Genomic DNA, 53,387 nt, shown 5'->3' on the forward strand with positions numbered 1-53,387 from the left:
GCACACTGATCACCGAGACAGCCCTTGGTTATTGATCATCTTCCCTAGACAAGAAGAATGATCAATCAAGGGCTGTCCCCATGATCAGCCGGGGTCACCGCCCAGCCACCGCTGGTTAAAGATCAAGTTAGCGCAGTGACCGGAAGGCGGTGCGGACCTCTTCTGACAGGAGTTGCGGCTGTTCCCAGGCTGCGAAGTGCCCGCCCCTGTCGAGCTTGTTGTAGTGGATGAGATTGGGATACGCCTGCTCCGCCCAGCTCCTCGGGGTCTCGTAGAGCTCGTCAGGGAAGACGCTCACGGCAGCCGGGACGGAGACGCCCTTGGCGGCGAAGAAGGAGAGCTTGTTCTCCCAGTAGATGCGAGCCGCGGAAACCCCCGTGTTTGTCAGCCAGAAGAGCGTGATGTTGTCGAGGACGTCGTCCCGCGTGAGGCCGACGGGTTGTCCGGCGAAGGCCTGGCAGATCAACTCCAGGCTGGCCGCGTCATGGTCGATCATGTAGCTCGCCAGAGCGATCGGCGAATCCGCGAATCCGGTCAGCGTCTCTGGCCGCGTCCCCATCATGAGGGCGTAGGCGGAGTGCTTCCAGAAGAAGTTCAGCTGCTCGCAGGCCCGCCTCTCCTCGTCGGAGAGGTTGGACGGCAGCGAGGCGAGCGCGTTGCCCGCTCCGGTGATGTCGGACTGGAGCAACCCGTCGATGTCGGGCGGAACTACACCAGGCATATTGGTGTGAATGCCGAGCAGTTCCGGAGGCGCCTGCAGACCCATGACGTCGGTGATGAGCGCTCCCCAGTCGCCGCCCTGCGCCACGAACCGCGTGTAGCCGAGGCGCTTCATCAGCTCAAGCCAGGCACGCGCTATGCGCTCGGGGCCCCAGCCGGGCGTGGTCGGCTTGCCCGAGAAGCCGTAGCCGGGCATCGACGGGATCACCAAGTGGAAGGCGTCCGAGGCGTCCGCCCCGTGCGCCGTCGGATCGGTGAGCGGACCGACGATCTTCAGCTGCTCGATGACCGAGCCGGGCCAGCCGTGCGTGACGATGAGCGGCAAGGCGTCGTCGTGCTTAGAGCGGACGTGGATGAAGTGGATGTCGAGCCCGTCGATCTCGGTGATGAACTGCGGTAGGGCGTTCAGCCGCGCCTCGACCTTGCGCCAGTCGTACTCCTTCTCCCAGTAGCGCGCGAGGGCCTGACTCGTGGCGAGCGGAACGCCCTGCGACTGATCGTCGACCGTCTCCTTCTCGGGCCAGCGGGTGGACGCGATACGTGCGCGCAGCGCCTCGAGGTCCGCGTCGGGAATCTCGATCCTGAACGGCCGGATGTCCGTTGCGGTGCGGGTCCGCGTCTCGGTCCTGACGGCCACGTGGGCCTCCTTTCCTCGGAGTTGGTTCCGCTGGTCACTAGGTGCGGTTCTCCCCTCGGCGGGGGAGCTTCCAGTCCGGCCGCACGAAGTGGCAGGTGTAACCGCCGGGATTTCGCTCCAGGTAGTCCTGGTGTTCCGGCTCGGCCTCCCAGAACGGGCCAGCGGGGCTGACCTCGGTGACCACCTTGCCCGGCCACAGACCGGAGGCGTCGACGTCGGCGATCGTGTCCTCCGCGACCTGCCGCTGCTGGTCGTCGCAGTAGAAGATGGCCGACCGGTAGCTCGTTCCCACGTCGTTGCCTTGACGATTCTTCGTGGTCGGGTCGTGGACCTGGAAGAAAAACTCGAGGAGGTCCCGGTAGGACAGTGTGTCCGGGTCGTAGACGATCTCGATCGCCTCGGCGTGCGAACCGTGGTTGTGGTACGTCGCGTTCGGCACGTCCCCGCCGGTGTATCCGACCCTGGTGCTGATCACGCCGGGCCGTTTCCGGATGAGATCCTGCATCCCCCAGAAGCAGCCGCCAGCCAGGATCGCCTTCTCCGTCGTATCGGTCACATCGCTCCCCTCCCCCGTTTGAGTGCTCGACCGTCAGGACATGCCCTACGGGCCGAACGTGAAGACGTACGCGCGGAAACCGGGTTGGTCGGTGACGAGGCTGAGCAGATAGTCGTTCCGGGACGCGTTGGCGACGAGCCGGATCATGGCCGCCCGGTCGATCCGCGCCACCGCGTCCGGGCCGACGTCGGCGCCGCGCTCGTCGCCGATCGGCTGCCCGTCGAGCAGCACCTGGATCGCGGCCTGCCCAGCTGTACCCGGATCGACGACGAGGTTCACCTCGCCGGCGTTGAAGGGCAGGGCGAGCTCGCCGGTGCCGCTGGCGAGTTCGACGTACTCGCCGCTGCTTCGCCAGTCGCCGGTCACCGTGAAGGTGCCCGGCGCGCCCCGGTCGGCGCCGAGGTACGTCTCGGGTGTGATGCCGAGGTAGGAGGGCTCACCGGTGGTGGCGAAGGCCATCGCCTCGGGGCTGACCGGCGGCAGCTTGGTGCGGGGCGCCCTGATCTCGATGAGCCGCCGGATCTCCGACTCCACCCGCTCGTAGGCGCCCTCGCCGACCCACCGGTCGACGAGTCTTCCGTTCGCGTCGAAGAGGTACTTCGCCGGCCAGGCGTCGTTGCCGAGGGCCCGCCAGATTGTGAAGTCGTTGTCGATCGCGATGGGGTAGGTGAGTCCATGGTCGCGGATCGCCCGGTCGATGTTCTCGGCGTGCCTGCCGAACTCGAACTCGGGCGCGTGCACGCCGACGACGGTCAGGCCGAGATCCGCGTAGTCGCGGTGCCACGCCTTGACGTAGGGCGCCGTGCGGATCCAGTTGACGCAGGTGTACTCCCAGATGTCGATCAGGACCACCCGGCCGCGCAGGTCCTCGGGGGGCAGCGGCGGCGAGTTCACCCACCGCTCGGCAGTGAGGGAAGGGAGCTGCAGGGTCACGTCCGTCGTCCCGCCGCCAGGTCGACGGCCGCGGCGCCGACAATGGCCTTGTCACCGTCGTTCTGGACGTAGCCGACGACCGAGGCGTGTCCAGGATCGAGATCCGGCGGCACCTCGAGTTCGACCCGCCCGCGACCCAGGTCCACCTTCGCGGACGTGAAGGCGCGCACCACGCTGTCCTGCCGCAGCCTTCGCCCCGCGTTCTCGCCCCGGGGAACCTCGTTCTCCAAGCCACGTTCCACGACCGCCACGTTCATCACCGCCCTCGCCGGCAGCCGCTCGGCCTCATAGTCGACCACCACCCACCGCCCACCGCCCGTGCCCCCGGCGGCATCCTCGACCGACAGTGTGAGCGGCGTGATGGCTGCGGAGGCTAGGGCGGACGCGATCGCCTTCGACGCCTGCCGATGGTCGGAGCCGACGAACTCGGCGCTGCCGTTGACGACCATCTGTGGCGTGTACAACCCCCCGGAGCCGAAGGCGCGCGCGTAGTCCTCCTGCCGGCGGGTGTACGCCCCGTCGGCGAACGGATCGGCCCAGCCCAGGTGGTCCCAGTAGTCGACGTGGAAACCGAGGGCGTAGACGGGCTGCCCCCGCTCCCGGGCCTCGCGATCAATCTCGGACAGCACGTCCTCAGCCGGAGGGCAGCTGTTGCAGCCCTGGGAGGTGAACATCTCCACGACGGCGAAGCCGCCACCGGCCGGCGCGGGGGCGGTGTTCGACCCGGTGCGCGAGGTGTCCGTCATGGCGCATCCTCCTCGGTCGGTCCTGCGGGCGGCCCTGACCTTCCCGTTCCGCCCGCGGCCATTCCCGAGACCTGGCCGCCGTCGCCCCCTCCCCGGTACGGGCCAGGAACCCCCTCAGCGCCGCCAGCGTCTCGTCCGGGGCCTGTGTGGCGACCAGTGCCGCGCCGGGGATGACCACTCGCTGCACGTCGTCCGGGCCGGGCTTCAGCCCCTCCGCGGCCTAGTAGTGCTTTGTTAGGTTCGGTGGCGTTTGTTGCGGTGTAGCGGTTTGACGGGTTGGTGGCAGGTGATGCAGGCGCCGGTCCAGGTCGCGAGGAGTCGTTGCAGCTCGCGGATGACGGTGTAGAGGGTCAGGCCGGCGCAGCCGCTTTTGGGTCCAGGCGTAGTTCGGTGATGAACAGGTGCGCGGCGGTGACCAGGGTGACGTGGCGGTGCCAGCCGATCCAGGAGCGGCCTTCGAAGTGGTCCAGACCGAGGCCGGTCTTCAACTCGCGGTAGTCGTGTTCGATCCGCCAGCGGATCTTGCCGTAGCGGACCAGGTCGGTGTGGCTGGTCGCCTCGGGGAGGCTGGACAGCCAGTACTTGACTGGCTCGGCCTGATCGTCGGGCCACTGGGCGATCAGCCACCGCTCAGGCAGGAGGCCGTCGACGTCCCGGGCGACGCGATGCCCGGCGGGACGCACCCGCAGGAAGACGAACTGGGAGCTCATCGCGCCTTTCGAGCCCTCCCGCCAGGTGATCGTCTCGGCAGCGGAACGTCCGGCGGCGCGGACGTGTTCGACCAGACTGATCGCCGTTTTCGGGTAGCGCGGCTCGGTGCGCGTCGGTGGGCGGCCCCGCCCGGACCACACCCGCTCGACTGGCCGCGCGTCCGGCTTGTGGGCGAGGGCGTCGCCTTTGACCTGCATGATGTAGCCGATCCCACGCTGGTCCAAGGCGCTGCGAAACTGGCTGTTGTCCCCGTATCCGGCGTCGGCTGCCAGCAGCGGCGGCCACAGCCCGTGGTCGGCCAGTTCGTCGAGCATCTCCACCACCAGTGCCCACTTCGGCCGATGACGCTCCTGATCGGGGATGCCGCAGCGGGCTCGGCGAGCGGCCACCCCGGGACGGGCGGCCTCGTCAACGGCTTGGTCGTCCCACGACGTCGGGAGAAACAGCCGCCAGTCCAGAGGACACGACGCGGTATCAGTCACGGCGTGGACACTCACCCCGATCTGGCAGTTCGCCACCTTGCCCAACGTGCCGGAGTACTGCCGGGCCACGCCCGGCGAACTCTTGCCGCCCTTCGGAAAGCCGGTATCGTCAACCACCCACGCCACCGGCTCGACCACCTCGTCCGTCCGGCGGGCCAGCCGCATCCGCACCCCCGTGGTGTCCCACGTCGAGGTCGTCACGAACTGCTGCAACCCCTGATGATCAACCCCGAGCCGATCCGCCAGCGGCTGCATCGACTTGCGCCGCCCGTCCAACAGCAGACCCCGCAGATACGTGCCACCCTTCGCCCGCTGATCCGACCGCGCCAGCGGGGTGAACACGTCCGCAGCGAATGCCTCAAGCCGTTGCCGCACAAGGGAAAGCTCGTCAGGGGTCACCTCAACATCGAACTACCCGAACCACCCCGGCGACTCAACGACACGCCGACCTAACAAAGCACTACTAACCGCCGCCCCCAGCGATCGGAACCAATCGCCCTGAAGCGGCACCCAGCGCCGGGTGCACCCTCACAGGCGCACGAGTCACGCGTACGCACATGCCGCGAACAAGTCGGACCACGTTCGTAAGATTTCGTCCATGTCACGAGTGCGCCCGGGCCGACAGTCCGCACCACAGCCCGACATGCCGGTCCTTCGGAGTCTCGGACCCACGTACGAGGAGAACCTGCACGGGCGGCACGCAGCGGTCCTCCTCAAGGTCCTGGCCGACAGGTCCGCGAACGGCGCGACGAACATCGCGCTCGCGGGACACTACGGCAGCGGAAAGAGCAGTGTCATCCGCGGCGTCCAGGCGGGTCTGGACAAGCGGAAGATCAACTGGGTCAATCTGTCGCTGTCGAGCCTGGGCATCGATGACACGAAGCGGGCGCGTATCCAGGAGGACGGGACGCTCGCGCCACTGACGAACCTCATTCAGAAGGAGATCGTTAAGCAGCTCCTCTATCGGAAGGCGCCTGCGGACATGCCGGGGTCGAGGTACTTCCGCATCGACTCGTTCCGGCCCTGGCCGGCGGTGATTTGGGGTGCCGCGGTCGCGGTTGGGTTCTTCGTGGTCGCGGTCCTGCTCGGGCTGGTGAATCGCGTGGAGAAGATGGGGCCCCAGGCCCTGGTCACCAGTCATGGCTGGGTGCCGTGGGCCATCGTCGCTGGGTTCGGCGTGTTCCTGGGCGTGATCTGGTTCCTGGGTTTGCGTGCTCTGCAGAGCCGGGTGCGGGTGGAAAGCGTCTCTGCGGGCGGAGCGGCCGTCACGCTAAGCGCCAAGGAGAACTCGTACTTCGATGAGTACCTCGACGAGATCGTCTACTTCTTCCAGAAGACGAAGACCCAGGTCGCGATCTTTGAGGACCTGGACCGGTTCAGGGACCCTCACATCTTCGAGACGCTACGTGAACTGAACACCGTCTTGAACAACTCCGAGCAGATCAAGTCACGGCCGGTTCGGTTCGTGTACGCGGTCCGCGACAGCATCTTCGAGCAACTCAACGTCGACGCCGCCCCGGGCGGCGACGCGGACGCCGGTACCGATGCTGCAGCGCTTCGTGCGTCAGCTCTGGAATCCGCCCCGTCGGCGAACAGGACGAAGTTCTTCGACCTGGTCGTCCCGATGGTTCCGTTCATCACGCATCGTTCGGCGCGGGACCTGTTGGCGGCGGAGTTCGCCGAATCGGATGAGCGACCTTCGACTGCGCTAGTGAATCTGGTCGGCGCGCATCTGACCGACATGCGCCTGATTCGCAACATTCGGAATGAGTTCGAGATCTACCGCGCCTCGGTCCTTGGAGAGAAGGGCCTCAAGGGCCTCACCGCGGACCGACTGTTCGCGATGATGGTTTACAAGAACCTCCACCTGGAGGACTTCGAGGCCATCCGACTTGGAACGAGCAAGATCGACGAGGTCCACCAGGCTTTCCGCGACATGGTCAAGTATCAGACCGGCCACCAGGCAGCGGTCAGCAAGGATGCACTAGACCGGGTCGCGTCGAACGCCGTGTGGGACAGGCACGCGAAGGTCGCTGGCGAACGGCTCCAGGAGGTGCTGCCGATTGTTTACCGAGCGTCGCGGCGCGGTGGCGTGCCGGTCCTTCAATACCAGTCGAAGCACTACGAGCTCTCGGACCTTACGTCCGGCGACTTTTGGAGGTCGCTGCACGAGACCCGCAAAGGAGTGCAATTTGCCCAACCCGGATACCATGGCGTGGACCTGTCGTTCGATGACGTGATCGCGCTGGTCGGGGATGCAGCGGCTGCGCTGGATGATGCCGTCGAAGCCGATGCCACGAGTCTCCAGCGCGACTCCCGGGCAGCGCTGGAGACCAAGGACTTCGTCGCGAAAGCCACGATGGCGCAGCTCATGGCGAGGACGGACCTGGTCATGCCCACCGACAGCGGCGTCGAACGCAACCTGGATGCCATCGTCGCCGACCTCGTGTCGCCCTTGGCCCACGACCTCCTCGCCATGGGCTACATCGACGAGAACTTCACCCTGTACTGCTCGGACTACCACGGCATCGCCATCAGCGTCAGCGCGATGAACTTTATCCTCCACTGCGTCCAGGCCGACCGCGCAGACCACCGCTTCCGGTTCGACGAGGCTGCCTCCGTCGACGCGGTTGAGAAGGAGATGGGCGCCCGCTTCCTCGACGGCGAGAGCGTCTTCAACCTCGAGGTCTTCGACCACTACCTGCCCACGCGCCCCGAGCGGCTCGACAAGGCACTCGACAAGCTCGTCATGCGCGCCGGGACCGACTCCTCCTTCATCGATGCCTACCTTACGGACGGTGCGTCCCGGGAACTCTTCGTAAGCCAACTGGCTCCTCGCTGGAAGGGTGCGTTCGTCCATCTGGTCGAGAAAGCCCCGATCGACGTCGCGACGGCCATCGTGCTTATCGATGCCGCTGTCCGGAGCGCTGATCGAGACGTCGACTACGACTCCTCGGACCGGGTCGCAGAGCTTTTCTCGGAGCATTACGCCCAGATGCAGGCGTTTGTCGGGACCGTGGAGCCATCAAAGGCCGCTGACGTGGCGGTCCTGGTTCGTCGTCTCGGCGCCCAGGTCAGCGACCTCGCGGTGCTGGGGGACACACAGCGCAAGGAGGTGGTCACGGCTAGCCTTTACCCGGTCACACGGGCGAACCTGTCCACGGCACTCGGTGAAGGTACCCCGCTGGCCCTTGACGTGGTGAAGGCAACCAACGCGACCGTCTACGAGCACATCCTCGACAACGTGGACAGCTACCTCCATGCCCGCGAGGAGGACGAAGTGACCGTCGATGCCCCGGAGGAGTTCGTCGCGGTGCTGAATGACGTCGCCGGTGCCGCCGAATCGGCGGTGCTGCCGGTTGCGAAGGGTGCGTCGGAGGCGTGCGAGGTGGCCGACCTGGAGGACCTCGACGGTACGGCATGGACCGCGGTGGTGTCGGCGAGCCGGTTCGCGCCGACCGTCTGGAACGTGAGCCAGTTCGTAGCAAAGTTCGGCGTCAGCGAGGAACTGGTGAAGACCCTGAACAGCCTCGACCTCACCGAGGTCGAGGAGGTGGAGGAGGAGTCCAGGTACGACCTCGGGTACGCGCTGGCTAATGCCGAGGACCTGGACCCGGCAGCGAGAGTCCGGCTGGTGGAGCAGCTCAAGCTCCCCGGCGGTTTGAATCCCGAACGCCTGATCCACGCCGGGCTCAAGCTGCTCCCGGCACTGCTGGCCGCCGAACTGGTACCGGATGCTGCCGAGACATATGCACGTGTGGGCGGTTGCCCGTTCGCGTTCCGCGAGGAGTACTTCGCGGCGTCGAAAGGCCTGGCGTCCTACGTGTGCGAGCTACCGCTATCGAGCGACGACCTGCCCAAGGTGATGCGGAGTCGACGTGTGGCACCGGCCGTTAAGCGGGCGATCGCCGAGGACGCGGAGTTCGTACACGGCCGGTTGTCCAGGCAGGGCGCGATCGCGATCTGTGAGTGGGCGGCCAAGGGCAATACTGTCTCGGTGGAGCTGCTGGTCAAGCTCAGCGAAGCCGGAGCGCCGGCCGAGCACATCCTGAGTCTGCTGGAACCCCACCTCCCTGACATCAAGCTGCCGGTGTTGGACCAGATTCTTCTGGCGCTCGGCGACGAGTACGAACCGCTCACCAGGGTCGGAGGCCACCGTCCGAAGTTGAAGGAACGGGACGGGACCGAGAAGCTGCTCAATGAGCTAAAGCGCCGCGACCGGGTCAGTTCGTTCAGCCAAGCGTTGCTCGGTGGCATCCGGGTCAACATGCGTCATTGACACCCCGCCAGCGGTTCGAAACCCGCCCACACGCGGAGTGATCATTGGGGCATGGCATCTCGGGCTTCGACCCGACGATCATGTGTATGGCGACGGGCTGTGACCAGAAAGCGTCCGTGGCGCTGGAGAGGAGGAACTCGAGCGGCTCCATCGCATGCCTCGCAGCAGCGCGCGTAGTTAGGGATGCTCGCCATCTCGGGTCGCATTCGGTTGAGATGCTCGCCGTCTGTCGAGTGGGCGCAAGGGAGCCTTGAGGCGCACCACAACCGAGGTCGCCGGCGGCACTCGCGTCGATTGAGCGGGGTAGCTGCAGGTGCTGTACCGACGCGCTACTGGTCTGGGCGGAGCTCGGCGTACTCTCGTGCCGCAGACCGAGAGCGGTTGAGGTGCACGGCTGGATTGCCAGGCGTGGCCGGCTCGTACGGCGTCTGGCCGCCCCCGTGTATGGCGCTTGCGATTGTCAGACGCCCGTGGTCGTGGACGACGCTCGCCGCAACCGGCACGTGCACGAGGAGTCCGACATGCGGACGGGTCGGCCGCAGCGGCCGCCAGCAACTCCTCGCCCTTCTTCACGACATGAATCCAACCATGTCGCCGCGGATCGTGCCGACGGCGGCGCTCGGGGCGAAGATCCCACCCGTGGCGGAACGACGTGATCGGGTGCGCTCATCTAGCCGATGTGCGTGCACGTAGCGTCGTTGATCAGCGAGGGCTGTGATCCTCTCCGCCTCTAGCGCATCCGCGCAGAACCACCATTGTGGTAGGCGGCCGGCTCTGTCTGCTGCGCGCCACCCCTTCCGATTTGACAGCGGCATGGCTAGCGGTTATCTATTGGTGATCTACGGAGGGTGTGCTGGGTGCAGGACGTGGTGCTGGCCATGCTGGCGAAGGAGCCGGCGTACGGCTACGAGTTGCGTAGCCGGATGCGTGGCGCGCTCGGCCCGCTCGGCGAGGCGATGAACGCCGGGCAGATCTACGTGACGCTGGCCCGGCTGGCCAAGGCGGGGCTGGTGACCTCGGAGCGGGCCGAGGGCCTGCCGGACCGGCCGGACCGGCGGGTGTACGCGTTGACTTCGGCGGGGCAGCAGCGGGTCGCCGCGTGGCTGGCCGAGGTGAGTTGGCCGAAGCCGGACCTCAGCGAGTTCCATCTCAAGCTGGTGGCCGCCGCTGCTGCCCGGCTGGCCGATCCGGTGGCCCTGGTCGATGCGCAGCGGCGCGAGCTGCTGCGCCGGCTGCGGGATACCCAGCGGGCTGCGTTAGAGCAGTCGGTGGATCCGGTCGTCGGGTTGTTGTTGGAAGGGGTCGTGCTGCGGCTACGGGCCGACCTGGAGTGGCTGGAAGCGTGCGAACGGATGTGGACCGAACGCGACCGGACTGAACAGAAGGGGAACCGATGACCGAGCGGAGCGAGGGCCGCGAGGGCATGCCCGGTAGTGCCGCATGACCGGGTCGGCGCTGCTACGGGCGCGCGGGGTGACCAGGTGGTACGGCCGGGGAAGCGCACTGGTCCGCGCGGTCGACGAGGTCGACCTGGAGGTGCCCGCCGGGCAGACGCTGGCGATCATGGGTCCCAGCGGCTGCGGCAAGTCGACCCTGTTGCACCTGCTAGGTGGGCTGCAACGCCCGGCCGACGGCGAGATCTGGCTGGCCGAGCACCGGATCGACACCATGAGCGAGCGCGGCCTGGCCCGGCTGCGGCGGCATCACATCGGCTTCGTCTTCCAGTCGTTTCACCTCATGGACGAGTTGACCGCGGTGGAGAACGTCGAGCTGGCCGCGTTGCTGGCCGGACAGTCGCCGCGCCGGGCTCGGCAGCGCGCCATGACTCTGCTGGACCGGGTGGGGCTCGCCGACCGCGCCAAGCACCTGCCGTCGGCATTGTCCGGCGGCCAGCGCCAGCGGGTCGCGATCGCGCGCGCGTTGAGCAACGAGCCGCTGGTCGTGCTGGCCGACGAGCCCACCGGAAACCTGGACAGCGCGGCCACCCTGGAGGTGCTGCGGTTGTTCGAGGAGCTGCGTACGACGGGGCAGACGCTGGTGGTGGTCACCCACGACGCGCGCATCGCTGCGGTCGCCGACCGGGTGATTTCCATGCGTGACGGGTCGTTCGCCGACGACAGCCAGCTCGCCGGCACCGCCGACGCGGGCACGGTCTACGGCGGGTGGCGCTGAGGTGGCCGGGCGCTTGCTGCTCGTGTGCCGGCTGATGGTGCGGGACCTGCGCCGGCGGCGCACCGAGACCGTACTGCTGCTGCTGCTCGCGATCAGCGCCGCGACCGCGACGCTGACTCTCGGCCTCGCCTTGAACAATGCTCTCGCCCAGCCGTACGAGCGGACCCGGGCCGCGACCGCGGGCCCCGACGTGGTGGCGACGCCGGGAGCGACGGGCGCGGAGGCTCTGGCCGCCCTCGCGCCGCTGGCCGCCGCGCCCGGCGTCACCGCACACAGCGGGCCGTATCCGATGGCCTATCTGATGCTGACCGCACGCGGCAAGACCGTGCCCGCAGTCGTGCAGGGCCGGGACAACTCCTCGGCGGCGCTCGACCGGCCCGCGGTGACCGCCGGGACCTGGGTACGCCCGGGCGGCGTGGTCTTCGAACCCACCTTCGCCAACGCCCTCGGCGTGCACATCGGCGACACCGTCGACATCAACGGCCACCCGCTACGGGTGGTCGGGACCGCGGTCACCGCCGCCAGAGCCGTTTACCCGAGCGCCGACTGGCGCGCTCATGCGGGCAGCCCCCTGACTGAAAGCGCCGGCCTGGTTTGGGTCGACAGTAGCCAGATTGGCGCGCTGGCCGGCGCGCGGCCGCTGTCGTACACCCTGAACCTGAGATACGCCGACCCGCGGGCCAGCACCTCGTTTACCCACAAGCGCACGGACGGGATCGAATACAGCAGTTGGGTAGGGATCGCCGAGGCGGACGGCAGGCTCGTCAAACCGGCGCGCCTGGCCCTGATGGTCGGCAGTTGGCTGCTCACCGCCCTCGCGGTGGCCAGCGTCGCCAACATCGTCGCCGGCCGCGTCGTCGACCAACGCCGCCGGGTAGGACTCCTCAAGGCCGTCGGCGCCGGACCGGCCATGATCGCCGCCGTCCACCTCGCCGAATACCTCGTCATCGGGCTCGCCGCCGCCGGTGCCGGCCTGGCCGCCGGCTGGCTCGCCGCACCAGCGCTGACCAGCCCCGGCGCCGGGCTCCTCGGCTCCACCGGCACCCACCCGCCCGCGCTACGCACCGTGCTCGCCGCCACCGTCCTCGCCCTCGCGATCGCCGCCGCGGCGGCCCTGGCACCCGTGCTACGCGCCGCCACCACCGACACCGTCGACGCGCTGGCCGACGCCGCCACGCCACCGCGTCGCCGCGGGTGGCGCGTTTGGCTGTCCCGCCGGATGCCCACGGCCCTGCTGATCGGGGTGCGCATCAACGCCCGTCGCCCCCGCCGTGTCCGCTTCGTCATGGTGAACACCCTGATCACCACGACCGGGCTCGCCGCCTTGCTGATGGGCCTGGCGCAAGACCGGCACGTCAGGCTCGGCGAAACGGAGCTGGTCAATCCCCGAAGCACACGAACCCTCCAGGCCATGCTCCTCGTCATCGTCGTGCTGTGCGTCCTCGCGCTCATCAACGCCGTCGTGAGCACCTGGACCGCGGTCCTCGACGCCCGGCAGCCGCTGGCCGTCGCGCGGACGCTCGGCGCCACACCCGCACAGGTGACCGTGGGCATGGCGGTGGCGCAGCTGCTTCCCGCGATACCCGGCGTCGCCCTCGGGATCCCGGCCGGCATCGGGCTGTATTTGATCACCTCTATGGGCGACATCCAGTACGCACCCGCCTCCTGGATGTACGCCCTGGCACTCACGGTCCTGTTCACCGTCGCCGTACTCACCGCCATCCCCGCCCTGGCCGCCACCCGGCGTCCGGTCGCGGACGCCCTCCAATCCACACCAACCTGACCGGCCGCCAACGGCCTACAGTCTGCTCACGGCACCACGACGAGCGGAACCGCCGAGCGAGACGGCAGTCGCAGCTGACGCATCAACTACACAAGCCGCAAAGAGCCTTCCGAGGGCCGCGTCGGTAGGCCTGAGCCGACGTGATTCAAGATCGGGCATCCGCATCTGCCGCAACCAGCTCGCTATCTGGCGTTACGGTCGACCTCGGCTCGACAGTCGCCCCCCATGAACACGTGATTGATCAGCCCATCCAGCAAAGCCAGTCGATCAGGTGCCCCGCGACGCCTCAGACGTGCCGGGCCGGGGCACCAGGACCACCACCGCAGTTTCGGACGACCGCCGCGCAGCGTAGCCGTCCAGGTTCTTGTCGATCTCACGCCAGCGGGCCCACAGCCGCGACCGTTCGTCGCCTGTCGCAGCATGACCACGCACCGGCCGCGGCCCGTCGACCAGGTCAACGGTCGCGTCCGGGTGCGCCTGCAGATTGAGCCACCAGGCCGGCTCGGGCTCCCCCCACCCGTTCATGGCCAGCGAGACCAGATTCGCGCCGTCCTCGAAGTACCCGAGGATCACGCTGCGCTGCTGGCCGGTGCGACGCCCGACGGTGGTCAGGCGCAGCATTCCGTACCGGTTGCCGCGCGGACGCGACAGTCCGACCCGGCCGCCGGATCGCCGGAACACGCCCCGATGAGCCGACCAGAACAGCCGAATGAACCAACGGGGCGGCAACCACGGCTTCTTGGCAGGGCGCAGGTCCGACTCGGTCACTCCTCCATCGTATCGGCCGCTGTCACGCACGAACGGCAGCCAGCGGCAGGCCGGTGGACACCGCACCACAGGGTCGCGCCGTACTCGTCGGCCACCACGGTGGCCTTGATCGTGTTCTGTTTCGCCTTGCCCGACACGAACGCCTTCCGCCCGGGCCGGCCGACGCGTGGCCGGCGGACCCGGATCTCCGTGGCATCCATCCGCAGTGTGACGCCTTCGGCGGCGGCGTAGGCGAACACGTCCGCCAGGGTGTGCAGCCGGATCCCGCTGGGACGGGCGAACCCGCGACGGGCCAGCAGTGGACGGACCTGCCCGATCGCCCGGGTCACGGTCGAGCGATCCACCCCGAACGCCGCGGCTAGGGCTTCGTGCGGCACGCCCAGCCGCAGATGGGAGAGGGTGATCACCAACCGGTCGGTGAACCGCAGGACCAGACGACGGCCGGCACCGGGAGCCCGCCGCCGGTGACCGCCCCGACGGGCATACAGCCGGCCCTCACGCCCGGCCAGCCACACCACACGCAGCTCAGTCCGTAACAGGTGTAGATGCCGGCGGGAGATCCCGGTGAACGCGGGATGGCTGAACACACGACGAGCCCACCGGATCGACACCCGAAGATCATCACCCACGCCGGACCGACGCCACCGACCGTCCTAATGCGCACGAAGTCGTAAGGGCGTGCAGATGATTAACACGCTGGTTTGATCTCTGATAGGGGTGTGGTTTCCCCGTCGGCGAGGAATGCGACGAGGTCTGCTGGCGCGGGGAACCGGGCCGTCGATGGTGTGATGACGTATCCGTGCTGTTCCAGGAGTGGGCGGGTCTGCTGAACGGCGATGGTGATCGTCTTTCGGTCCACGTTGAACAGCTCAGCCAGGACCGCTTGTGTGCAGAGTCTGCGCAGGTAGAGCACGGTGGCCAGGATGCGGTCGGCGTCACTGAGCTTGACAGGCGGCCCTGCTCCCATAGCGCGGCGGCGTACGGCGCCGCGCCGCACGTACCGGTTCTGCTCACGCTGTCGTGCTTGGGATTCGGCTAACCGGGTGGCCATGTCGTTGAGCTGTTATCGGGGCATGCCGGTCAGTTCCGGGTGGGACAGCAGGGCCCTGTCAGGGGCGTTGTCCGTGGGCCCGTCCTGGCGCGCAGACGGTGGCGGGGACTGCTCGTCGTGGGGGCGAAGGGTGTAGTTCCAGTCGCCGTGGAAGCGGTGTCGGGTGATCGGCAGCGCGGCGATCTGCGCGTCACTGATTTCGACTCCGGTGGGGTAGGCGGCGGTGTCGGGTTCGGCTTGCACTTTCAGACCGGCGCGGGTGGTGGTGGCCGCGATGGACTGCACGATGACTTCGTGGCTGGTCAGCGGCCTGCCGCGCCAGTTCATCGTGATGTGGCTAAACAGCCGGTGCTCGATCTTGTTCCATTTCGAGGTCACCGGCGGCAGATGGCACACCGTGATGTGAAGTCCGGTCTCTGCGGCCAGGGCCGCGAGTTCGGTCTTCCACGCCCGGGTGCGGTGACCGTTGGAGCCGCCCGCGTCGGCGGCGATCAGCAGCCTTCGGGCATTCGGGTAGTCGCTTGTGCCGCGGGCGGACCACCAGCGGCGGATCGAGGCGACCGCGAACGCGGCAGTGTCGTGATCGCAGCCGACGTTGACCCAGCCGGCGTTCGCGGTCACGTCATAGATCCCGTACGGAATCGCTTTGCCGGTCTCCCGGTCGGGAAAGTCGTGCGTCTTGACCTGGACGGGCTCACCCACTGGCTGCCACTCCGGCCCACCGTTTTTGAACTCGCCAACCAGTTCCTTCTTCTTCGTATCCACGCTGATCACCGGATCACCGGTGCCCTCGTGGTCCGTGACCTGCTCGTTGAGATAGCGGAACTGGGCATCCCGGTCCGGATGCTGCTTGCCCTCGATCGTCTTGGCGTTGGCCTGCAGGCTGAAGCCCTCCGCGCGCAGCACGTCGGCCACCGTGTCGGCGCAGATCTGCCAGCCCTGCCCGGTCAGCTCGTCGGCGAGCTTGCGGGTCGACTTGGTCGTCCAGCGCAGCGGCGACATCGGGTCACCCCGCATGTCCGGCTCGACCAACGCCAGCAACGCGAGCCGCAACCCCGGATCAAGATCGACCAGCCGTTTCCGGCCCCCGCCCGCCCGACGGGTCCTACCCAACGGCTCCTCGCCTGAGTCCAGATCGGACACTCTCCGTGACACCGTACGCTCCGCGACCCCGGCGGCCCTGGCCACCAGCTTGATCCCGCCATGGCCCAGGATCCGGGCCTCGGCTCCCATCAGCAGACGACGCTGCCGCTCATCCAGATGCGGGAACAACACCCGGAACTTCGCAGCCAGCACCCCCTCGGTCTCCGCCATTACGCCCATACCACATCAAACAGCGCCCACGCGGGAAATCGCTACTTATTTCTCTGCACGCCCTAAATCCGGCCCGTGCAGGTTTCTGCCGAAGACTTGAAGCCCATCGTCCAGGGTGGCGAGACCGGCGAGGGCCATCACGCCACCAGTCGTCGATCGGGTGAGGGCGCCTGCGTTTTCCCGAAGGGTTTCGCTGCAGCATTACGCGATCTGCCGGGCGCGTATGGGAATTAACCCTCTAAATGCTTGACGCGTTGGCGGCTGTGGTCAGAACCTCGGGGTGGGCGACTGTTGGGAGGGCGAGTGCCAGAATCAGTGACAACAGTCGGGCGCGCTGCTGGTGGCGGTCACGGCTCAGCACGATCACGTGCTCGTCTGTCTACGTGGTGCCGGCGAGACGGCCGTGGGTCCCGGTGCCGCGCGGCCCTTGGTCACACACACCGCGCCCGGGGCCGGTGAATTACACCCGTCATGAATCGTCAGGTAAATGTGGGCAAGTAGGGAGGGCACCTTGATCAGAAGCTTGCGTCGGATCTGTGCGAGGATCGCACTGACCGGCACGGTACTGGCTGGCACGCTATTCACCACCGGGAGCGCGGCCCAAGCCGGATGCGGAACCGTCCTTGACTGGTACCTCAATAACGGAGTGCTGGGCGCCACCCACTGGCAGATGTGTTATGAACCACCCAAGTGGGAGGCGATCCCAATGCTGGTCTCGATTGAGAGATTCGACAAAGCCGAGGGTACTGTGCCTGAGCGATGGGTTACTGTCGCGCGGGGTCGCGGCGACATCAGCTACACCTGCCAGGCTAGAGGCGCAAGCACCTTCCGGTTAACGCCTAGCGGCAAGACCGCCATCTTCGGCTGTTACTAATCCCTCAACGGCTCGGTGGTCGGGCCAGCAAGGCAGCGACCACCGGCCGTGATCGGTACGTCGTCAGATCTGTTTCCACGCTCGGGAAGTGTGATGACTGGAAAAGCTCACCGGCGGACCGCGCTACTCACGGCTACGGCAGCGATCGCGGCCCTCCTCCCCGCATCGGCAGCCATCGCTGCGACGCCAGAACCGCCGCTGCGACTCGTCGCCACCGGTGCGGTGACCGTCGAACGGCAGGAGGGCGAAGCGGTCAGGCTGGACCCGGGAACGCACGTGCTGGCCGGAGACGCTCCGTTCGAGGTGCGGGCGACGCGAGCCACGTACGCCAAGCCGATCGTCGCCACACAACTTGTCCACATGGGCGGTAAGCAGCGGAAGGTCACGCTTCCGCCAGGCCTGCTGAGCGACTTCGCGGGCTTCCCCGCGTTCATCCACCTGTCTGTGACGGATGCGGCAGGAAACCTGGTGGCCGATCGTGATGAGACCTTCTGTCCCAACGGCGATGCGGCGCGGACTCGTCCCGACGCCCCGGCCACGTCGCCCTACCCCAACCGCTGCGCGTCGTTCGCACCGTTCGCGTTGGGCGCGGTGTGGGGAATCCAGGCCGGATGGAGCGTACGGACAGCACCACGGTGGATCACACCCCTCTTCCTCCACGACGGCACCTACACGGCGGTGGTGTCGATCAACCAGCCCTACCGCGACCTATTCGGATTCCCGCCGGACCGATGGTCGGCAACGGTCCAGGTGACAGTACGGACGGTCACCGCTTTTGGTGTGACGGCGACGCCACACTCCCACTCACACGCCTCGTTGACGCCGGCCGGACAACGGCCGACCGGCACTCTCAGCGTCCCCGACGGACCGAGGCCGGACCTGCGCCCGCTACCCGCCTTCGCGATCTACACACCCTACGGCCTAGAGCGTGACTACCTGAACTTCGCCGCGACCGTCTGGGTCGCCGGCACATCACCGCTGGTCGTCGACGGCTTCCGCCGGCCCGACCAGGACGTGATGGACGCCTACCAGTACTTCTACGACACCCGCGGCAGGCAGGTCGGATACGCCCCGGTCGGCACCATGCAGTGGGACCCCCGCGACGGCCACCACCACTGGCACTTCACCGACTTCGCCCAGTACCGGCTCCTCAACGCGGACAAGAGCATCGCCGTCCGCAGCGGCAAAGAAGCCTTCTGCCTGGCCAACACCGACCCAATCGACTACACACTGCCACACGCCAACTGGCACCCCGACAACACCGACCTGCACACGTCGTGCGGCAACGCATCCGCACTCGCCGTACGGCAGGCACTCCACATCGGCAACGGCGACACCTACCACCAGGACCTGCCCGGTCAGAGCTTCGACATCACCGACCTGCCCAACGGCACCTACTACATCGAGATCGCCGCCAACCCCGACCACACACTCCACGAGCAGAACACCACCAACAACACCTCACACCGCGAAATCATCATCGGCGGCACCCCCGGAAACCGCACAGTGCACGTCCCTCCACATGGAATCGTCGACGGATGACGTCGACCAAGACCGCCTGGTGATCTTGCGGGGCCATAGGTACATGATCGGCACGCCTTCTCAGTTCCAGGTCCGCGTCATCTGACCAGCGCGGGGGGCGCCACGGCGCCCCCGCAGCGGTCCAGCTCGTCTCACATCCACCCTTCCAGCCATATCGGCGGACGTGATGCTCGGATCGGGCCTTGCGGCCGGTCAAGAAGACGTGGGCCGCGGCTCTGAGAGCGGTGCGAATCTGCGTGATCACGCGGCCGGGCGCAACTGCATGATCACGCAGCCTAGGACACGAATCGGCAAAGGGTCGTGACTGTCCACTCGACGCCTGATTGCATGATGCCACAAACGACGGCGTGGAACGGAAGGGGACTCGATGGCGGGCTACCACCGCACCCGGTTTGCGGTCTGCGGCGCGATCCTTCTCATCCTGGTCATGGCGGCGCCCGCGTCGGCCGCGGACGTGGCCGGCCGTGTCCCCGGGACACCAGAGCAGGTCGCCGACGAGCCGGATCCGACCACACGCCCGACTATGCCGCCGCGCAGTCCGGCAGCGCTTCCCACGCCGATCAGCACGGTCACGGCGCCACCGGAGTGGTCGCCGGCCCGGTGCGCCACCGGGGCGATCACCGACGTCCGGGCGGACCGGGACGAGTCCGGCGCGCCGAGGTTGTGGATATCGGGGTGGATCCAGCCCTGCGCCGACGCCGCAAGCACCAACGGGTTCACCGTCGTCCGGTTCTACGGCGGCACAGGTGTGCGCAGCCGCGGCCCCGTGCCGTACCAGTCGATGTCCGGGCCGACCCCCTTCACATTCCAGATCAGCGGTATCCGCCTCAATCTGGCTCCCGACATGACGGCGCTCTGCGTCGCATACGCCGTCGATGGGCGGGTAGCTTGCCTCGGCGTCGACGCCGGCGGTCCGGGCGAGCTGCCGGTCGCCGCGCCCATCCCGACGGACGACCCGCGGGTCCTCGGCCCGGTGTCCCGGGAGCATGACTACACGCCCGACCCGACGTGCGGGACCTGCCTGTGACCCCGCGCGAGCAGAGCGAGCGCAGACCGGCCCAGCCTTCGCTGATCGGCTGGGGCGCGTCACCCGACGCGGACCTGGTCTACCGCCGGCTCGTCACGTTCGGCAGGGCCACCGCAGGCGAGCTCCTCCGCGAGCTGGGCATGCCCCGCCAGCGGATCACCCAGGCCCTGGACCACCTGGCCGCTCTCGGTTTCGCCGTCGCCCGCCGGTCGCCGGCCCAGGCGGGCGTCGTCTGGGTGCCGCGAGCCACTGCGGAGGCGCGCCGCACCACCCCACCCCCGCCGGCCGCCGACACGGGGAGGCGCGAGACCGTCCCCGAGGTGGCCGCGCAAGCCGTACGTCTGGGGGAGGGGCTGCGGCACCTTCAGACACGGGCCGCGAGCCGCGCCCGGCTGGCCGAACTCGTCGCGGTCGCCCGGCACGAGCACCTAGCCATGCACCCCGAGCCGCGCTTCGACGCCGAGGCCGCAAAACCGGCCGTCGCCATGGACCGCACGCTCCTCGAGCGAGGCGTCGCCATGCGGGTGCTCGGCGTCCAGCCCGCCACCCCGGACCCGATGTCCCCGTACGGGCGGACGCCGGCCGACCCACGGCCCGCCTACCGCGAGATGCCGTCCGTACCAATGAAGCTCTTCGTGGTGGACCGGAAGGTAGCCCTCTTCCCGGTGGCGCCGACCGACGTCAACCTCGGCTACCTGGAGGTCACCCAACCGCCTGTCGTGGCCGCACTCGTGGCACTGTTCGAGCGGCACTGGGCGGCCAGCCGCGCCGCACAGGAGTACACGATGCCCCGGATCACCCTCAGCCCCCGCGAGCACACGCTGATCGGACTGCTGGCACAGGGCCACACCGACGTCTCCGCCGCGCGCGAGCTGCGAATCAGCACCCGCACGGTCTCCACGATCATCCGGTCCCTCATGAACCGGCTAGGCGTGGACAACCGCTTCCAGCTCGGGCTCGCCATCGGCGCCCGGCACCTCGCCGCGCCGCCGCCGAAGCCCAAGGGCTGAGCCGGTCGCAAGGGTGACGTGGTCGCACTCTCCCAGCCGCCTTACCAGATCGGCACGCAGGTCAACGATACCCTCATGTGCCACTTCTGGAGTGGCACGAACAGCGGCCACCCATCTCGATGGTCCAAGGCGAAACCTCTATAGATTTGGTCATCGTCACCGGCGGGCCGACGGTCCAGTAGTAGGCGTCGGCGTCGAGGTCCACGACCGCTCCATACCGGGGTTCAACCACGTCCAGAGCACGTTGAGCCCTCGGCGAAGATCTGCCAGCGACAGCACTGCTGCGTCGGTCATGAGCACAGCTTGCGTACCGCGCACGGGATGCGCTGGACGCGCTCGGCTGCAACGCCTGATTGACGAGCGCCCAGACGTACCGCCGTGGCGCATCAAGCAGGCTGCGGGACGACTTTGCCGATGTCAGGATGTCGCCGCTCTCAGCGACGTCGTGGTGAGATGGCTAACAACCACAGGAAGGGGGAATCACTGGTGTCCACCTATCCCGTGCTGATGCACACCGCGCTGGATGCGACCGATGCCCGCGCTCTGGCCGAGTTCTACCGCGAACTGCTGGGCCTCCAGTGCCGCCCTGGTGACGAACCTCCGACGGATGGCAGCGTCGACGACGAAGACTGGCTGGTCCTGGTCGACGGCCACGGCAACCGTGTGCTCGCCTTTCAAGAAGTCCACACGCTGTCGCGACCGACTTGGCCTGCGCACGACGTTCCCAAGCAGATGCACCTCGACTTTTGCGTGCCCACGGTCGACGAACTGGAGCGACACCGTCGGCGAGCCGAGGATCTCGGAGCGATCGTGCTCCTAGACCGCACCGAGAAGCGCGAAGAGCCCCTCTACGTTCTCGCCGACCCGGCAAGACACCCGTTCTGCATTCTCGTGGGCTCGCAGTAGACACGCACGTATTTGCCGCGATGCGCGCGGCGGCTCGGGCGCCAAGGCAGTCACCCTCAGTTATCACGACCGGACAGTGATAGTCGTTGAAGTGGATGGCCGGATCGACGGCACGGCGGCGGACCTCCGGGATCCATCGTTGAGCGTCGTTGGGACCTGTGCACGTTCGGGCGTACCCGGTTGGGCAGGTTGATCCGTCACGCCGACACCTGCGGCGGCGACGAGCCGCCAGCACTGGCCGTGGTTCCACTGGCAGATAAATCCCAACAGAGCCGACGAGGTCGGGCGTAGCATCGCCGGCTGTGCGAGCCGACGAAAACCGCGACCTTCGGCAGCTCTTGTCGCTGTTGGACAAGGTCGACACCTGGCGCGAGATGACCGCCAGCCCCAGCGTTGCCTGGCAGGTCCAGCCGGGCAGTCCCCTAGCGGGCGATGACGCCAAGACCGACCCGTACCAGGTCTCGCACAGCGCCTGGCACGCACTGACGGTCGCCGTCGACCACATGCAGTGCCTGCGGTCATCGGTGGTCAGCGAACTGACCGACCGTTCGGCCTCGGTCTCCATCCACACCCACGCCCAGTCCTCGCTCATCCGTGGTGCCTTCGAGAACGGCGCTCGCGCTGTCTAGATGCTGGGGCCGGCGACTCGGCTGGCCCGCGTGACACGTCGGCTATCCCTGTAGGCCAAAGAGGTTCGCCACTCGGCAAGGTTGCGCGAACTGGTTGGACAGCCCGGTGCTCAGACCGTCGAACAGCGTGAGCGGCAGCTCCTCGACCTGGTGATCAAGGCGGGTGTTGAACCGGACGACGCGAAGAAGGCACTGCGGTCGACGCAGTACTCCGACATCGTCAAGGCCGCCGGTGACCTCACCACCCTCGGCGCGGACCTCGCCGAAGTCGTATGGAGCGGATGCAGTTCCCTCGCCCACGGCGATATCACCGGAACAATCGGCCTGCTCGACAAGGAGATCGTTGAACGCGTAGGCGACGTTAACCATGTCCGGATCACGGGTTCGGTCAGCGGCCTCTACTGGTGCACGATCGCGTCCTTCGTGGTCATCAAATGCGGCTTCGACCTCTTCAAGGTGCGTTCCACTGCTCCGTACAGCGGCATCTTGACGATTCTAGGCAGGGTGCAGGCGGAGGGATTCGAACCCCTTCAGCGCAAGCAACCGGGTTACAGCCGGCCCCGACTCTCCAACGTCGACGCGCCCGCGTGGTGGCCGGAACTCCGGCCTTCGCCTGGGTGCCCAGCCTGGGTACCAGGGTGTGGCGGAGAGGGTGGGATTCGAACCCACGAGGGGGCGACCCCTGCGCCGCTTCCAACGGCGCTTCCGTAGCCGGCCGGCCTCTCCGTGGCTTCGGCACCTGGACTCGAACCAGGACGGGCGGCTCAACAGCCGCTGGGCTGCCAGTCGCCCAATGCCGAGTCGTCGTTGCTCGTGGCGGAGACGGGGCGATTCGAACGCCCACGGGTGTTACCCCAACGGCTTTCGAAACCGATGCTCTATCCCCTGGGCTACGAGGGCGCGAGGACCTAGTCTAGCGACCTGGGGGTTCACCTGGGGTGGCAGGGAGTGGCCCAGGTTCGCCCGCGTCACCCGTACCCCTGTTCGCCCAGCCCAGGACCACACCCGGAGCACACGAGCCGCGGTATGCGACCGGCGGTCGCCACCGTAACCCGCGTTGGCACCGGTTCACCCGGGTTGGTAACCGCTGGAGAGCACACACCGCGCACATCATCGAAGATCAACGACGTTCCGTCCGCATACCTACCGTAGGCGCCGCTACCGGAGAACCACGGAGTTCTCACCCCGGGGTCGCTCGGACCCGCCGCGATTCTGACCATGACGGTCTCGCCAAAGCATCCGCACATGCCGAGTTGAGTGCGTTGGTTTGTCGGACGATGTAGGGGTGTTTCTGTCGGTTCAACGGAAGGCGATTACCGTTCCGATCGCGGCGGTGGCTGGTACGAAGAGCTCTCCGGATGCTGCTCGACCCAGCGGGACCTTGTTGGTCTGGAGGAGGTCCTTCGTCGCGGCTAGGTCGCGGACTTCGACCGTGTAGGCAACGAGGGCGGGCAGTGCCGGTGGTTGCTGTCCGGGCAGAGCCTCGGCGAGGCGGGATGCCTGCACCAGGGTCAGTGTTGCCGCGCCGAGATCGAACACATATCCGCGTCCGTTGGCCTTGGGTGTGCGGTCAAGGTAAGCCTCGTAGCGTGTCCGGACAGCGTCCAACTCAGGGTCGGCGATGCAGAGCGTAGCGTCGACGAGACCGACGGCGCCGTTGGGATGGTCGGCCGCGCGGGAGCTCTGGATTCCGGGATCCAGATCCGCGGCGACGCCGATCCTGCCTTCTGCCTCCACGCCAGGTTGGACGCCGTCGATCTCCAGATATCGGACTGTTTCGACTCGGGGGCCTACTGGGCGTCGCACGGTGTTGACCCCGCCGTGTTTTATCCCGGAGTTCGTGAAACGAGCTGCGGTCGCCTCGATATCGGACGAGGACAGCATCAGGATGTGCAGGCCCTCGTACCGGTCCAGGCAGTCGGACAGGTTCGCGCTGGTGGCGTTGATCCGCTCCATCAGTGATGGCAGCACGCTGGGCGGGGCGTTCAGCGGGACCAGTCGCGCGTCGGCCGGCACTCGACTACCTGCGCCGTCGACGTCGACGACGGTCACCAGTTCGACGAAGTCCTGAGGAAAGTCGGCGTGGGTGTTGGCTGCGCCGAACGGCTCGAGTGTGCCTCCGTCCTGCGGCACCATCGCGGGATAACTCGGCGTGGGCAGCGCGAACCCTAGCCGTCGATACAGCTTGAGCGCGGCGGGCATATCGCGGACCACGTGACCGACGTGGTGCAGGCGGGTGATCTCAGGGGCCATGTCGACCACGCTAGAAGTAGTTTGACCATATGGTCAAGCAACTTTGGGGGTGGGTACCCTGAGACGAATGAGCGCGCAGCACGTGGACGGTAGGCGTCTGCGTTACCAGCACCGGCGGCCCGAACTGCTCGATGCCGTGGTCAACTACGTTCTCGCGCATGGGTTAGCGAATCTGGCGATGCGGCCGTTGGCCGAGGCAGTAGGGGTCAGCCACGGGGCTCTGCTGCACCACTTCGGCACAAAGGAGGCCCTCCTCATCGAGGTGACCGATGTGCTTCGTCAGCGGTTGGCCGACACGGCCGGCCTGGCCGACTCATCCGGCAGCCTGGCCGACCTCGGCTCGTGGTGGCGGCGGTCGACGACCGCAGACCGCCTGCCGGTCTATCGCTTGTTGTTCGAGGTCTTCGCTCAGGCCACACGAGAGCCGGAGCGCTACGAGCGTTTCCTTCAGCAAGCAATGCACGACGCGCTTGGGCTCATGCAGCGACTAGTCCTGGCAGAAGGATGCCCCGGCGAGCAAGCGCCCTTGATCGCGTCAATGATCGTGGCCCAGGCACGCGGCCTGCAACTCGATCTCCTAGCCACCAACGACCGCGAACGCGTCGACCACGCCTTCTCTGTCTTCATCGACCTGATCGACCGCCTAAAGCAAAGCTGGACCAGCGAGCAACCACCAACGCAACCGCACTGACTCCCACCCCCTCGTCCGAGGTCGCTTCGGAGTGTACGCTCATGCCGCCGATCGGGCGTCACGTTGCGTGACAGGCGTCGGGGTAGGGCGAAGCGCTCGGTCGTGTCGATGAGCGGACCGCCCGGTCGGACTCACTCTTGGGGGCCGTCTCCCGTTCGCGCCAAGCGCTCGCGACTCAGATACCGAACCGGCTTGCCGAGTGACTCCGCGTAGGCAATCTCCCGTCGGGTTGACTCACCTAAGTAGGCACCCCTTTATGTCAAGACACCGTTGACAGGCTGGGTTTAGGCTGGCTGGTGGCGGGTCCGGGAAGTGGCTTGTCCGAAGGGCGGATGTCCGGGGTCAGGTCGGTCACGCTGGATTGCAGAGTCGTCCCCGATTGCCCTCCCGGGTCCGCCGCATCTCTCCTCCTCTGGTCGGCGACCATGCGCGCGTAGACCACGTTGGACAACCGCCGTTTGAGGGCGCGCATGGCTTCCATCGAGGTCTTCCCGGCGGCCTTCTTCGCGTCGAAGTAGGCGCGGCCTTCGGTCCGGTTGCGCAGCTGGACCACGGCCATGATGTGCAGCGTGCGGTTGATTCGCCGGTTGCCGGCGCGGGAGAGCCGGTGGCGTTGCTGGTCGCCGGAGGAGGCGTCCAGGGGTGCGGTGCCGTTCCAGGAGGCGAACCGGTCGCGGTCGGCGAACCGGCTGATGTCTCCGACGTCGGCCAGCAGTCGGGCGGCCCCGGCGGGGCCGATACCGTGTAGGTCCATCAGCGTCGAGCCGCGGGCGATCACCAGGGCCTTCAGATCCTTGTCCGCGGCTTTGATCTTCTTGTCGATGCCCTCGAGTTCACCGATGAGCTCGACGGCGAGGCGGCGTATGGTCTTGCCCACGATGTCGCGGGGCTTGACCGTCGCGATCAACGCGCGGGCCTGCGCCGCGGATAGGAACTTCTTCGCCCCGCCGGGCAACAGTTCCAGCAGTAACCGGTGCAGCCGGTTGATGGTCTGGGTACGGGCGCGGCCCAGCTCGTCACGCCGGTCGGCGAGCATGCCCATCACCTGCAGGTCCGCATCGACCTGAACCTGCACCAGATTCGGGCTGCGTAGCGCCACCATCGCCACCGAGTGCGCATCCACCGCATCGGTTTTGCGGCCGTTGCCGGTGGCGAACACCCGCACCTGCGCCGACAGCTTCGCCGGCACGTCCACCACCGTCTCACCGTCGTGGACCAGGCGGTGAGCGATGTGCTTGCCGATGCCGTTGCAGCCCTCCACCGCCCAAACCCGATCCGCATACCTGCGACCGGCCGCGAGCATCTCGGCGTAGCCGGCCTTGTCGGTGCCGTACCTGCCCGTAGCCAGCACCCGGCCGCGTTCGTCGACGACCTCGATGGTGGCCGAACGCTTGTGCGGGTCCATCCCGATGATCACCGCCATCGGCGCCTCCTCATGCTGAACTTGACGACGTTGTCAGCAAGGAGGGCACCGCTACTTCGAGCAGAACAAACCCCTTTCCAGCCACTCCTCGCGCGGCGCCCGGCGAGACCGCAGGCCATGAGAGAGCCACACCAATGACACCGGTGGGCAGCCGCAATGAAGGAGCGTCTCGCCGGGCACCTGGACCGAGTCTGGCCGGACACCGATCCTGGACCAAGTCTCTAAGTAGCCGCAGACCGGGCGTCACAGCGTGTGACGGACGTGCGGTGGCGCTCTGCGCTCGCTCGTGCCGACGACAGTGTGTCTGGACTCGACTGAGATCGCGATGTGGCAGTCGCGAGTGATAGGGCGCGGCTATGCGTGGGGCGGGGTGGCTGTGTTCGCGGCGGGTGTCTGGTCGAACTCGTCGCGGTTGCGGACGATGTCTGCCTGGTGGCCACGGACCCAGTTCACGAGTCCGTCCACGGCCTCGCTCAGTGAGCGGCCGAGTGGCGTCAGGGCATATTCGACCCTCGGGGGTACTTCCGGGTATCCGGTCCTGGTTACCAACCCGTCGCGGGTGAGGGCGCGCAGCGTCTGGCTGAGCATCCGCTGGGAGATGCCGGCGACCTGCTCGTGCAGCGCGGTGAAGCGCAGCGGGCCGGACGCCAGGACCGTGATGGTCAGCAGCGTCCACTTGTCGCCCACCCGCGCCAGCACGTCGCGGACGAGCTCGATCGTCTGGACGCAGTCCGGCGCGACCCCGCGCTGCGCGAGTTCGGTACCACGGATGCTCGTCATGGCTTTGTTCCTCATGCGTCAGTAGCTGACTTCAAAGTGCGTATGGGAGAGCCGGACTAAAACCGGCGGGCGCACGTTTCTTACTGATCGTAACTGACGTGCGGCCACCCCTTCGTGGCCGTGACAACGGGAGGACGGCATGGTCCGGCACGACACCTTCACGATCTCGCGGCACCTCGACGTGCCGCCCGGCGAGGTCTTCATCGCGTTCGCCGACACCGCGATCAGGCGGCGGTGGTTCCGGCTACCCGGCAACGGAGCTTCCTACGAGCACGACTTCCGGGTGGGCGGAGGCGAGACGGCCCGCAGCACCTACACGGGGCTGGACACCGCGCCCGAACGGTTGGAGTACCGGTCAAGATACATCGACATCGCGGGCAGCCACCGGATCGTCTACGGCTACGAGGCGGTCGTCGACGGTGAACTGCGATGGACCTCGCTGGTCACCGTACGGCTCGACGCCGAAACAGACGGTACCTGCCTGGGATGGACCGAACAGGTGACCTTTCTCAGGTACACGGGGGACGGCAGTGCGGACCTCGCGCACCTGCGCGGCGCAAGCGTGCTGCGGCTGAACGGCCTCGACGCGGCGCTGCAATCCGGACGTCGGCATCAGCAACGTCAGTGACAGTCCGTGTCGGATCGAGGGATCACTCCGCGCAGCACAACATTTCCGACCATCAGTAACCATCCGATCAGCAGGAACGGACCAGGCATGACGAACATCGGGATCATCCTCGGCACTACCCGCCCCGGCCGGGTCGGTCACCAGGTGGCCGAGTGGGTCGCCGAGCAGGGCAGCCAGCACGACGGCGTCGACGTCGAGGTGGTGGACATCGAGGACTACGGCCTGCCGATCTTCGACGAGCCGCAGTCACCGCTACTCGGCTCCTACACCCACGCCCACACACAAAAGTGGAGCAACAAGATCGCCGAGTTCGACGGATACGTCTTCGTCACCCCGGAGTACAACCGATCGATCCCCGCGGCGTTGAAGAACGCCATCGACTACCTCTACGGCGAGTGGAACAACAAGGCGGCGGGCTTCGTCTCCTACGGCAGCAACGTCGGCGGCGCACGCGCCGCCGAACACCTGCGCCTCGTCACGGCAGGTCTCCAACTGGCCGGCGTACGCACCCAGGTCAGCCTGTCACTCGCCACCGACTTCACAGCGTTCACCACGTTCACCCCCGGCGACCGCCACAACAGCATGCTCCGCCAGCTCTTCACCGAGGTGACCGCCTGGGCCGACGCGCTCGCACCACTGCGCCGACCCTGACCACACTCAGACCGCTCACGATGACAGTCAGGCCACCGCCCAGGCGATGGCCTGACCCGTCGCGACAGCGTCCGCAAACGGATCCAGCTGCTTGATTGGGCGAGAGATAAACGACGCCCGGATCTGCCGCCGTCCGTGCATGGTGGCTGATCAAGAGCGGTCACCGCGCGGCTCGGACCGCGGGCGTACAGGGCATCGCGGCGGGCACGGCGGTGAGATCCTAGGCGGCGTGGCAGACCTCGACGCCAAGGCGAATCTTCATCGGTACCTGCGGGAGGCGCGCGAGGCGCTGCTCGGGATGACCGGGACCGCTGCCAGGCCGCCGGTGTCCCCGACGAGGTCGCCTTCGCCACGAAGTCCGAGCTGGCCGCCGAGATGATCACCGCAGCCGTCGACGCCGGCGTGCCGGTGGCTTGGGCCGCCGCGGACGAGGCCTACGGCAACAGCAGCGTATTCCGCGCCCACCTGCGCGAACACCAGCTGGGCTATGTCCTGGCCGTGTCCCGCAGCCACCTGGTCCCACTCGGCGGCGGCACGGTCCGCCTCCGGGCTGACCGGGTCGCCGCCGACCTACCCGCCTCGGCGTGGCAGCGCCGCAGCGCTGGAGCCGGGTCGAAAGGGCAACGCTTCTACGACTGGGCCTGGCTGGATGAGGTCACCACCGACGCCGACCCCGACAACGGCGGCCGACACAGCCTCCTGATCCGCCGCAACACCACCACCGGTGAGCTGGCCTTTGCGACGATGATCCGATAGGTAATCTCTCCCTCATGATCGCGTTGCCCCTCGCCTCGCGTTCATGGCAGCTCCGCGCCGCAGCGGCCCTCGCGTCATGTCTCGCGGTCCCTCTTTGGATGGGCCGCCGTGAGGACGGTCGAAGCGGACGGAGGCGTTTGCCGCGTCGACGCCTTGTGGATCCCAGCTACGTTGCCAGATGTGCTGCGGTCCATCCATTTCAACGGGAATGATATGCCATTTGAAGGGGAGTTGAGTGGTTAAAGCCAATCTGACGATTCTGGCCCTGATTATTGGTGCGTTCTTCATTCCACTGAGCCTGCTTGGATGTACAGAGAATGAGGAATCAGGTGGGGAAACAAGGATCTTCGAAATTGACAACACGGAGGAGGTCTTCGGTAAAGCGGATGAACGGGAGGTGACTGTCAGAAAGCATTATATGATTCTGAATCCACCCGAAGATCTAGTAGAACTGAAAGAATTGGTTGAAAAATACAGTAAGGATCACCCGATTGAAGGAGAAGCTAAAGTAACAGAAGGCAAGAGCAGGACTTTTTACATGTACTTCTACAGAGAAAGCGACGATTTGCCAAGAGACTGGCAGCCCGATGAAGGTTACCTGAATACGGATCAGCTAGAGCACCACAAGAACGATCTGATCGCATCAATAACCTGGCCGGATGCCGATCCGCAGAAGAAATACTATTGTTATGACAAAAGCAAGGAAGGGAAGATCCTGAAGCGGATGTATTTTATTGAGGATCGGCTTGTTGAGTGATGCCGATCTAAACAGAGATGCAGCCTTTGCGCCGAAGTGGACCGGCCAGCGGATCACCCGGAAAGCGCCCAGTGCGGCAGCCGCCGTTCGGGATCATGGCTGAAGTTCACGGCTGAATCGTTGTCTGTAGTGGGCTCGCGGGCGCGGGCTTGATGCCGGCGTCGCCAGTGTGACCAGTGCAAACGGTGGGCGAGGTCGCTGGCTGGGCCAACGATGAGGCGTTGATCAGTGGGCGGATTTCGTTGACGGTCAGGTTTGAAGCAGCAACATGCGTACGCAGCCGCGCGAGAATGGCCCCGTCGTGCACGCGGTCACGCACAGCGCGTCGCGCATCGGTGCCCATATCGGTCGAGCCACTAACCACCACATCGAAGGCAACTGGGATCGTTATCTCAGCCTTGTAAAGGTCGGCGATGTCGTACACGAAAGCGCGTTCATGCCCGGTGTGAAAGAACCCGAGACCGGAAGCGGCCCCAAGCGCGACGATGACCGTATGCACGATGCCGTACAGGCAGGCGTGTGCGGCCGACAGTGCTTGGTTGATAGGGTCGCCACCGGCGAAGTCGGCCCGGTCATAGTCGCGGTGCCGCCAGGCAACACCGGTTCGTTCGCCGTGCTCATGGTACGTCCGGCGAACTCGTGCGCCCTCCTTGCCGCGTAGCTGCTGCATCGTGAGGTTGGCGGTGTTCTCGCCCGGGAAGCGCATTGAGTGAGCCTTTTCCAAGCTGATCTTGCAGCTCGTGGCGGGTGCAGGCAGCCCGGACATCGATGAAGACGAGGCTCCAGGTAAGACAGCAGTCGACCAAGATCCGATGCCCCGACCGGGAGCCTCGCCTGTGCCGTCTTACCCCTCCACGATCTCGCTATCCAGCCGAACTCTGAACCTGTACCATGCCAGAACTCGTCGCACATGCTGTGAGCTCGGATTACTCGGCTTGGGCTGATGATCGCCGGTATGGTCGTGCGGTTGCTGTACTTGGCGATAATCCGCCTGTTCAGCGGTTTAGGGTTGCTGATCCGCAGCGACAGGGCGCTGCTGGTCGAGGTCCTCGCGCTGCGGCATGAGGTGGCGGTGCTACGCCGCCAGGTCCGGGACCGGCCGCGGCTGTCCTGGCCGGACCGGGCGATCCGCGCTGGCCCGCCTGCTCCCGCGCAGGATACGGGCGCACCGGATCGCATCCGACGACGTTGCTCGGCTGGCACCGGCGGCTGGTACGACGCCATTGGACCTATCCGAACCGACCCGGCCGGCCACCGGTCAGCGACGAGGTCCGGAACCTGGTGCTGCGGTTGGCCCGGGAGAATCCGCGGTGGGGCCACCGCAGGATCCAGGGCGAACTGCAGCGGCTGGGATATCGGGTCGGGGCGGGCACGATCCGGCGGATCCTGGTCCGTCGGCGCGTCGGCCCACCGCCCCGCCCGCAGGACACCAGCTGGCGAACCTTCCTGCGCAACCAGGCCGCCGGGTTGTTGGCCATCGACTTCGTCCACCTCGACACCATCCTGCTGCGACGCCTGTACCTGCTGGTGGTCATGGAGGTGACCACCCGGCGGGTCCACCTGCTCGGCGTCACCGCGCACCCCACCGGACAGTGGGTGGCCCAGCAAGCCCGCAACCTGACTATGGACATGAGCGAGCGAAGCGACGCCTGGCGATTTCTGATTCGCGACCGCGACGGCAAGTACACCGCCGCCTTCGACCACGTCTTCACCGCCGAAGGCATCACGGTGGTCAAGACGCCACCCCGCACCCCGCGGGCGAACTGCTTCATCGAGCGCTGGGGCCGCAGCCTGCGTGAGGAGTGCACCGACAACCTGCTCATCTACAACGAGCGGCACGCGCTGGCCGTGGCCGGTGAGTACGTCGACCACTTCAACAACCACCGGCCACACCAAGGACGGCAGCAGCGACCGCCCAACCATGACCCGACAGTCGTCATCCCGATGACCATGCCAGTACGGCGCCGACGACGACTCAAAGGGGTCATCAACGAGTACTACCGGGCAGCCTGATGCGGGCCGTTGAACGAGTTTTGGCACGGTACAGGGCGATCCAGGTCTCGGTGCCAGCGCAGCACCGTCTCCGGGCGCACCAACAGCCGCAGGCTGCGAGAGCACACACCGCGCACATCATCGAAGATCAACAACGTTCCGTCCGCATACCTACCGTCGGCGCCGCCGCCGGAGAACCACGGAGCGCTCACCCCGGGGTCGCTCGGACCCCGGGGTGATTCTGACCATGGCGGTCCCCAAGCGTCCGCACATGCCGATGACAGTGCGGTGCCGACCGTCAGAAGTCGAACGACCTCATGTGGGTATTACGCCGATCTGATTGCCATTACCGGGGCATCGTCTGCGCGTCGGGGGTCGGCGGCCGTTGCGCGCGGGGTTTCGATCGGGATTCGTGGGCGCTACCGCAGTTGGTCGCGGCGGCGGGTCAGGTTGGCGGTCTCGGCGGTGTTGCCCGCCAGCTCGATGGCTTTGTCGTAGGCCGCGCGCGACTGCTGACTTTGGCCCAGCCGGCGCAGCAGGTCGGCGCGGGTCGCGTGGTAGGCGTGATAGCCGGCCAGCTTGTCCTCAAGACGGTCGACGGCCGCCAGCGCCACCTCCGGTCCGTCGAGCTCGGCGACCGCGATGGCCCGGTTGAGGGCGACGATCGGCGAGGAGTCGAGGTGGACGAGTTGGTCGTAGAGGGCGACGACCTGGGACCAGTCGGTGTCGCGGATGTCGCGGGCGGAGGTGTGCACGGCGTTGATCGCGGCGAGGATCTGGTAGCGACCCGGAACTACCCCGGCGGCGGCAGCGGCGAGGCGTTCGCGGACCAGTCGGTGGCCCTCGGCGATCAGCGTCGCGTCCCAGGCCCCACGGTCCTGCTCGTCGAGGGTGACCAGTTCGCCGCTGGCCGAGACCCGGGCGGGGCGGCGGGCTTCGGTGAGCAGCATCAGCGCCAGCAGCCCGGCCACCTCACCGTCGTCCGGTAGGAGGGCGCGGATCAGGCGGGTGAGCCGGATCGCCTCGGTGGTCAGGTCGTGACGTACGGGATCGGTGTCGGGGCCGGTGGCCAGGTAGCCCTCGTTGAAGACCAGGAAGAGGACGGTCAGCACGCCGGAGACGCGTGCCGGGAGATCCTCCGCGGCCGGCACCCGATACGGGATGCGAGCCGCCTTGATCTTGGCCTTCGCGCGGGTGATCCGCTGCTCCAAGGTGGTCTCCCGCATCAGGAAGGCGCGGGCGATCTCGGGCACGGTCAGCCCGCCGAGCATGCGCAGTGTCAGCGCCACGCGGGCTTGCATCGCCAGCGCCGGGTGACAGCAGGTGAAGATCAGCCGGAGCCGGTCGTCGTCGATGGCGCCGAGAGGCTCGGGTGGGGTGTTGTCGTACACCAGTTGAGCCTCCTTGTGCTTGTCGTCGCGCTTGTTCTCGCGCCGGATCCGGTCGATGGCCTTGCGGTTGGCGGTGGTAGTCAGCCAGGCGCCGGGGTTGGGGGGCACTCGGTCGGCCGGCCACCGTTCGACGGCGGTCGCGAACGCCTCGGCCGCCGCTTCCTCGGCGACGTCGAGGTCACCGAAGCGCCTGGTCAGGGCGGCGACCACCCGGGCCCACTCCTCGTGGTGGGCCCGGGTGATCGCCTCCTCGACGTCGCTCACAGGAACGGCCGCACCTCGATCTTCCGATCGCAGACCTTCGACGCCTCGGTGGCGAGCTTGAGCGCCACATCCAGATCGGGGGCCTCCCACACCCAGACGCCGGCGAGGTACTCCTTCGACTCCACGAAAGGCCCGTCGCTGAACACCGCCTGCTCGCCCCGGTTGTCGATGACCGTGGCCGCGTCGGTGTCCGCGAGCCCGCCCGCGAAAACCCAATAACCCTCGGCGATCAGCCGTTCGTTGAACGCGCTGATGGCAGGCTGCCTATCCGTGCTGCCGGGATTGCTCTTGTCATCGATCACGGAAACCAGGTACTGCATCTGAAGATCATCTCCTCTGGGTCAAGACACCGTGGTTCGGTGGTCAGGGACTTCAGGCCGTTGCATACCGCGGGCGCCCGGCCGGCCGGAAGACCTGGATCGTCACGCCCTTCGAGTCGACCCGCGACTCGACCAGGTCGAGCGCAAGATCCGGACCGGTCTCCGGGAACAGTCTCGCGCCCTGGCCGAGGATCACCGGGACCACGATCAGAATCATCTCGTCGACCAGATCGTTCTCCAGCAGCCACCGGGTCAGGGCGCCACTGCCGTGCACCTGCAGCTCACCCCCGGGCTTGGCCTTCAGCTCACTGATGGCCGCCGCGAGGTCACCGCAGAGAACGGTCGTGTCCTCCCAACGCGGCGCGGTGAGCGTGGTCGAGGCAACGTACTTGGGGGCCCCGTTCAAGGCCACGCCGATGGGATGTGCGCGCATCTGGTCGATTGATCCCCAGGAGCCGGCGAACAACTCGTAGGTGCGCCGGCCGAACAGGAACGCCTCGGCGCGCTGGTAGGTCTGCGTGATGAGCGTCCTGGTCTCGTCGTCACCCCGCCCCCGGGCCCATCCGCCGCGCTCGAATCCGTTCCTGCGGTCATCCGACGCGCCGCCGTTTCCCTGCATCACCCCATCGATGGTGACCTGGGTCATGGTCGTCAGCTTCATGATCGCGGTTCCTTGCCTTGGCGCCGCCCCTTGTGGGCGGCCTCACCCCTGCTACGAACACCACCGCCCCGATCCGACACCGCCTCCCGGATTTCTTTGAAGAACTTTCCGGGACGCCTCTTCGGCAGCACGTCGGAGTCGAGCCTGTCGGCCCCCGAGGTTGCGCACCGCCGCTCGGCCTGACCGCCCGCATCCAGCGCTTCGGCGGCTACGCCACCGACGAGGTTGCCTCGCGCCCGAGCCGTTCGACGCCCGCCACCACCGGTCAGGATCTTCGCGTCCGCGAGGCGGTCACCCGGGCCCACCACGAGGAGTGTGCCCGGGTGGTCGCCGCCCTGACCAGGCGCTTCGGTAACCTCGACATCGCCGAGGAAGCGGCCCGCGATCTTCGCCCGAAATGCGGGTAACGCGGCGTCGACGACCGGCTCCCCAACGAGACCACCCCGCCGCATCAGCTCCCGCCGGGCAACTCCGCGAGCCGGTACCGCAGATCTGCACCCATGTACCAGTACAGCGCACGGTAGTTGCGTCGGTCCACGCTCAACCTGCGGGTGGCATGGTGCTGGACGTCGGCGTACGCCCGCTCGGCGGCGCGTAGCTTCCGCTGCCAGGTGCGCTGCGGCCGACACGCGCCAGCGAGCCGTCCAAGATCAGGTGCGCGGATCTGCCGAATAGCGCACATCCAGCCGCAGATCGGTGCGAGCAAGTACGTCCCGTCGACTACCTAGGGTGACCGGCATGCCGGTCGGCAGAGCCGTGTGGTGCCATCGGGCAGAGCCAGCTACTGATCTCACCCAGCATTCCGCAGGTTCTGATATCCGCGTCTCCCAATTGCCGAAAGGCTCCAGACTCAAGGTCGCAGATCACGGCGGCATTCGGGAGCCGTGAGCGCCGACTTGGTTCACGACGCGGACGCCGGGCCAGCGTTCGGTGGGGCGGTGGCGGGCGAGTCGTTGCCGGGAGATCTCCGGGCTGACCCTGGTCGGGTTACGTCGCCATATGCCGTCGAGCAGGTCGCCGAGGCCGTGCGGCGCGCAGACCACGATCCGGTCATGCGCGTCGAGGCGTACCGCCACGGCCGTGGCGTACTCGGGCCAGGTGGCGACCGCCTCGGTGATGGTCCGCAACGGGGCCACCGGGTCGCCGCCGAACTTCCCCGGAAACCAGGTGTGCACGGCAGCCTGGTTCTTCGCCTCCCACGGCGGCTCCGGCCAGGCCGCCACCAGCAGCTCGGTGGCCCGGTCGTCGTTGTCGCGGCTCAGGTCCGCCGGGTCGAGGAAGACGACGTCGACATCGCGCACCGACGACGGGTCGAAGCCGTCGCCGTACCGCTCGCCCCAGACGAGGTCGCGGATGACGCCCGCGCCGATCCAGGCGTCCGGCAGGCCGGAGTCCCGGACGACACCCAGCGCCCGGATCAGCCACGGGCTGCGCTGGACCAAGTCCCGCAGCTCGTCCTCCCGCACGGTCCCAGCCTAGGGGCACCCGCCGACGCGGCATCGTCGTCTGCGGGTCACCGTGCGCTCGGGTGCGTGGTCCGGGAGCCGGTGGCGAGGGCGTGGGAAGGTCAGGGCGTGGCGGGAAGAAGGTCGTCATCGCGGCCGGTCAGGGGCAGCGCGGCGGTGGTAGCGATGCGCAGGATGGCTTCCTCCATCGAGGTGGTCTCGGGCAGGACGACTTCGTCGTCGTGGCCGAGGACGTCATGAGGGGCGTACCAGTCGCGCATGTTGTCCGCCGTGAACTGCGTGGCCTGCGGGCGCATCTCGTGCCGACGCAGGGTTTCGGGCAGGGACACGTCGAGGTAGACGAACAGCGTCCGGCCGCGGTGAGCGTCGCGCAGTGACGTGAGCATCCGCCGGTACCGGGCGGCGTGCATGATCCCTTCGAGGATCACGTGGTAGCCGTGGTCGAGGGCCATGCGGACCGTCTGTTCGATGAGGGCGGGCCGAGCCCGCCGGGCTTGTCCCGTTCCCGCAGCAGGACTCGACGTAGGTAGTCCTGCTCGACGAGGGCGCAGCCGCGGCCGTGCCGGCGCCGCAACGCGCGAGCGATCGTGCTCTTCCCGGATCCGGAGTTGCCGCGGATGAAGACAAGGATCGTCTCAGGGCTGCCGGTGTGAGTCAGGTCGTCCATGGCGGCGCTCCTCATCGCGAGACTTGATCGCAAGCGGGTGGAGCTGAATGACACCCCCGACCGCTCGACTCGCCAGGTGGGGATCGTGTCGAGCGGTCGGCGCTCGCTACAAACTGGGTCTGCGGGCCGCCCGGATGATGTCATCCGGACGATCATGGGCAGTCAGGCCCGAGCGCGCGGGGGGATGGCTGGCGCAGTCATGGTCAGGGATCGGTAGCCGATTTCGGTGAGCCTGTCGGCGTTGAGGCAGTGTCGCCCGTCGAGGACGAGCGGTGAGCGCATGGTGGGGGTGATTCTGACCATGGCGGTCCCCCAAGCGTCCGCACATGCCGACGTGCGCGGCTCTACTGTGTGGACAACTCCTTGACCACTGCGACGGCCTCGGGTAGGAGGTTGTGGGGGCAGCCCCAGTAGTCGTAGATGCCGCCGCGGGCGCGGTTGCTGCCGCACACGACGAACACACCCGTGCCGAGGCGGCGTTTGAGGTGGGTGGCGAGCCATCCGACGAAGCCGCTGTTGTCGACGCCGGGCGGAAAGTGGAACGAGAACACTCCGAAGCGCTCGACCGGCTCGGTCGGCTCGTGAGTCATCGGGATCAGCGCGCTCCACGAGTCCTGATCCCGCACGACCGCGAGCGTCTGTGCCGACAGCGGCGGTGGGCTTGACGCCGGCGACTCCTCGAAGTACCAGATCCCGTCGTGGACGACCAGCTCCGCCGCCGCGATCACCTGGCGCAGTCGTTGATCGGTTTGGTCTTCAGTTTCCCGGCTAACGTCAACCACGCACCCACTGTAGATCAAGGTCACATGGCACGTCCGCGATACGCAACCCGGCGGTGATCTTTGCTGATAGCCAGACCACACGCACATGCCGCCGACGGCGCGCTGACGGGGCCCGCCGTGTCACTCCCTGTAAGCCGTTGTTCCGTACGGTCGAGATCTGGGCACGTCCGGTCCTGCCGATGACAGTGCGGCGGGCCGCGTCTCGAAAACGTCCTTGCAGGTCGGACGTTCTACGGTGAAGAATCGCGTGCCGTGTCGATCGTAGGTATGGATGCCAAGGTCCCGGCTGGCACTGTCGTTATCGTCATCGATGTCATTCGTGCCTTCACGACGGCCGCGGTCGCGTTTGATCGTGGCGCGACGGAAATAGTCTGCGCGCCATCGGTCGAGGTCGGCCGAGAGCTCCGGCGGCTGCACCCGGATCGCCTTCTGGTCGGCGAGACCAGCGGGCTCAAGCCAGCGGATTTCGACTTCGGGAACTCGCCGTTCGAGATGTCGGCGGCGCAGCTTGAGGGCCGACGTTTGATTCAGGCGACATCGAACGGCACGCGCGGGCTCGTCCGGTATCCGGACCCGGCGGCGCTGCTCGCGGTGTCAGCACTGAATGTCGGTGCCACCGCTCGATGGATCAGCAGGAACCACGCCGGGACCCCGTGCACTCTTGTCTGCACCGGGCAGACCGCTGAGGACTGGGCCTGCGCGAGGTACCTGAGCGACCTTCTCCACGGATCGGAGCCGAGGCGGGTGGACCTGGTCGCGGGCATCATGGACGGCGCGGCGGAGCATGCCCGTGCGTATGCACGACAACCCGCGCCCGAACGGGTTGATCTATCCAGGGATCTTCACTTCTGCTGCGATGTCGACCGGTCCGAATTCGCCATGGTCGGCGAAATCCGCCAAGGTCACGTTGCGCTCGCAAGGGTGCCGTGCTGACAGGCGGCATCCTCGCCAACCCTCGGCGAAGGTCCTGCGATCGTGTGCGCTGTGACTGAACTTGTGAAGCATGTGGACGACCAAGACCGCGTGCTCGGCGTCGTCGGCCGTGGGGCTGCTGTGCACCACGGATGGTTGCATCGCATCTCGACCAGCATCTGGCGGGACGAGGATGGTCGGTTCCTCGTGTACCGGCGCGCCGAACGGCTGCCCAGATTTCCCGGCTATTATGAAGTGACCTTCGGTGGAGCGGTCAACGTCGGCGAGTCTTACCAAGCGGCGGCTGCACGCGAACTCGCAGAAGAGCTCGGCGTCCACGTCCCGGTCCGCTTCGTGCTCAAGTTCCTCTGCCACGGCGAACGCGGCTCGTACTGGCTCGGGATCCACGAGGCCGTCATCACCGGCCCTGTCGATCCGGATCCCCGAGAGGTGGCCTGGCTCGGGCCGATCCTGCGCAACACCACCGGCGCCCGGATGGACCGGCACGCCGCCACCCGCCGACTCAAGCAGCGGTGTCGTGCACGAGGCCGCCGGCCAGCGGGACGCGGTCAGCCGCGCAGTCGCACGAGATTAACCCGTGGCGACGTCGGTGATCATCTCGCGATACTGGCCGACGTGGAGGAGGTCAAGGTCGTCGTCGCCCATCACGAGCGCGCGACCCTGCGCGTCGGCGACGTGTTCCTGAAAATCGACGCTGATCAGACGCGCACCGACGTCGAGGTCGAGGCGATGGCTATGGCGCCGATCCCGACTCCGGAGGTCCTGTGGCGCAAGCCGCCCGTGCTCGCGCTCGCCGCCCTCCCAGGGACGGCACTCGGCCGCCTCGGCGAGCCGTCGACCGCGTCGTCCTCGGCGTGGGCCGCGGCGGGTGCCGCCGCACGGATGCTGCACGACGCGCCGCTGCCGCCATGGCCCGGTCGCCGCCTCGACGAGATCGCATCGGACCTCGACGGCGAATGCGAGTGGCTCGTTACGAACGGTGTCCTTCCGACCGACGTGGTCACGCGCAACCGCCGGGTTGCCGAGGCTGCGCTCCGGCCGTGGACACCGGTGTTCACGCACGGCGACCTGCAGATCACCCACGTATTCGTCCACGGCGACGAGATCACCGGCGTGATCGACTGGTCCGAGGCGTGCCAGGGCGATGCCCTGTACGACCTCGCCATCTTGACGCTCGGACACGAGGAGCACCTTGGCGACGTCGTCGCCGGCTACGGCACCGACGTCGACCTCGACGTGATCCGCGCGTGGTGGTCATTGCGAAGCCTGCTGGCGATCCGCTGGCTGGTCGAGCACGGCTTCGACCCGTCCTCGCCAGGCTGCGAGTTCGACGTGCTGAGATCCCGGGTGTAAGGCCGCACGAGCCCGACCGCCACGAGTGCCGTTCTGCCTGTACCGTTTCAAAATCCCGTTCATGCCTGTGACCTGGCTTTAAAGCTCTGGTCAGGCTGCCCGGCGGTACTCGTTGACCACGCCGCCGAGGCGTCGTCGGCGCTTACGGGGGCATCCATCAAGATGACGACAGTCGGGTCTGGTTGGGCGGCAACTGTTGCAGGCCCTGATGCGGGCGGTGGTCGTTGAAGTGCTGCACGTACTCGTTGACCACCGTCACAGCGTGCCGTTCGTTGTAGACCAGGACGTGGTCGGTGCACTCCTGGCGCAGGCTGCGGCCCCAGCGCTCGATCAACGCGTTCGCCCGCGGCGTACGCGGAGGAATCTTGACCAGCCGGATGCCCTCCGCGGTGAACATCGCGTCAAACTCGGCAGCGTACTTGGTGTCCCGATCGCGGATCAGGAACCGGAACTGGCTGGCGCAGGTGCACCCGCCGGGTCGTGATCTCCATCAGGACCAGCACGTACACCCACCGCAGGGCGATCGTGTCGATGTGAAAGAAGTCGATCGCCAGCAGGCACGACACCGCCGCGCTGCTCGACCTCGCCGAGGTCGCGCACAGCGACAAGGAAGGCGACGCGCCCACCTACAAACACACGTATGGGTTCCATCCAATCCTGGTGACCTGCGACAACACCGGTGAGCTCCTCGCCATGAAGCTGCGGCCAGGTAACACCGGGGCGAACACCACCACCGATCACCTCGACGTACTCGAAGAGGCGATCACGCAGATACCCGCCGTACACGCCCTCGACGGCGACCTCGCCCGGGCCGAGCCGAAACGACTTCGCTACCGGATCCTGCACACCACCACCCGACTCGCCCGCGGTCAACGCCGCCGCTGGCTACGCATCCCATCAAGCTGGCCCTGGGCCGGCCAGCTCACCACCGCGTTCAACCGGATCGCGGCGATTCCCTCCCCCGACTGACCTGGCTCAGTCGCTATCCCACCGACCCGAAGGACCATAGGAGACCACGCCCAGTCGGCGCGACAGCCGGTCAACCGACCTACCCACCATCCAAAACCATTGACTGACAGCGATGCGGACAAGTGGGCGAGCTGGACGTGCCAAACGCGCGAATGATCGAGGCTAGACCCCGTGCACCTGCCAGCCCCACTTGAACCCGCCGAAAATCTTGACGACGCCTTTACCGGCCGCGTCTATGATGCCGGTGTCCTGCGCCAGGAAGGTCTCCGCCAGGAACTGATCATCCAGAGGTACGTCGCCGAGAGCTGCCGCCTGCGGTACGTCGTGGAAGTTGAAGAGCTCCGTACCGTGGACCGAGACCAGTCCTCCGTACAGGTACCAGGGATTGGCGCGCCAGATGTTGTCGACATGAGTGGCGCCAAATCGTCTGACGACCTGGATCCACTGTAGGGTTTCGTGGATGCCGGGGTCGCCCCGGCGAAGGTCTGGATCGTAGGCGACGTACAGTCCGCCCCCGAAACCCGTGGTCGGGTCGGTTTCCGTCGGCTCTCTGACGAACACGCTGTACGACTGAACGTTGAACTCGTTCCGACCCGGGAAGCCGCCGACGTAGTGGAATGAGTAGTGGGCACCGAACGCGTCGGCAAGGGTCTGCTTGAATGCCAGGTCCGGATCGGTCGGGACGTCCTCGTAGATTGGGTCAGGGTCATTGCCGGCCTGATCGAACGACAGCAGGCTGATTCGGTAAGGCTTGCCATTGAAGGTGAACTTTCTGGCTGAGGTATGCCCACCGATCGTCGTACTGAACGTCTGCCCCGGTGTCGCAGGCCAACCAGTGGGTTGGCTCGGCTGGTAGTTCTTGACGAGGTGGGTGGTCGCGGGTAGGGCGCTTGGCGCGGCGGCGGCTGTGGCGGATCCGAGCCCGACTGAGGTCAGTGTGGTTACGCCGAGGGCGGCGCCGCCACGTAACAGTGCCCTTCGCGATATCGGCAGGTGGATCCGTTCCGTCGCGTCGGGGTTGGGGACGGGGCGCATGGAATTGCCTCGCATTCGTGCTTGATGACGAAGATCATGACGGTCGTAAAGAATTCGGCTGTCGTTGTTGTTTGGCGCTTGTCCTGGTCATTCGCGCCGAGTCACCGCTGGACTTCGCGCACCTGCCAGCCATATCGGATCCCGCCGAAGACGGCGATGACATCCTTCCCGGCCGCGTCCTTGCTCCCGGTGTCTCGCACGAGGAAGATCTCCGCAATGAACCGATCCGACAGGACGGTTTCATCGCCCGGGAGCGGTGACCGGGCTACGCCGTAGTAGAAATTGAAGACCTGCTTGCCGTATATCGAGGTGAGTCCTCCAGAAAGGAAGAATGGGTTCGCGCGCTGGCCGTTGTCGACGAAGACTTCCGGTGATCCGCCAGCCGTGAACGAGGTGGCAACCTGGATCCATCGAAGGCGCGGATTGATTTCGGGGTCACCGCGACGCAGGTCCGGGTGGTAAACGACGTACAGATCGGCCCCGTAGAGCAGGGGCGAAGACTCCGTCTGCCCGGCGGCGAACACGCTGTACGACTGGACATTGAACTCGTTGCGGCCGAGGAATCCGCCGGCGTAGCGGAACGCGTAGTCGGTGCCGAAGGAGTCCTTGAGGCTCTGCCTGAAATTGATCGTCGGATCTGCCGGGACGTCCGCGTAGAGCGGGTCGGCAGATCCGCCTGGTTGGCCGTACGAAAGCAGGCCAATGTGGTAGCGCCGTCCATTGTGGGTGAACTTCCGCGATCGGACATGTTGACCGACGGTGGCACCGACCCCCTGTGCCGCTCCGGTCGCGGGCCAGCCGTGCGGCTGGCTCGGGTGATAGTTGAGGACGAGGTGGGTCGGTGCGATCTTGCCGGTTTGCTTTGTGGCGGCGGTTGGGCGCATGGAATTGTCTCGCAATCGTGGTGACGGTCAGGAAGACGTGCGCTGGTGACGGTTTACGTCATGGCGAGTGCCTCGGCGGGTGCGAGGTGAGAGGCGCGGATGGCAGGGTAGAGACCGGCCATGGCGCCGATGAGCAGCGTGGCGGTGATGCCGCCAGCCGTGGCCCAGGGAGGGACGATGGCGGGCCAGGACTGGGTGGTGGCGTACAGGGCCGTAACGGTTATGCCCAGGGTTACCCCGCCGATGCCGCCGAGCGCGGACAGCAGGAGAGATTCGGCGAGGAACTGCAGGCGGATCTGGCCCCGAGTGGCGCCGAGGGAGCGCCGCAGCCCGATTTCGGGGCGGCGTTCGAGGACGGAGATGACCATGGTGTTGGCCACGCCGACCCCGCCGACGAGTAGGGCCACGGCGCCGAGGCCGAGTAGCAGGTTGGTGAACGCCTGGTTGGCGGCGTCGCGTGCGGCCAGGACATCGGAGGGGCGGGACACGTTGACCTCGTTAGGTGCCTGCGGGTTGGCGGTCGCCGCGAGGACCGCGCGAACAGCGTCGACGGCGGCGTCCCTCGCGCGGGTGTAGATGGCAGTCGGGTGCCCGTCGAAGTCCAGGTAGGACTTTGCTGCGGGCCAGCCGATCAGTGCGGCGGAGTCCAGTTCTGGGGCGAGTAACACCGGGTCGAGGATGCCGATCACGGTGAACCATCGGCCGCCGAGGTGGACTTGGACATCTGGAGCGGCCACGGAGATACCCAGGCGGTGGGATGCCGCCGAGCCGAGCACCACGGTCGGGTATCCGGCGGTGGCCGCGTTGAGCCAGGCACCGTCGGCCAGGGTAGCGCCGACCGTTGCTGGCAGATCGAGGTGAGCCGCCTGGACCGACATGCTGCCAGTCTGCGCGGCGGGAATCCGGTCGGATCGGTAGACGTGGATATTGGACAGCTTGCCGGTGGCGGCGACCTGGGTCACCGGTTCGATTCGCGAAATCATCGCGACGGCTTCGGTGGGTAGGACGGCGTTCTCGCCGGACAGGGTGTTGCCGGGCGCGACGGTGAGCAGGTTGGTGCCGAGCGCGGCGAGTTGGCGGTCGAGTTCGGCGCGGCTGGACGAGGAGATACCCACCACCGCGGTCATCGCGGCGATGCCGATCGCGATGCCGAGCGCGGATAGGAACGCCCGCAGCGGCCTGGTGCGCAGCCCGGCGCTGCCGACCCGTACGACGTCGCGCGGGCCCAGCCGAGCGGGAGATAGCAGCATACTCATGGAACAACCTGCCCGTCGCGCATGGCGACCTGCCAGGGCAGGCTGTCGGCGATCTCTCGATCGTGGGTGATGATCACGACGGTGGTACCGGCGGCGTGCAGTTTCCGTAACAGGTCCATCACCCCGGCCCCCGAGGCGGAGTCGAGGTTGCCCGTGGGCTCGTCGGCGAGCAGCAGCGCCGGTTCGCCGACGACGGCGCGGGCGATGGCCACCCGCTGCCGTTGGCCCCCGGACAGTTCGTGTGGCCGGTGATCGAGCCGGTCACCGAGACCGACGCGCACCAGTGCGGCTTCGGCTCGTCGGCGGCGCTCCCTCATCGGTACGCCTGCGTAGAGCAACCCGTCCGCGACGTTCTCGATAGCGGACTGTCCTGGTGCGAGATGGAACTGTTGGAACACGAAACCGATCCGCCGCGCCCGCAGCGCCGACAGTTGCCGATCCGACAGCGCCGCCACGTCGTGCCCGTCGATGCGGACCACCCCGGTCGACGGGCGGTCGAGGGTTCCGATCAGGTGCAGCATGGTGGACTTACCCGAGCCGGACGGGCCGACAATCGCCACCAACTCGCCGTACCGGACCGACAACGTCGCGCCGCGCAGGGCCGCGACCCCACCGGGGTACGTCTTGGTCACGTGGTCCAGCTCGATCACACCGTCGCTCATGCCGGCATCCCCACCGTCATGCCCTCGGTGAGCGCGTCGCCGGACACCTCCACGCGACCCCCGGCGAACAGGCCGGTCTGCACTGCCACGATCCGGGTCGCCGCGCCCTCGACGACCTGCACCCCGTACCCGCCCTCGGCGAGGGCGAGCAGCGCGGCCACTGGCACCGTCAACACGTCCTTGCGCTCGGTGGCGGTGAAGGTGACGTCCAGGGCCTCCTGGGCAAGACTATCGAGCGCCTTTTCGTCGTCCACTGTGATCGTGACTTCGATCTTCGTCGCCGCCGGGTTGCTCCCTTCGGCCGGCTTGACCACGGTCACCGCCTTGGTGATCTTCGCGGGCGCCGTCTTGCCGTCTGGCATCGTCACCGTCACGGCAGCCCCATTGCTCGCGAGCCGCTGGTCGTCGACGTCAAGCTCGACCGTGATGACGCGCGACGTACCAGTGCACGCCAGCAAGGCCGTTCCGGGCTGAGTCATTTCTCCCACGGCCGCCTTCAGCGTGTCGACCCGCACCGGTCCCGCCGCGTAGCTGACGCGGCCAAGTTCCACTGTCCCCGTCTGCAGCAGGTTAAGATCCTTCTGCCACCGCTGCACCGCCTTGGCGGTGCTGGCGGTGTACTCGCTGTCAACGGTGAACCCTGAAAAGCCCAGCTCTTGCAGGTTCTGCTCGAACTGCTTGACGTCGTCGCCCTCCGTCCCCACTGACAGCGCCCGGTACGCCGGCAGCGAGCCGTACAGCAGCACGACCGGAGTGTTGTCAATGCGGTAGATCGCCTGCCCGCGCTTGCGGGTGGAGCCGATGTCGGGCAACGAGGTGACCGTTCCGGTCAGTCGAGAAGCGAACGTCGTCGTGTCGCCGTAGCCCAGCTCACTGCTTCTGGTCTGGGTGTCCACCAAGGTCTGCCGGGTTACCCGCGCGGTCTGCGGGGGAAGAGCACCGCCGGCATCGGCTTGGTCGTCGCTGCCCCGTAGCCGCCCCCCAAATCCAACCACGGCGGCGGCACCGGCGGTCACGGCCACGGCCGCCGCGAGCGCTACCCGACCGATCCAGCGTCGTCGTCGACCGATCCCGGTCACCCGTTACTCCCGTTCGCGGTGTTGTTGCTGCGTTCGCCGTTACCGCCGCCGAGGAATTTCTCGCACGCGTTCTCGGCCGCCTTCATCGTGGGACCGGTCGGGTCCATGCCGAGTCTGTCGGGGTCCAGTGAGATGCCGCCGTTCTCATCCGGATCCGGGAAGTTGGGCACGCCGTTGTCGCGCATGCACCTCGAGTACTGCCGCGTTTGTTCCAACTTCTGCGGATCAAGCTTCTGTGGCGCGCCACCGCCCGGGGCGTACTCCTTGCACTTCTGCGCCGCCGCATCAACGGTTTCCTCGCTCACCCCGATCTTGTCAAGGTCAATGTCGAGCCCCCCGTTCTCGTTCGGATCGGGAAAGTTCGGTACACCGTTCTGCCGCATGCATTGCGAGTACTTCAGGACCCCGTCACCGCTGCTGTCTTGACCTGCGGCGCTGCTGGTCGGCTTCGCGGTTCCGCCCGCGGTGGCCACCCCCTGGTCGCCGTCGCTGGCAGTGCAGCCCGCCGCAACCAGGGTCAATAGCAGGCAGAGCGCAAGCCCTGACATGAAACGCATGGACGTCTCCTTTCACACGGCCGGTCGCTCCAGTCGCTCTCGACCGTTTATTAACGGCCGTGCCCCGTCAGGTCAGCGTCAGCGTTGACGCTTATCCCGACTTGACAGGCTTGTGCGGCACGATGGGCAGCGTCGAGGAGGGTGAGCTGGTGCGGATTCTGGTCGTCGAGGACGAGCGGCTGCTGGCAGATGGGATCGCGGAAGGACTTCGACTCGAGTCCCTCGCGGTGGATGTCGTCTACGACGGCGAGGCCGCGCTCGAGCGGCTAGGCGTCAACGAGTACGACGTCGTGGTACTCGACCGTGATCTGCCCGTGGTCTCCGGCGACCAGGTGTGCCGGGCGCTGGTGGATTCGGGCGCGTACACCCGAATCCTGATGCTGACGGCGGCGACCGAGGTGGGCAGGCGCGTCGAGGGCCTCGCGCTAGGTGCCGACGACTACCTCGGCAAGCCGTTCGCGTTCGCCGAGTTGGTTGCGCGGGTACGGGCGCTCGGGCGTCGCTCCCGCCCACCGGCCCCACCCGTACTCGAACGCGGCGGCCTGCGCCTGGACCCGTACCGGCGCGAGGTGCACCGCGATGGCCGTTACGTCGCGCTGTCCCGCAAGGAGTTCGCGGTACTGGAGGAACTGCTTCGCGCTGACGGCGGCGTGGTGTCCGCCGAGCAACTGCTGGAACGAGCCTGGGACGAGCACATCGATCCGTTCACCAACGTGGTCCGGATGACCGTGATGACGCTACGTCGTAAGCTCGGCGAGCCGCAGCTCGTGGAAACGGTGGCGGGAGTGGGGTACCGCGTTCGATGAAGAACTGGACAATACGCATCCGGCTCACGGTGATCTACGGGAGCCTCGTCCTGCTGGCCGGTACCGCCCTGCTCGCCATGACCTACGTTCTCGTGCGGCACAGCCTCGACGGCCGGCTGGACAGCAACTCCACGACCATCGCTGGCGTCCAGGGGCCAGAAGACGCGACATCCGGCCCGAGCCTGACCTGGCAGTCAGGCGAACAGTTCCGCGACGACACCCTCGACTCCCTGCTCACCCAGGGAGGGATCGCGCTCGGCGCGGTCGGCGTGGTGGCGGTCGGGTTTGGATGGCTGGTCGCCGACCGCGTCCTGCGCCCCCTGCACCGCATCACCGAGACCGCACGCCGGGTGGCCGACAGCAACCTGCATGAGCGTATCGCCCTGACCGGCCCCCGCGACGAGGTCAAAGAGCTCGCCGACACCTTCGACTCGATGCTCGAACGACTCGACCGGTCCTTCGACAGCCAGCGCCGCTTCGTGGCCAACGCATCACACGAACTGCGTACCCCCCTGGCCATCAACCGCACCCTGCTGGAGGTCGCGATGCGCCGCCCCGACGCGCCACCCCCGGTCCGCGACCTCGCAGAGACGCTGTTGGCGGTGAACGCCCGCCACGAACGGCTGATCGACGGGCTGCTCACCCTCGCCCGCTCCGAACAGGGCATCACCGTGCACAACTCCGTCGACCTGGCCGACATCGCCCAACATGTAGCCGAGCAGAACCGACAAAGCGGAGTAGAAATACTTACGTCGCTCGACCCGGCGCCCACCTGGGGCGATCCGATTCTTTTGGAACGGGTCATCCAGAACCTCGTACAAAACGGGATCGACTACAATATAACCGATGGATGGTTGTCTATCACGACAACGACTCGCGGCGAGACTGTGGAGCTCACCGTGAGCAACAATGGACCAGTCGTCCCGCCATACGAGATTCCGGGTCTGTTCGAGCCATTCCGGCGCCTCCAGGACCGCGTCGCCGCAGGACGCGGCACGGGGCTGGGCCTCTCGATCGTCCGGTCGGTCACCCGCGCCCACGACGGAGACGTCACCGCGCGACCCCACGACGGCGGCGGACTGACCGTGACAGTCGCCCTCCCGCTGATGCGCGAGCAGCACCGGCCAAGGCCGGCCTGGTCGACCACGCCCCCCACAAGCGATCACGGCGCGGTGAGCGCTTCCGTGGGCGCAAGCCCATCGGACCATCTGGGATAACCCGGCCGATCCGGCCGCCGCTATCATCGCCGCCGGGCAGGAGGCCGAGCAGGCGCTGCTGGACGTCGCCGTTGCCCGGCTGGGGCGGCCAGCGCACCAGGTGACCCGCCGGGGACGCGCCGAGCGGGAAGGCACGGCCGCGGCCGACGAGGTCATCGCGTGAGTTTTGGCACGGTACAGGGTTCTGCATGTCGCGGGACCGGGGAGATCGTGTCCGGCGCCACGACGACGGGTGCGCTTACCGCAGTTGACGGGCGATTCGGCGTAGCCCGGCCCGGATGCGCGGCTCGCCGAGTTCGGGTAGCAGCGCGGCCACGTGCTCGGCGGCCAGGGTGGCGAGTAGAACGTGTGCGGCGTGATCCGGGTCGGGTAAGCCGTCCAGCAGGATCGCCACGTGCCGGTGCCAGAATCGGTAGGCCCCGATCCGGTACCGGGCGCCGGGTGCAGCGGTCTCCGACATCCGCACCAGGTCCAGGTGCTCCAGTAGGTAGTCCAGGTAGGCGTCGATGAACGCGGTGAGCCGTTCGGCCGAGGGCGCCCCGGGGCCGAGTGGTGGCGGTCCATGCAGGATGGCCTCCTGCAGCACCCGTTCGCGCGCGTCGAGCAGCGCAACGGCTAGGCCCGCCTTGTCGCCGAAGCGGCGGAACAACGTGCCCTTGCCTACCCCGGCAGTGGCCGCGATCTGGTCCATGGAGACCGCGGCCACGCCGTGCTCGGCGAAGAGCCGGGCGGCCGCGTCGAGCACGGCGACCCGGTTACGTGCGGCGTCGGCGCGCTCCTTGGGCGGCGGGTTGCGTAGCAGTTCCAGGGGCATTGCAGAACCGGACTGCGGTCCGGTATCGTCCTCAGGCATAACCGGACTATAGTCCGATTTCCCTGGAGGTAGCGACATGACCGCACTGATCACCCGTGATGAGCTGAAGGCGGCGATCGACGCCGGGACCGTCACCCTTGTGGACGCGCTGGGCGGCGAGTACCACGCCAAGCAGCATCTGCCCGGTGCCCTTGCTCTGACCCCTGCCGACGTGGACATCCAAGCGCCGGCCCTGCTGCCGGACCGCGCCGCCGCGATCGTCACGTACTGCTCCAACCCGGCCTGCCCCAACAGCGGACAGGTCGCCGACCGGCTCACCGCCCTCGGCTACACCAACGTCCGCAAGTATCGGGAGGGCATCGAGGACTGGACGGCCGCCGGCCTGCCCACCGAATCCCTCTGAGACCGGCCAGAGCCGTTTACCGCCAGAGGCGGCTGAGCAGCAATGCCAGCCGCCGCTGGTAGTCCTTGCTGCCGAGAAGCCGCCCGCCGCGCGTCAGTGCCACGAGCCCGTGCAGACCGCTCAACAACACCTCCGCGAGCATGTTCTCGTCGTCGCTCGCGCCAATGGGCCGGACCACCTGACGCAGTTCGTCGAACACGGCGTGCAAGGCCGGAGGCGCCTCGGGGTCGCAAACGGCAGGCTGACCGCCTGGTTGAACATCACCGGCCACGCCTTCGTCCAGGACCTACGACGCGGACACTACGAACTCGGACTCGAGGTCCCGCCCGCGCTGCGGGTGGCCGCCGCCTTCACGAACCGGCACGAGCGATCTGACCAGTGCCCGCTGACGCGGCTCGGCGTGTCCACCGATCCGGCAATGCAACAGAGCCCGCCGGCCCGCCACCAGCCAGACCATGATCCAGACTAGGCGGCACGCAAACTCACGGCTCTGTTGCATTGGGCGGCAGCATGATCGACTCCAGCTTGCCGGTGCGGTCTGCTTGGCCGGGTGAGGTCGCTATCTCGTGTCCAGTCCTGGTCTCCGCCTGCGTCGGCGTTCGTCGGGCCGGTTCCCGTCCGAGGTGATCGTCTTGGCGGTGCGCTGGTACCTGCGCTTCAACCTCTCCTACCGGGATGTGGAGGAACTGCTGGTCGAACGCGGGGTGGAGGTGGATCACATCACGGTCTACCGGTGGGTACAGCGGTTCACCCCGCTCCTGGCCGACGCCGCCCGATCACCACGTTGCGGGCGGGGGGGTGAACCGACTGAAGCCCTGCTGCGGGTCGAGCGGCACGTCGGCCTTCTTGATCGCCTCGATCAGGTCGTCGAGCCGGACGGGGTTGCTCATGGGTATCGGATTGGTCATGCGTCAACCCTAAGTTGACGCCGCCGCGTCGTCAGCCATCGGTTGACGATTTGCGGCGGCGGCCCATCCGGTCCGCGCCACCACGTCGCCCGGTCATCCGCGGCGCGCGGCGACGACCTCACCGAATTGCCCGCGCTACCAGACGAGCCGCGCGGCGCGGATCGGCGGCGGGCAGGTCCAGCGGGCAGCGGCGGGCAGGTCCAGCGGGCAACGGCGGGTCACAGCGGTGTCGCGACCGGCGGCTCGGGGTGGGAGCGGTCAGGCCCTCCCCTCGAGGTGCCGGTCGAGGTGCACCGCGGTGCTGATCAGGGACAGGTGGCTGAACGCCTGCGGGAAGTTGCCGATCTGCTCCCCGTCGGGGGCGATCTCCTCCGAGTAGAGCCCGAGCTGGCTGCTGTAGGTGAGCATCTTCTCGAAGGTCAGCCGCGCGTCGTCGAGCCGACCGGACCGCGCGAGCGCCTCGACGTACCAGAAGGTGCACATGCTGAAGGTGCCCTCGTTGCCGGGGAGACCGTCGGGTGAGGCGGCCGGGTCGTACCGGTAGACGAGGCTGTCGGAGACGAGTTCGGCGTCCATGACCCGCAGGGTCGACTGCCACATCGGGTCGGTGGGCGCCACGAAGTCGACGGACGGCATGACGAGCAGCGCCGCGTCCAGGATGTCCGTGGCGTAGTGCTGGGTGAAGGCGCCGCGCCCGGAGTGGAAACCGCGGGACATGATCTGCTCGTAGGCGCCGTTGCGCGCGTTGGTCCACCGGGTGGTGTCGGCCGGCCGGCCGAGGCGGTGCGAGAGGCGCAGCGCCCGGTCGAACGCCACCCAGGACATCAGCCGCCCGTAGGTGAAGTCCTGGCGGCCGGCCCGCGTCTCCCAGATCCCGTCCTCGGGCTGGTCCCAGTTGTCGCAGAGCCAGTCCATCAGGCGGACCGTGTTCAGCCATGCCTGATGAGAGATGTGCAGACCGCGGGCGTCGGCGAGGTGCAGCGCGTTGAGCACCTCACCGTAGATGTCGAGTTGCAGTTGGCTGGCGGCGCCGTTGCCCACCCGTACCGGCGCCGAACCCCGGTAGCCCTCCAGGTGGTCGAGCACCTCCTCGGTGAGGTCGGGTGAGCCGTCGACGCGGTACATGATCTGCAACGGGGACCGCTCGTCCTCCGCCTCCCGGACCCGGTCGTTGAGCCAGCGCAGGTACCCGCGCGCCTCGTCGGTGAAGCCCAGGCTGAGCAGCGCGTGCACCGAGAAGGAGGCGTCGCGGACCCAGGTGTAGCGGTAGTCCCAGTTACGCTCCCCGCCGACCTGTTCCGGCAGCCCGGCGGTGGGCGAGGCGATCAGCGCGCCGGTCGGGGCGTACGTCATGAGCTTCAGCGTCATCGCGGACCGCTCGACCATCTCCCGCCACCGACCGGTGTACTGCGAGCGGGCGAGCCAGCGCCGCCAGAAGTCTCTGGTCTGCTCGAGCAGTTCCGCCGCCTCCTCCGGGGCGTAGGCGCGCGGCGGTTCCGACGATCCGGTGTCCAGGACCACGCCCCCGGCCTGACCCTCGCGGAGCGTGCCGATCATTTGGATGCCTTCGGTGTTGCTGCGCTTGCGATCCCGTTCACCGGGCAGGCGCTCGTCGAAGCGGACCACGTTCAGGGTGAGCGAGATCGTACGGCTGCGGAAGATGACGCCGCCCTCGTGACCCTCCAGCTCGTACGGATCCCGCCCGTAGTTGAACCCGGGCCGGCAGTCGAGCCGGAACGTCATGCTGCCGCGGACGACCCGGAGCAGCCGGACCAGGCGGTGCCGGTCGGTGGCGTGGTCCCCGGCGACCGGCATGAAGTCGATCAGCTCGCCCACGCCGTCCGCGCTGAGGAAGCGGGTGATCAGGATCGGCGTGCCGGGCAGGTAGAGCTGTGTGCTCCGGTAGTCGATGCCGTACGGCGAGACCTGGAAGTGGCCGCCCTTCCGCCGGTCAAGCAGGCCGCCGAAGATGCTCGGCGAGTCGAAACGGGGCGCACAGAACCAATCCAACGTCCCGTCCTTGGCGATCAGCGCGGCGGTCTGCAGGTCACCGATCAGGCCGTGGGCCTCCACGGCGGGGTACGTCTCCACCAGACCTCCCGACCCTCGTCGCACCGACCGCGGCGACTACCCCGGGTTCGGCCGCGTACACCTCAGCGCGGATGTCAGTGGTGTCGGGGAACATCTCGCTGACCACCTCCTCGGCCTCGGCTGGCTGGTGAAGGTAAACGTACCGTCGGGCACTTCGGTTCCGTGCCGGTCGACTCGCCAGCGCGGCACCTTCTGCGGCCCGCCCCAGTAGTGCGGGAAGTGATGCAGATGCCCGAACCCGTTCTTCGGGATCGGGGCGAACACGCACACCGCCCAGACCCCCGGCTCGATCTGCACGTACTCCGGCAGGTAGCCGTAAAGGACGAAGCGGGCCACTGATCCACTGGGCGGCCACCCAACCGCGGCGTCTCGCCGCTGATCGTCAGCGCGGACCCAGCTGCGCAACGTCTCCCGATTGACCCCGAGATCGTCAGCGACCTGCGCGATTGTCGCCCCCGGCCTCGACCGATACAACGCCACCGCGTCGGCCTTGAACTGCGCGGGGTAGTGCTTCATCACCATCTGTCAGAAACCTCGTTCGTCGCGGTGCCAGATCAGGAGGCATTTTCGACTTCCCCGGACGCCGCGACCGATAGCCCTTGCAGAGGGCAAGGCTAGACTACATCGGCACCCAGTTCTGCGGCGATTCACGGGTTGCCGAGCCGTCTGAATGGAGCCAATATGACCAACTTCCTCGTCGGTGTCGTGAGCTCGCTTGTCGCCTCCCTCCTCTTCTTGGTATCCGGCACGTTCTTGTTTCCGCGGGTGAGGACCTGGGTGGGCTCGACGCTGGGGCGG

At 67.2% G+C, this 53,387-nt stretch carries 49 protein-coding genes, 3 tRNA genes and 6 pseudogenes; 22 read left to right on the top strand and 36 right to left on the bottom strand.

What is annotated here, in order from left to right; genetic code table 11:
• Positions 1-127: 127 nt before the first annotated feature.
• From C1I99_RS04505 to C1I99_RS04525, 5 genes are all read right to left on the bottom strand, one after another.
• Complete coding sequence (locus C1I99_RS04505; protein ID WP_111132872.1) at positions 128-1,357, bottom strand: epoxide hydrolase family protein; 1,230 nt, start codon at positions 1,355-1,357, stop codon at positions 128-130.
• A gap of 37 nt (positions 1,358-1,394) precedes the next feature.
• Positions 1,395-1,913, bottom strand: a complete 519-nt coding sequence (gene msrA, locus C1I99_RS04510) for a peptide-methionine (S)-S-oxide reductase MsrA (RefSeq protein WP_111132873.1) — start codon at positions 1,911-1,913, stop codon at positions 1,395-1,397.
• Positions 1,914-1,958: 45 nt separating this feature from the next.
• A complete protein-coding gene (locus C1I99_RS04515; RefSeq protein ID WP_111132874.1) occupies positions 1,959-2,846 on the bottom strand; it encodes a redoxin domain-containing protein in 888 nt (295 codons plus the stop codon).
• Positions 2,843-3,592, bottom strand: a complete 750-nt coding sequence (locus C1I99_RS04520; RefSeq protein ID WP_111132875.1) for a DUF1223 domain-containing protein — start codon at positions 3,590-3,592, stop codon at positions 2,843-2,845. The genes C1I99_RS04515 and C1I99_RS04520 overlap by 4 nt, the downstream gene beginning before the upstream one ends.
• A 350-nt stretch (positions 3,593-3,942) precedes the next feature.
• Positions 3,943-5,184: an IS701 family transposase gene (locus tag C1I99_RS04525; RefSeq protein ID WP_199561945.1), complete on the bottom strand. Its 1,242-nt coding sequence runs from the start codon at positions 5,182-5,184 to the stop codon at positions 3,943-3,945.
• A gap of 244 nt (positions 5,185-5,428) precedes the next feature.
• On the opposite strand from C1I99_RS04525, the gene C1I99_RS04530 reads away from it, so the two are divergent.
• The 4 genes from C1I99_RS04530 (at position 5,429) to C1I99_RS04545 (ending at position 13,019) form a co-directional block, all read left to right on the top strand.
• Positions 5,429-9,064, top strand: a complete 3,636-nt coding sequence (locus tag C1I99_RS04530) for a YobI family P-loop NTPase (RefSeq protein ID WP_111132877.1) — start codon at positions 5,429-5,431, stop codon at positions 9,062-9,064.
• Between the two features lie 857 nt (positions 9,065-9,921).
• Positions 9,922-10,461, top strand: coding sequence for a PadR family transcriptional regulator (locus C1I99_RS04535; protein WP_111132912.1), 540 nt, complete (start codon positions 9,922-9,924; stop codon positions 10,459-10,461).
• Between the two features lie 43 nt (positions 10,462-10,504).
• On the top strand, positions 10,505-11,236 hold the full coding sequence (locus C1I99_RS04540) for an ABC transporter ATP-binding protein (RefSeq protein WP_111132878.1): 732 nt from the start codon (positions 10,505-10,507) through the stop codon (positions 11,234-11,236).
• A gap of 1 nt (position 11,237) precedes the next feature.
• Complete coding sequence (locus C1I99_RS04545) at positions 11,238-13,019, top strand: FtsX-like permease family protein (protein ID WP_111132879.1); 1,782 nt, start codon at positions 11,238-11,240, stop codon at positions 13,017-13,019.
• A 267-nt stretch (positions 13,020-13,286) separates the two neighbouring features.
• Here C1I99_RS04545 and C1I99_RS04550 read toward each other — a convergent pair whose 3' ends face one another.
• From C1I99_RS04550 to C1I99_RS04560, 3 genes and pseudogenes are all read right to left on the bottom strand, one after another.
• The gene (locus C1I99_RS04550) at positions 13,287-13,856 is read right to left on the bottom strand and encodes a nitroreductase/quinone reductase family protein (RefSeq protein ID WP_325049190.1); all 570 of its coding nucleotides are present in this window, start codon (positions 13,854-13,856) and stop codon (positions 13,287-13,289) included.
• A complete protein-coding gene (locus C1I99_RS04555; protein ID WP_158553965.1) occupies positions 13,784-14,374 on the bottom strand; it encodes a helix-turn-helix domain-containing protein in 591 nt (196 codons plus the stop codon). Before C1I99_RS04555 ends, C1I99_RS04550 begins: the two co-directional genes overlap by 73 nt.
• A gap of 101 nt (positions 14,375-14,475) precedes the next feature.
• A pseudogene (locus C1I99_RS04560) lies at positions 14,476-16,161 on the bottom strand (ISAzo13 family transposase).
• Positions 16,162-17,248: 1,087 nt separating this feature from the next.
• On the opposite strand from C1I99_RS04560, the gene C1I99_RS04565 reads away from it, so the two are divergent.
• The 3 genes from C1I99_RS04565 (at position 17,249) to C1I99_RS04575 (ending at position 20,605) form a co-directional block, all read left to right on the top strand.
• Positions 17,249-18,568 (top strand): lysyl oxidase family protein, encoded by a 1,320-nt coding sequence (locus tag C1I99_RS04565; RefSeq protein ID WP_233512325.1) that lies wholly within the window; start codon positions 17,249-17,251, stop codon positions 18,566-18,568.
• Positions 18,569-18,935: 367 nt separating this feature from the next.
• The gene (locus C1I99_RS04570; RefSeq protein ID WP_111132882.1) at positions 18,936-19,595 is read left to right on the top strand and encodes a hypothetical protein; all 660 of its coding nucleotides are present in this window, start codon (positions 18,936-18,938) and stop codon (positions 19,593-19,595) included.
• Positions 19,577-20,605 carry a LuxR C-terminal-related transcriptional regulator gene (locus tag C1I99_RS04575; protein WP_111132883.1) on the top strand — a complete coding sequence of 343 codons (1,029 nt, stop codon included), beginning with the start codon at positions 19,577-19,579 and terminating at the stop codon, positions 20,603-20,605. The genes C1I99_RS04570 and C1I99_RS04575 overlap by 19 nt, the downstream gene beginning before the upstream one ends.
• Before the next feature lie 156 nt (positions 20,606-20,761).
• Here C1I99_RS04575 and C1I99_RS33735 read toward each other — a convergent pair whose 3' ends face one another.
• Positions 20,762-20,899, bottom strand: coding sequence for a hypothetical protein (locus C1I99_RS33735; RefSeq protein ID WP_233512326.1), 138 nt, complete (start codon positions 20,897-20,899; stop codon positions 20,762-20,764).
• Between the two features lie 192 nt (positions 20,900-21,091).
• Between C1I99_RS33735 and C1I99_RS04580 the strand changes: the two genes are divergently transcribed.
• Together C1I99_RS04580 and C1I99_RS04585 are read left to right on the top strand one after the other, a co-directional pair.
• Complete coding sequence (locus C1I99_RS04580; protein WP_111132884.1) at positions 21,092-21,511, top strand: VOC family protein; 420 nt, start codon at positions 21,092-21,094, stop codon at positions 21,509-21,511.
• Positions 21,512-21,813: 302 nt separating this feature from the next.
• A complete protein-coding gene (locus tag C1I99_RS04585) occupies positions 21,814-22,140 on the top strand; it encodes a hypothetical protein (protein ID WP_111132885.1) in 327 nt (108 codons plus the stop codon).
• 42 nt (positions 22,141-22,182) lie between these two features.
• Here the strand turns inward: C1I99_RS04585 and C1I99_RS32570 are convergent, their stop codons facing one another.
• The 5 genes from C1I99_RS32570 to C1I99_RS04595 all read right to left on the bottom strand — a co-directional run bounded on the left by C1I99_RS32570 (position 22,183) and on the right by C1I99_RS04595 (position 24,393).
• Complete coding sequence (locus C1I99_RS32570) at positions 22,183-22,509, bottom strand: hypothetical protein (protein WP_111132886.1); 327 nt, start codon at positions 22,507-22,509, stop codon at positions 22,183-22,185.
• Between the two features lie 136 nt (positions 22,510-22,645).
• Positions 22,646-22,727 (bottom strand) — tRNA-Tyr (locus tag C1I99_RS32575).
• 54 nt (positions 22,728-22,781) lie between these two features.
• Positions 22,782-22,866 (bottom strand) — tRNA-OTHER (locus C1I99_RS32580).
• Position 22,867: 1 nt separating this feature from the next.
• Positions 22,868-22,941: transfer RNA gene (locus tag C1I99_RS32585), tRNA-OTHER, on the bottom strand.
• A 498-nt stretch (positions 22,942-23,439) separates the two neighbouring features.
• Positions 23,440-24,393 carry a VOC family protein gene (locus C1I99_RS04595; protein ID WP_111132914.1) on the bottom strand — a complete coding sequence of 318 codons (954 nt, stop codon included), beginning with the start codon at positions 24,391-24,393 and terminating at the stop codon, positions 23,440-23,442.
• Positions 24,394-24,460: 67 nt separating this feature from the next.
• Between C1I99_RS04595 and C1I99_RS04600 the strand changes: the two genes are divergently transcribed.
• A complete protein-coding gene (locus C1I99_RS04600) occupies positions 24,461-25,084 on the top strand; it encodes a TetR/AcrR family transcriptional regulator (protein ID WP_111132887.1) in 624 nt (207 codons plus the stop codon).
• Between the two features lie 259 nt (positions 25,085-25,343).
• Here C1I99_RS04600 and C1I99_RS04605 read toward each other — a convergent pair whose 3' ends face one another.
• A complete protein-coding gene (locus C1I99_RS04605; RefSeq protein WP_111132888.1) occupies positions 25,344-26,507 on the bottom strand; it encodes an IS110 family RNA-guided transposase in 1,164 nt (387 codons plus the stop codon).
• Positions 26,508-26,861: 354 nt separating this feature from the next.
• A complete protein-coding gene (locus C1I99_RS04610) occupies positions 26,862-27,287 on the bottom strand; it encodes a winged helix-turn-helix transcriptional regulator (RefSeq protein ID WP_111132889.1) in 426 nt (141 codons plus the stop codon).
• Positions 27,288-27,426: 139 nt separating this feature from the next.
• Between C1I99_RS04610 and C1I99_RS04615 the strand changes: the two genes are divergently transcribed.
• From C1I99_RS04615 to C1I99_RS32225, 4 genes and pseudogenes are all read left to right on the top strand, one after another.
• Positions 27,427-27,915: an SRPBCC domain-containing protein gene (locus C1I99_RS04615; RefSeq protein WP_111132890.1), complete on the top strand. Its 489-nt coding sequence runs from the start codon at positions 27,427-27,429 to the stop codon at positions 27,913-27,915.
• An 87-nt stretch (positions 27,916-28,002) separates the two neighbouring features.
• The gene (locus tag C1I99_RS04620) at positions 28,003-28,566 is read left to right on the top strand and encodes an NADPH-dependent FMN reductase (protein WP_111132891.1); all 564 of its coding nucleotides are present in this window, start codon (positions 28,003-28,005) and stop codon (positions 28,564-28,566) included.
• 357 nt (positions 28,567-28,923) lie between these two features.
• Positions 28,924-29,322, top strand: a pseudogene (locus C1I99_RS33740) (transposase); the annotation flags it as partial.
• A gap of 235 nt (positions 29,323-29,557) precedes the next feature.
• Complete coding sequence (locus C1I99_RS32225) at positions 29,558-30,079, top strand: hypothetical protein (RefSeq protein WP_146603889.1); 522 nt, start codon at positions 29,558-29,560, stop codon at positions 30,077-30,079.
• Between the two features lie 106 nt (positions 30,080-30,185).
• Here the strand turns inward: C1I99_RS32225 and cas1 are convergent, their stop codons facing one another.
• Complete coding sequence (gene cas1, locus C1I99_RS04630) at positions 30,186-30,845, bottom strand: CRISPR-associated endonuclease Cas1 (protein ID WP_111132893.1); 660 nt, start codon at positions 30,843-30,845, stop codon at positions 30,186-30,188.
• 422 nt (positions 30,846-31,267) lie between these two features.
• On the opposite strand from cas1, the gene C1I99_RS04635 reads away from it, so the two are divergent.
• Entirely contained in the window at positions 31,268-32,092 is an 825-nt protein-coding gene (locus C1I99_RS04635; RefSeq protein WP_233512327.1) for an integrase core domain-containing protein, read from the top strand.
• Between the two features lie 398 nt (positions 32,093-32,490).
• Here the strand turns inward: C1I99_RS04635 and C1I99_RS04640 are convergent, their stop codons facing one another.
• The 7 genes and pseudogenes from C1I99_RS04640 to C1I99_RS04675 form a co-directional block, all read right to left on the bottom strand.
• On the bottom strand, positions 32,491-33,726 hold the full coding sequence (locus C1I99_RS04640) for an RNA polymerase sigma factor (RefSeq protein ID WP_111132894.1): 1,236 nt from the start codon (positions 33,724-33,726) through the stop codon (positions 32,491-32,493).
• Positions 33,723-34,046, bottom strand: a complete 324-nt coding sequence (locus tag C1I99_RS04645) for a YciI family protein (protein ID WP_111132895.1) — start codon at positions 34,044-34,046, stop codon at positions 33,723-33,725. The genes C1I99_RS04640 and C1I99_RS04645 overlap by 4 nt, the downstream gene beginning before the upstream one ends.
• Positions 34,047-34,098: 52 nt before the next feature.
• Positions 34,099-34,707 carry a dihydrofolate reductase family protein gene (locus C1I99_RS04650; protein ID WP_111132896.1) on the bottom strand — a complete coding sequence of 203 codons (609 nt, stop codon included), beginning with the start codon at positions 34,705-34,707 and terminating at the stop codon, positions 34,099-34,101.
• Entirely contained in the window at positions 34,704-35,159 is a 456-nt protein-coding gene (locus C1I99_RS32595; RefSeq protein WP_158553967.1) for a hypothetical protein, read from the bottom strand. Before C1I99_RS32595 ends, C1I99_RS04650 begins: the two co-directional genes overlap by 4 nt.
• Positions 35,160-35,570: 411 nt before the next feature.
• Entirely contained in the window at positions 35,571-36,173 is a 603-nt protein-coding gene (locus C1I99_RS04665; protein ID WP_111132899.1) for a nucleotidyltransferase family protein, read from the bottom strand.
• A 101-nt stretch (positions 36,174-36,274) separates the two neighbouring features.
• Positions 36,275-36,840 (bottom strand): annotated as a pseudogene (locus C1I99_RS04670) (kinase).
• A 344-nt stretch (positions 36,841-37,184) separates the two neighbouring features.
• Positions 37,185-37,622, bottom strand: a complete 438-nt coding sequence (locus C1I99_RS04675; RefSeq protein WP_111132915.1) for a DUF6196 family protein — start codon at positions 37,620-37,622, stop codon at positions 37,185-37,187.
• Positions 37,623-37,889: 267 nt separating this feature from the next.
• Between C1I99_RS04675 and C1I99_RS04680 the strand changes: the two genes are divergently transcribed.
• Both C1I99_RS04680 and C1I99_RS33145 read left to right on the top strand, forming a co-directional pair.
• The gene (locus C1I99_RS04680) at positions 37,890-38,555 is read left to right on the top strand and encodes a 2-phosphosulfolactate phosphatase (RefSeq protein WP_111132900.1); all 666 of its coding nucleotides are present in this window, start codon (positions 37,890-37,892) and stop codon (positions 38,553-38,555) included.
• A 51-nt stretch (positions 38,556-38,606) separates the two neighbouring features.
• A complete protein-coding gene (locus C1I99_RS33145) occupies positions 38,607-39,908 on the top strand; it encodes a phosphotransferase (RefSeq protein WP_199561946.1) in 1,302 nt (433 codons plus the stop codon).
• A 157-nt stretch (positions 39,909-40,065) separates the two neighbouring features.
• Here the strand turns inward: C1I99_RS33145 and C1I99_RS04695 are convergent, their stop codons facing one another.
• Complete coding sequence (locus tag C1I99_RS04695; protein ID WP_199561947.1) at positions 40,066-40,305, bottom strand: integrase core domain-containing protein; 240 nt, start codon at positions 40,303-40,305, stop codon at positions 40,066-40,068.
• Between the two features lie 194 nt (positions 40,306-40,499).
• On the opposite strand from C1I99_RS04695, the pseudogene C1I99_RS35150 reads away from it, so the two are divergent.
• Positions 40,500-40,694: pseudogene (locus C1I99_RS35150) on the top strand (transposase); the annotation flags it as partial.
• A gap of 345 nt (positions 40,695-41,039) precedes the next feature.
• On the opposite strand, the gene C1I99_RS04710 reads toward C1I99_RS35150, so the two are convergent.
• The 6 genes from C1I99_RS04710 to C1I99_RS04735 all read right to left on the bottom strand — a co-directional run bounded on the left by C1I99_RS04710 (position 41,040) and on the right by C1I99_RS04735 (position 46,350).
• Entirely contained in the window at positions 41,040-41,927 is an 888-nt protein-coding gene (locus C1I99_RS04710; RefSeq protein WP_146603891.1) for a hypothetical protein, read from the bottom strand.
• Positions 41,928-42,013: 86 nt separating this feature from the next.
• On the bottom strand, positions 42,014-42,811 hold the full coding sequence (locus C1I99_RS04715) for a hypothetical protein (protein WP_158553969.1): 798 nt from the start codon (positions 42,809-42,811) through the stop codon (positions 42,014-42,016).
• A gap of 38 nt (positions 42,812-42,849) precedes the next feature.
• Entirely contained in the window at positions 42,850-44,052 is a 1,203-nt protein-coding gene (locus C1I99_RS04720) for an ABC transporter permease (RefSeq protein WP_111132904.1), read from the bottom strand.
• Positions 44,049-44,714 (bottom strand): ABC transporter ATP-binding protein, encoded by a 666-nt coding sequence (locus C1I99_RS04725; RefSeq protein WP_111132905.1) that lies wholly within the window; start codon positions 44,712-44,714, stop codon positions 44,049-44,051. Before C1I99_RS04725 ends, C1I99_RS04720 begins: the two co-directional genes overlap by 4 nt.
• The gene (locus C1I99_RS04730; protein WP_233512328.1) at positions 44,711-45,793 is read right to left on the bottom strand and encodes a peptidoglycan-binding protein; all 1,083 of its coding nucleotides are present in this window, start codon (positions 45,791-45,793) and stop codon (positions 44,711-44,713) included. The genes C1I99_RS04725 and C1I99_RS04730 overlap by 4 nt, the downstream gene beginning before the upstream one ends.
• Entirely contained in the window at positions 45,790-46,350 is a 561-nt protein-coding gene (locus C1I99_RS04735) for a hypothetical protein (RefSeq protein ID WP_111132906.1), read from the bottom strand. The genes C1I99_RS04730 and C1I99_RS04735 overlap by 4 nt, the downstream gene beginning before the upstream one ends.
• 149 nt (positions 46,351-46,499) lie before the next feature.
• Between C1I99_RS04735 and C1I99_RS04740 the strand changes: the two genes are divergently transcribed.
• Both C1I99_RS04740 and C1I99_RS04745 read left to right on the top strand, forming a co-directional pair.
• On the top strand, positions 46,500-47,156 hold the full coding sequence (locus C1I99_RS04740) for a response regulator transcription factor (RefSeq protein ID WP_111132918.1): 657 nt from the start codon (positions 46,500-46,502) through the stop codon (positions 47,154-47,156).
• Positions 47,153-48,373, top strand: a complete 1,221-nt coding sequence (locus tag C1I99_RS04745) for a sensor histidine kinase (protein WP_111132907.1) — start codon at positions 47,153-47,155, stop codon at positions 48,371-48,373. Before C1I99_RS04740 ends, C1I99_RS04745 begins: the two co-directional genes overlap by 4 nt.
• Positions 48,374-48,611: 238 nt before the next feature.
• On the opposite strand, the gene C1I99_RS04750 is transcribed toward C1I99_RS04745, so the two are convergent.
• Positions 48,612-49,226: a TetR/AcrR family transcriptional regulator gene (locus tag C1I99_RS04750; RefSeq protein ID WP_199561948.1), complete on the bottom strand. Its 615-nt coding sequence runs from the start codon at positions 49,224-49,226 to the stop codon at positions 48,612-48,614.
• A 37-nt stretch (positions 49,227-49,263) separates the two neighbouring features.
• Between C1I99_RS04750 and C1I99_RS04755 the strand changes: the two genes are divergently transcribed.
• Positions 49,264-49,590: a rhodanese-like domain-containing protein gene (locus C1I99_RS04755; RefSeq protein WP_111132908.1), complete on the top strand. Its 327-nt coding sequence runs from the start codon at positions 49,264-49,266 to the stop codon at positions 49,588-49,590.
• A gap of 16 nt (positions 49,591-49,606) precedes the next feature.
• Here the strand turns inward: C1I99_RS04755 and C1I99_RS04760 are convergent, their stop codons facing one another.
• The gene (locus tag C1I99_RS04760) at positions 49,607-49,789 is read right to left on the bottom strand and encodes a hypothetical protein (protein ID WP_111132909.1); all 183 of its coding nucleotides are present in this window, start codon (positions 49,787-49,789) and stop codon (positions 49,607-49,609) included.
• Positions 49,790-50,177: 388 nt separating this feature from the next.
• Between C1I99_RS04760 and C1I99_RS04770 the strand changes: the two are divergent.
• Positions 50,178-50,366 (top strand): annotated as a pseudogene (locus C1I99_RS04770) (IS6 family transposase); the annotation flags it as partial.
• On the opposite strand, the gene C1I99_RS34500 reads toward C1I99_RS04770, so the two are convergent.
• The 3 genes and pseudogenes from C1I99_RS34500 to C1I99_RS33745 form a co-directional block, all read right to left on the bottom strand.
• Positions 50,367-50,498: a hypothetical protein gene (locus C1I99_RS34500; protein WP_267897469.1), complete on the bottom strand. Its 132-nt coding sequence runs from the start codon at positions 50,496-50,498 to the stop codon at positions 50,367-50,369.
• 258 nt (positions 50,499-50,756) lie between these two features.
• A complete protein-coding gene (locus C1I99_RS04775) occupies positions 50,757-52,589 on the bottom strand; it encodes a glycoside hydrolase family 15 protein (RefSeq protein ID WP_111132910.1) in 1,833 nt (610 codons plus the stop codon).
• A gap of 372 nt (positions 52,590-52,961) precedes the next feature.
• Positions 52,962-53,111: pseudogene (locus C1I99_RS33745) on the bottom strand (transposase); the annotation flags it as partial.
• Between the last annotated feature and the right edge of the window lie 276 nt (positions 53,112-53,387).

The organism is Micromonospora deserti (assembly GCF_003236335.1).
In the GTDB taxonomy this organism is placed as follows: domain Bacteria; phylum Actinomycetota; class Actinomycetes; order Mycobacteriales; family Micromonosporaceae; genus Micromonospora; species Micromonospora deserti.

Coding starts and splice junctions, on each gene's coding strand:
- C1I99_RS33735 (WP_233512326.1), bottom strand. CDS start 20,899: ATGACCGACGCAGCAGTGCTGTCGCTGGCAGATCTTCGCCGAGGGCTC.
- C1I99_RS04530 (WP_111132877.1), top strand. CDS start 5,429: ATGCCGGTCCTTCGGAGTCTCGGACCCACGTACGAGGAGAACCTGCAC.
- C1I99_RS04520 (WP_111132875.1), bottom strand. CDS start 3,592: ATGACGGACACCTCGCGCACCGGGTCGAACACCGCCCCCGCGCCGGCC.
- C1I99_RS04725 (WP_111132905.1), bottom strand. CDS start 44,714: ATGAGCGACGGTGTGATCGAGCTGGACCACGTGACCAAGACGTACCCC.
- C1I99_RS04755 (WP_111132908.1), top strand. CDS start 49,264: ATGACCGCACTGATCACCCGTGATGAGCTGAAGGCGGCGATCGACGCC.
- C1I99_RS04610 (WP_111132889.1), bottom strand. CDS start 27,287: ATGACGAGCATCCGTGGTACCGAACTCGCGCAGCGCGGGGTCGCGCCG.
- C1I99_RS04540 (WP_111132878.1), top strand. CDS start 10,505: ATGACCGGGTCGGCGCTGCTACGGGCGCGCGGGGTGACCAGGTGGTAC.
- C1I99_RS32570 (WP_111132886.1), bottom strand. CDS start 22,509: ATGGTTAACGTCGCCTACGCGTTCAACGATCTCCTTGTCGAGCAGGCC.
- cas1 (WP_111132893.1), bottom strand. CDS start 30,845: ATGTCCGGGCTGCCTGCACCCGCCACGAGCTGCAAGATCAGCTTGGAA.
- C1I99_RS04605 (WP_111132888.1), bottom strand. CDS start 26,507: ATGGCGGTGATCATCGGGATGGACCCGCACAAGCGTTCGGCCACCATC.
- C1I99_RS04600 (WP_111132887.1), top strand. CDS start 24,461: ATGAGCGCGCAGCACGTGGACGGTAGGCGTCTGCGTTACCAGCACCGG.
- C1I99_RS04680 (WP_111132900.1), top strand. CDS start 37,890: ATGGATGCCAAGGTCCCGGCTGGCACTGTCGTTATCGTCATCGATGTC.
- C1I99_RS04595 (WP_111132914.1), bottom strand. CDS start 24,393: ATGGCCCCTGAGATCACCCGCCTGCACCACGTCGGTCACGTGGTCCGC.
- C1I99_RS04645 (WP_111132895.1), bottom strand. CDS start 34,046: ATGCAGTACCTGGTTTCCGTGATCGATGACAAGAGCAATCCCGGCAGC.
- C1I99_RS04745 (WP_111132907.1), top strand. CDS start 47,153: ATGAAGAACTGGACAATACGCATCCGGCTCACGGTGATCTACGGGAGC.
- C1I99_RS04615 (WP_111132890.1), top strand. CDS start 27,427: ATGGTCCGGCACGACACCTTCACGATCTCGCGGCACCTCGACGTGCCG.
- C1I99_RS04620 (WP_111132891.1), top strand. CDS start 28,003: ATGACGAACATCGGGATCATCCTCGGCACTACCCGCCCCGGCCGGGTC.
- C1I99_RS32595 (WP_158553967.1), bottom strand. CDS start 35,159: ATGCGGCGGGGTGGTCTCGTTGGGGAGCCGGTCGTCGACGCCGCGTTA.
- C1I99_RS04750 (WP_199561948.1), bottom strand. CDS start 49,226: ATGCCTGAGGACGATACCGGACCGCAGTCCGGTTCTGCAATGCCCCTG.
- C1I99_RS04720 (WP_111132904.1), bottom strand. CDS start 44,052: ATGAGTATGCTGCTATCTCCCGCTCGGCTGGGCCCGCGCGACGTCGTA.
- C1I99_RS04570 (WP_111132882.1), top strand. CDS start 18,936: ATGGCGGGCTACCACCGCACCCGGTTTGCGGTCTGCGGCGCGATCCTT.
- C1I99_RS04710 (WP_146603891.1), bottom strand. CDS start 41,927: ATGCGAGGCAATTCCATGCGCCCCGTCCCCAACCCCGACGCGACGGAA.
- C1I99_RS34500 (WP_267897469.1), bottom strand. CDS start 50,498: ATGACCAATCCGATACCCATGAGCAACCCCGTCCGGCTCGACGACCTG.
- C1I99_RS04695 (WP_199561947.1), bottom strand. CDS start 40,305: ATGTTCACCGCGGAGGGCATCCGGCTGGTCAAGATTCCTCCGCGTACG.
- C1I99_RS04735 (WP_111132906.1), bottom strand. CDS start 46,350: ATGCGTTTCATGTCAGGGCTTGCGCTCTGCCTGCTATTGACCCTGGTT.
- C1I99_RS04650 (WP_111132896.1), bottom strand. CDS start 34,707: ATGAAGCTGACGACCATGACCCAGGTCACCATCGATGGGGTGATGCAG.